Annotated in this window: 58 protein-coding genes and 4 tRNA genes; 50 read left to right on the forward strand and 12 right to left on the reverse strand. The window is 66.7% G+C overall.

The window, feature by feature from the left end:
• Positions 1-246: 246 nt before the first annotated feature.
• Positions 247-328: transfer RNA gene (locus tag EDL96_RS05760), tRNA-Tyr, on the forward strand.
• A 180-nt stretch (positions 329-508) separates the two neighbouring features.
• Positions 509-883: a thioredoxin gene (gene trxA, locus EDL96_RS05765; RefSeq protein WP_123824860.1), complete on the forward strand. Its 375-nt coding sequence runs from the start codon at positions 509-511 to the stop codon at positions 881-883.
• Between the two features lie 75 nt (positions 884-958).
• On the opposite strand, the gene EDL96_RS05770 is transcribed toward trxA, so the two are convergent.
• Together EDL96_RS05770 and EDL96_RS05775 are read right to left on the reverse strand one after the other, a co-directional pair.
• Positions 959-1729 carry a VIT1/CCC1 transporter family protein gene (locus EDL96_RS05770; RefSeq protein WP_123824861.1) on the reverse strand — a complete coding sequence of 257 codons (771 nt, stop codon included), beginning with the start codon at positions 1727-1729 and terminating at the stop codon, positions 959-961.
• Positions 1730-1841: 112 nt separating this feature from the next.
• On the reverse strand, positions 1842-2801 hold the full coding sequence (locus EDL96_RS05775; RefSeq protein WP_166833290.1) for a DNA-3-methyladenine glycosylase family protein: 960 nt from the start codon (positions 2799-2801) through the stop codon (positions 1842-1844).
• A 379-nt stretch (positions 2802-3180) separates the two neighbouring features.
• On the opposite strand from EDL96_RS05775, the gene EDL96_RS05780 reads away from it, so the two are divergent.
• From EDL96_RS05780 to EDL96_RS05815, 8 genes are all read left to right on the forward strand, one after another.
• Positions 3181-5148: a DEAD/DEAH box helicase gene (locus tag EDL96_RS05780; RefSeq protein ID WP_123824862.1), complete on the forward strand. Its 1968-nt coding sequence runs from the start codon at positions 3181-3183 to the stop codon at positions 5146-5148.
• 50 nt (positions 5149-5198) lie between these two features.
• Positions 5199-5270: transfer RNA gene (locus EDL96_RS05785), tRNA-Thr, on the forward strand.
• 63 nt (positions 5271-5333) lie between these two features.
• Positions 5334-5407, forward strand: a tRNA-Met gene (locus EDL96_RS05790).
• A gap of 95 nt (positions 5408-5502) precedes the next feature.
• Complete coding sequence (locus EDL96_RS05795; protein ID WP_123824863.1) at positions 5503-5952, forward strand: FAS1-like dehydratase domain-containing protein; 450 nt, start codon at positions 5503-5505, stop codon at positions 5950-5952.
• Positions 5949-6428 (forward strand): MaoC/PaaZ C-terminal domain-containing protein, encoded by a 480-nt coding sequence (locus EDL96_RS05800; protein ID WP_123824864.1) that lies wholly within the window; start codon positions 5949-5951, stop codon positions 6426-6428. The genes EDL96_RS05795 and EDL96_RS05800 overlap by 4 nt, the downstream gene beginning before the upstream one ends.
• Positions 6425-7804, forward strand: a complete 1380-nt coding sequence (locus tag EDL96_RS05805) for an MFS transporter (RefSeq protein ID WP_123824865.1) — start codon at positions 6425-6427, stop codon at positions 7802-7804. Before EDL96_RS05800 ends, EDL96_RS05805 begins: the two co-directional genes overlap by 4 nt.
• 10 nt (positions 7805-7814) lie before the next feature.
• Positions 7815-8942: a UDP-N-acetylmuramate dehydrogenase gene (locus EDL96_RS05810; RefSeq protein WP_123824866.1), complete on the forward strand. Its 1128-nt coding sequence runs from the start codon at positions 7815-7817 to the stop codon at positions 8940-8942.
• Entirely contained in the window at positions 8939-9421 is a 483-nt protein-coding gene (locus EDL96_RS05815; RefSeq protein ID WP_233568716.1) for a PGPGW domain-containing protein, read from the forward strand. The genes EDL96_RS05810 and EDL96_RS05815 overlap by 4 nt, the downstream gene beginning before the upstream one ends.
• Positions 9422-9474: 53 nt before the next feature.
• Here EDL96_RS05815 and asd read toward each other — a convergent pair whose 3' ends face one another.
• The 7 genes from asd to EDL96_RS05850 all read right to left on the reverse strand — a co-directional run bounded on the left by asd (position 9475) and on the right by EDL96_RS05850 (position 15520).
• Positions 9475-10620 carry an aspartate-semialdehyde dehydrogenase gene (gene asd, locus EDL96_RS05820; RefSeq protein WP_123824867.1) on the reverse strand — a complete coding sequence of 382 codons (1146 nt, stop codon included), beginning with the start codon at positions 10618-10620 and terminating at the stop codon, positions 9475-9477.
• A gap of 95 nt (positions 10621-10715) precedes the next feature.
• Positions 10716-11045, reverse strand: a complete 330-nt coding sequence (locus tag EDL96_RS05825) for a GNAT family N-acetyltransferase (RefSeq protein WP_233568717.1) — start codon at positions 11043-11045, stop codon at positions 10716-10718.
• Between the two features lie 81 nt (positions 11046-11126).
• Entirely contained in the window at positions 11127-11714 is a 588-nt protein-coding gene (locus EDL96_RS05830; RefSeq protein ID WP_123824869.1) for a dihydrofolate reductase, read from the reverse strand.
• Entirely contained in the window at positions 11711-12544 is an 834-nt protein-coding gene (locus EDL96_RS05835) for a thymidylate synthase (RefSeq protein WP_123824870.1), read from the reverse strand. Before EDL96_RS05835 ends, EDL96_RS05830 begins: the two co-directional genes overlap by 4 nt.
• 85 nt (positions 12545-12629) lie before the next feature.
• Positions 12630-13598 (reverse strand): NUDIX hydrolase, encoded by a 969-nt coding sequence (locus tag EDL96_RS05840; protein WP_123824871.1) that lies wholly within the window; start codon positions 13596-13598, stop codon positions 12630-12632.
• Between the two features lie 155 nt (positions 13599-13753).
• Positions 13754-14758 (reverse strand): mycothiol synthase, encoded by a 1005-nt coding sequence (gene mshD / locus EDL96_RS05845; protein WP_123824872.1) that lies wholly within the window; start codon positions 14756-14758, stop codon positions 13754-13756.
• 54 nt (positions 14759-14812) lie between these two features.
• Positions 14813-15520, reverse strand: coding sequence for a response regulator transcription factor (locus EDL96_RS05850; protein ID WP_123824873.1), 708 nt, complete (start codon positions 15518-15520; stop codon positions 14813-14815).
• A 307-nt stretch (positions 15521-15827) separates the two neighbouring features.
• On the opposite strand from EDL96_RS05850, the gene EDL96_RS05855 reads away from it, so the two are divergent.
• The 3 genes from EDL96_RS05855 to ygfZ all read left to right on the forward strand — a co-directional run bounded on the left by EDL96_RS05855 (position 15828) and on the right by ygfZ (position 18377).
• Positions 15828-16436, forward strand: a complete 609-nt coding sequence (locus EDL96_RS05855; RefSeq protein ID WP_123824874.1) for a hypothetical protein — start codon at positions 15828-15830, stop codon at positions 16434-16436.
• Positions 16437-16550: 114 nt separating this feature from the next.
• Positions 16551-17150: an FABP family protein gene (locus tag EDL96_RS05860; RefSeq protein ID WP_123824875.1), complete on the forward strand. Its 600-nt coding sequence runs from the start codon at positions 16551-16553 to the stop codon at positions 17148-17150.
• Positions 17151-17156: 6 nt separating this feature from the next.
• Entirely contained in the window at positions 17157-18377 is a 1221-nt protein-coding gene (ygfZ, locus tag EDL96_RS05865; protein WP_123824876.1) for a CAF17-like 4Fe-4S cluster assembly/insertion protein YgfZ, read from the forward strand.
• A gap of 79 nt (positions 18378-18456) precedes the next feature.
• On the opposite strand, the gene EDL96_RS05870 is transcribed toward ygfZ, so the two are convergent.
• A complete protein-coding gene (locus EDL96_RS05870) occupies positions 18457-19488 on the reverse strand; it encodes a 6-phosphofructokinase (protein ID WP_123824877.1) in 1032 nt (343 codons plus the stop codon).
• A gap of 263 nt (positions 19489-19751) precedes the next feature.
• Here EDL96_RS05870 and ppk2 point away from each other — a divergent pair, with 263 nt between their 5' ends.
• Positions 19752-20654 carry a polyphosphate kinase 2 gene (gene ppk2 / locus EDL96_RS05875; protein ID WP_199732546.1) on the forward strand — a complete coding sequence of 301 codons (903 nt, stop codon included), beginning with the start codon at positions 19752-19754 and terminating at the stop codon, positions 20652-20654.
• A gap of 93 nt (positions 20655-20747) precedes the next feature.
• Here the strand turns inward: ppk2 and EDL96_RS05880 are convergent, their stop codons facing one another.
• On the reverse strand, positions 20748-21152 hold the full coding sequence (locus EDL96_RS05880) for a hypothetical protein (RefSeq protein ID WP_407656914.1): 405 nt from the start codon (positions 21150-21152) through the stop codon (positions 20748-20750).
• Between the two features lie 106 nt (positions 21153-21258).
• Positions 21259-22485, reverse strand: coding sequence for a pyridoxal phosphate-dependent aminotransferase (locus EDL96_RS05885; RefSeq protein WP_123824879.1), 1227 nt, complete (start codon positions 22483-22485; stop codon positions 21259-21261).
• A gap of 315 nt (positions 22486-22800) precedes the next feature.
• Here EDL96_RS05885 and EDL96_RS05890 point away from each other — a divergent pair.
• The 36 genes from EDL96_RS05890 to rpsQ all read left to right on the forward strand — a co-directional run bounded on the left by EDL96_RS05890 (position 22801) and on the right by rpsQ (position 56751).
• Positions 22801-22873, forward strand: a tRNA-Trp gene (locus EDL96_RS05890).
• A 125-nt stretch (positions 22874-22998) separates the two neighbouring features.
• On the forward strand, positions 22999-23262 hold the full coding sequence (gene secE / locus EDL96_RS05895) for a preprotein translocase subunit SecE (protein WP_123824880.1): 264 nt from the start codon (positions 22999-23001) through the stop codon (positions 23260-23262).
• Between the two features lie 145 nt (positions 23263-23407).
• The gene (gene nusG / locus EDL96_RS05900; protein ID WP_123824881.1) at positions 23408-24190 is read left to right on the forward strand and encodes a transcription termination/antitermination protein NusG; all 783 of its coding nucleotides are present in this window, start codon (positions 23408-23410) and stop codon (positions 24188-24190) included.
• Between the two features lie 135 nt (positions 24191-24325).
• A complete protein-coding gene (rplK, locus tag EDL96_RS05905) occupies positions 24326-24754 on the forward strand; it encodes a 50S ribosomal protein L11 (RefSeq protein WP_123824882.1) in 429 nt (142 codons plus the stop codon).
• A 114-nt stretch (positions 24755-24868) separates the two neighbouring features.
• Positions 24869-25573 carry a 50S ribosomal protein L1 gene (gene rplA / locus EDL96_RS05910; protein ID WP_123824883.1) on the forward strand — a complete coding sequence of 235 codons (705 nt, stop codon included), beginning with the start codon at positions 24869-24871 and terminating at the stop codon, positions 25571-25573.
• Positions 25574-25821: 248 nt separating this feature from the next.
• Positions 25822-26973, forward strand: a complete 1152-nt coding sequence (locus EDL96_RS05915) for a GNAT family N-acetyltransferase (protein ID WP_123824884.1) — start codon at positions 25822-25824, stop codon at positions 26971-26973.
• Between the two features lie 297 nt (positions 26974-27270).
• The gene (gene rplJ / locus EDL96_RS05920; protein WP_123824885.1) at positions 27271-27801 is read left to right on the forward strand and encodes a 50S ribosomal protein L10; all 531 of its coding nucleotides are present in this window, start codon (positions 27271-27273) and stop codon (positions 27799-27801) included.
• A gap of 102 nt (positions 27802-27903) precedes the next feature.
• Positions 27904-28293, forward strand: a complete 390-nt coding sequence (gene rplL, locus EDL96_RS05925; RefSeq protein ID WP_123824886.1) for a 50S ribosomal protein L7/L12 — start codon at positions 27904-27906, stop codon at positions 28291-28293.
• A gap of 331 nt (positions 28294-28624) precedes the next feature.
• The gene (gene rpoB / locus EDL96_RS05930; RefSeq protein WP_123824887.1) at positions 28625-32131 is read left to right on the forward strand and encodes a DNA-directed RNA polymerase subunit beta; all 3507 of its coding nucleotides are present in this window, start codon (positions 28625-28627) and stop codon (positions 32129-32131) included.
• 129 nt (positions 32132-32260) lie between these two features.
• On the forward strand, positions 32261-36145 hold the full coding sequence (locus tag EDL96_RS05935; protein WP_123824888.1) for a DNA-directed RNA polymerase subunit beta': 3885 nt from the start codon (positions 32261-32263) through the stop codon (positions 36143-36145).
• 96 nt (positions 36146-36241) lie between these two features.
• On the forward strand, positions 36242-37021 hold the full coding sequence (locus tag EDL96_RS05940) for an IclR family transcriptional regulator (protein ID WP_123824889.1): 780 nt from the start codon (positions 36242-36244) through the stop codon (positions 37019-37021).
• Between the two features lie 94 nt (positions 37022-37115).
• Complete coding sequence (locus EDL96_RS05945; RefSeq protein ID WP_123824890.1) at positions 37116-38318, forward strand: 4-hydroxybenzoate 3-monooxygenase; 1203 nt, start codon at positions 37116-37118, stop codon at positions 38316-38318.
• Between the two features lie 201 nt (positions 38319-38519).
• Complete coding sequence (gene pcaH, locus EDL96_RS05950; RefSeq protein ID WP_123824891.1) at positions 38520-39305, forward strand: protocatechuate 3,4-dioxygenase subunit beta; 786 nt, start codon at positions 38520-38522, stop codon at positions 39303-39305.
• Positions 39298-39873 carry a protocatechuate 3,4-dioxygenase subunit alpha gene (gene pcaG, locus EDL96_RS05955; protein WP_123824892.1) on the forward strand — a complete coding sequence of 192 codons (576 nt, stop codon included), beginning with the start codon at positions 39298-39300 and terminating at the stop codon, positions 39871-39873. Before pcaH ends, pcaG begins: the two co-directional genes overlap by 8 nt.
• A 2-nt stretch (positions 39874-39875) precedes the next feature.
• Complete coding sequence (locus EDL96_RS05960; protein ID WP_123824893.1) at positions 39876-41348, forward strand: lyase family protein; 1473 nt, start codon at positions 39876-39878, stop codon at positions 41346-41348.
• 15 nt (positions 41349-41363) lie between these two features.
• On the forward strand, positions 41364-42221 hold the full coding sequence (locus EDL96_RS05965; protein ID WP_166833332.1) for an alpha/beta fold hydrolase: 858 nt from the start codon (positions 41364-41366) through the stop codon (positions 42219-42221).
• Positions 42218-42673 carry a carboxymuconolactone decarboxylase family protein gene (locus tag EDL96_RS13440; RefSeq protein WP_166833334.1) on the forward strand — a complete coding sequence of 152 codons (456 nt, stop codon included), beginning with the start codon at positions 42218-42220 and terminating at the stop codon, positions 42671-42673. Before EDL96_RS05965 ends, EDL96_RS13440 begins: the two co-directional genes overlap by 4 nt.
• Complete coding sequence (locus tag EDL96_RS05970) at positions 42670-43878, forward strand: thiolase family protein (protein ID WP_123824894.1); 1209 nt, start codon at positions 42670-42672, stop codon at positions 43876-43878. Before EDL96_RS13440 ends, EDL96_RS05970 begins: the two co-directional genes overlap by 4 nt.
• Positions 43879-43986: 108 nt before the next feature.
• On the forward strand, positions 43987-44667 hold the full coding sequence (locus tag EDL96_RS05975; protein WP_123824895.1) for a 3-oxoacid CoA-transferase subunit A: 681 nt from the start codon (positions 43987-43989) through the stop codon (positions 44665-44667).
• 55 nt (positions 44668-44722) lie between these two features.
• Positions 44723-45382 (forward strand): 3-oxoacid CoA-transferase subunit B, encoded by a 660-nt coding sequence (locus EDL96_RS05980; RefSeq protein WP_123824896.1) that lies wholly within the window; start codon positions 44723-44725, stop codon positions 45380-45382.
• Positions 45379-46191 (forward strand): IclR family transcriptional regulator domain-containing protein, encoded by an 813-nt coding sequence (locus tag EDL96_RS05985; RefSeq protein WP_123824897.1) that lies wholly within the window; start codon positions 45379-45381, stop codon positions 46189-46191. Before EDL96_RS05980 ends, EDL96_RS05985 begins: the two co-directional genes overlap by 4 nt.
• Positions 46192-46479: 288 nt before the next feature.
• Positions 46480-46854: a 30S ribosomal protein S12 gene (rpsL, locus tag EDL96_RS05990; protein ID WP_123824898.1), complete on the forward strand. Its 375-nt coding sequence runs from the start codon at positions 46480-46482 to the stop codon at positions 46852-46854.
• Positions 46854-47324 (forward strand): 30S ribosomal protein S7, encoded by a 471-nt coding sequence (rpsG, locus tag EDL96_RS05995; protein ID WP_123824899.1) that lies wholly within the window; start codon positions 46854-46856, stop codon positions 47322-47324. The genes rpsL and rpsG overlap by 1 nt, the downstream gene beginning before the upstream one ends.
• Before the next feature lie 108 nt (positions 47325-47432).
• A complete protein-coding gene (fusA, locus tag EDL96_RS06000) occupies positions 47433-49547 on the forward strand; it encodes an elongation factor G (protein WP_123824900.1) in 2115 nt (704 codons plus the stop codon).
• A 252-nt stretch (positions 49548-49799) separates the two neighbouring features.
• Positions 49800-50990: an elongation factor Tu gene (gene tuf, locus EDL96_RS06005; protein ID WP_123824901.1), complete on the forward strand. Its 1191-nt coding sequence runs from the start codon at positions 49800-49802 to the stop codon at positions 50988-50990.
• Positions 50991-51464: 474 nt separating this feature from the next.
• Positions 51465-51773: a 30S ribosomal protein S10 gene (gene rpsJ, locus EDL96_RS06010; protein WP_013349689.1), complete on the forward strand. Its 309-nt coding sequence runs from the start codon at positions 51465-51467 to the stop codon at positions 51771-51773.
• 17 nt (positions 51774-51790) lie between these two features.
• The gene (gene rplC, locus EDL96_RS06015) at positions 51791-52447 is read left to right on the forward strand and encodes a 50S ribosomal protein L3 (RefSeq protein WP_123824902.1); all 657 of its coding nucleotides are present in this window, start codon (positions 51791-51793) and stop codon (positions 52445-52447) included.
• A 6-nt stretch (positions 52448-52453) separates the two neighbouring features.
• Positions 52454-53080, forward strand: coding sequence for a 50S ribosomal protein L4 (gene rplD, locus EDL96_RS06020; RefSeq protein WP_123824903.1), 627 nt, complete (start codon positions 52454-52456; stop codon positions 53078-53080).
• The gene (rplW, locus tag EDL96_RS06025) at positions 53077-53376 is read left to right on the forward strand and encodes a 50S ribosomal protein L23 (protein ID WP_123824904.1); all 300 of its coding nucleotides are present in this window, start codon (positions 53077-53079) and stop codon (positions 53374-53376) included. Before rplD ends, rplW begins: the two co-directional genes overlap by 4 nt.
• Before the next feature lie 36 nt (positions 53377-53412).
• The gene (rplB, locus tag EDL96_RS06030; RefSeq protein ID WP_123824905.1) at positions 53413-54252 is read left to right on the forward strand and encodes a 50S ribosomal protein L2; all 840 of its coding nucleotides are present in this window, start codon (positions 53413-53415) and stop codon (positions 54250-54252) included.
• Positions 54253-54265: 13 nt separating this feature from the next.
• Positions 54266-54547 carry a 30S ribosomal protein S19 gene (gene rpsS, locus EDL96_RS06035; RefSeq protein ID WP_047691968.1) on the forward strand — a complete coding sequence of 94 codons (282 nt, stop codon included), beginning with the start codon at positions 54266-54268 and terminating at the stop codon, positions 54545-54547.
• A gap of 55 nt (positions 54548-54602) precedes the next feature.
• Positions 54603-54968 (forward strand): 50S ribosomal protein L22, encoded by a 366-nt coding sequence (rplV, locus tag EDL96_RS06040; protein ID WP_123824906.1) that lies wholly within the window; start codon positions 54603-54605, stop codon positions 54966-54968.
• Complete coding sequence (gene rpsC, locus EDL96_RS06045; RefSeq protein WP_123824907.1) at positions 54969-55805, forward strand: 30S ribosomal protein S3; 837 nt, start codon at positions 54969-54971, stop codon at positions 55803-55805.
• Positions 55805-56221, forward strand: coding sequence for a 50S ribosomal protein L16 (gene rplP, locus EDL96_RS06050; RefSeq protein ID WP_123824908.1), 417 nt, complete (start codon positions 55805-55807; stop codon positions 56219-56221). The genes rpsC and rplP overlap by 1 nt, the downstream gene beginning before the upstream one ends.
• A gap of 3 nt (positions 56222-56224) precedes the next feature.
• Positions 56225-56476: a 50S ribosomal protein L29 gene (gene rpmC, locus EDL96_RS06055; RefSeq protein ID WP_123824909.1), complete on the forward strand. Its 252-nt coding sequence runs from the start codon at positions 56225-56227 to the stop codon at positions 56474-56476.
• The gene (gene rpsQ, locus EDL96_RS06060; RefSeq protein ID WP_123824910.1) at positions 56473-56751 is read left to right on the forward strand and encodes a 30S ribosomal protein S17; all 279 of its coding nucleotides are present in this window, start codon (positions 56473-56475) and stop codon (positions 56749-56751) included. The genes rpmC and rpsQ overlap by 4 nt, the downstream gene beginning before the upstream one ends.
• Positions 56752-56769 lie beyond the last annotated feature (18 nt).

Here is a 56769-nt window from a genome sequence, read left to right on the forward strand (position 1 = left end):
GGGCGTCAAAGGTGCGTTAGCGTGAGTCACGAAGGCCTCCGTGGTGAAGATGTTGAGTGTGGTAACCCACATCTTGCCCGGAGGCCTTCATCTACCCCGCGTGTTCACAACCTGCCGGGGAAGTACACCTAGACCGGTGCCCAGCCCGAGCGCGCGATTTGGCACCGCCAGCGTCTTTCAGTAGGGTTGTACCGCTCCCGTCACGGGGGCGCTCCTGTTCCGGTGGGGAACCATCGGACGGTGTTCGGCAGATTACCCGAGCGGCCAAAGGGGGCTGACTGTAAATCAGCTGGCATTGCCTACGGGGGTTCGAATCCCTCATCTGCCACTCGCGTCCTTCAGGACCAGGTCCCGGAACCTCCACGGTTCCGGGACCTTTTTCATGGCCGTGGTTCGTGGTCATGGTCCGGCGCACCTGGCCGAGGCCGCTACGGGGCCGTGTCCACCGCCGCTTCCACCACGGGTGAACGCCGCTGACACCGACCGGCAACGTCCGTAGGGTGGCCGTATGGCTACGGTTGAAATCACCCAGGAGAACCTGCAGCAGACCATCACGGAGAACGACATCGTTCTGCTCGACTGGTGGGCAGACTGGTGCGGTCCGTGCAAGCAGTTCGCCCCCACCTTCGAAGCCGCCTCCGAGAAGCACGGCGACGTCGTCTTCGGCAAGGTCGACACGGAGGACCAGCAGATGCTCGCGGCCTCGGCACAGATCTCGTCGATTCCCACGCTCATGGCGTTCCGGGAAGGGATTCTGGTCTTCTCACAGGCCGGGGCCCTGCCGGAATCCGCGCTCGAACAGGTCGTCGACGCGGTCAAGGGTCTGAACATGGACGAAGTGCGTCAGCAGGTCGCGGAACAGCAGGCGGAATCCGCCGAATGAGCTGACCTCGGCTCCAAGCGTGTGCTCCCGGGTGTCCGTGCGGACGCCCGGGAGCACACGTCTGTCAGGCCGGGATCAGCCGACCGCTCCCGTGCCGAGCAGGGTGCCGATCGCGAAAGTCGCGGCCAGCGCCAGTGCGCCACCGACGACGAGTCGCGTTGCGGCGCGCAGACGGTGCGGGGACCCACCGAGCCGTGCCCCGAGCCACCCCGTGAGGGCCAGGGCGACCAGGACAACGCCGAAGGTGACGGGGATCGCGATCTGGGCCGGAGGAAGCAGGATCGCCAGGGTGGGCAGCATGGAGCCCACGAAGAACGCCAGTGCCGAGGCGATGGCGGCGCCCATGGGGGAGGGGATGTCCTCCTCGTCCAGGCCCAGCTCGAAATCCAGATGGGCCTTGAGAGCGTTCTTCTGAGTCAGCTCACGGGCTGCGGAACGGGCTGTGTCCCGTGACATGCCCTTTTCCTGAAGGATTTCGACGAGTTCCTCGAATTCCTCCTCGGGCATGTCCTGGAGTTCTCGGGTCTCCAGGTCGATCAATGCCTGTTGGGAGTCCTTCTGGGAGGACACCGAGACGTATTCGCCCAAGGCCATCGACAACGCTCCGGCGGACACGGCTGCCGCGGCGACCAGGAAGATCGAACCGCGGTGAGCGGTTGCGCCGGCCACGCCCACGACCGTGGCGGCGACGGAGACGATGCCGTCGTTGGCGCCCAGGACGGCGGCGCGCAGCTTGTTGAGGTGCTCGTTGTAGTTTCCGGCCTGGGGTTCGGAGTGGATGCGTTGCTGCTGGGTTCGAAAGATGTCCGGGCTGGTGTCCGGATTTCTGCTGGATGCCGGTGTCATGACTTCATTAAAGGCCCGAAATTCAGGGGTTTCCAGCCAGGAAAGGCTTGGCTGACTTCGAGAAGAGGTGGGCAGATTCAGGTGCGACGTGGCGTTGAACGCGCCGTTCGGCTCACATGTGCCGCCGGTCCTCCGGGCTGAGTCGCGGGCCCTTGGCCTGCGGGCGCCACCCCGAGAGATACAGCAGCCGCACCACACGTTGCCGGTGGCCGCTCCAGGGTTCCAGGAGTTCGAGCATCCGCGCGTCCTCGCCCCGGTGGCCGTCGAAGAACTCCGTGACGTGGTGGGCCAGGTGGTAGTCGTACACGCTCACCGAGTCCGGGTCCCCGTGCGTGATCTGCAGGGTCTGCGCGAGGGTCCACGGGCCCACCCCGGGGATGGACCCGACGGCGCGTTGCAGGTCCGGGCCCAGCGCGACCGTGTTCCACCGGTCGAGCCCGGCGGCGCGTTCGACGACGTTCTGGATGGTTCGGGATCTGGCCGGATCGACTCCGGCGCGGTGCCAGGCCCACGACGGAATCCGTCGGATCGTGGCTGCGGAGGGAAAGACCCGCATGCCCTCAGGTACCGGGCCGGGTGCGGGGTCACCGTGCGCGCGGGCCAGCCACCGCTGTGCCCGGACCGCCTCCCCGCCCGTCACGCGTTGTTCCAGGACGGCATTCACCAGGGTTTCCACCAGGCGTCCCGTCGCGATGAGGCGCACGCCCGGGTGTCGGCTCCGCGCGCGTCGAAGCGACTCGGGCAAGAGGTCCCAGGACGAGCCGTGACGAAGACCGGTCCAGTCGTCGCCCTCACCCGCCCAGCGGGGCGCCTCCGCCATGAAGGCCTCCGCACCGAGCCCCCAGGCCTGCACGTGGACGTCCCGGTTCAGCTCGGTTCCCGGCCCCACTCGGGAGAAGCGCGCGGTCAGGGGATCGTCGCCCGTGCGAGTGGTGATCCAGAGAGCGCCGTCGTGGTCGATGCGCGCCGTGGGGTGGGAATCGCCCCGGGTGAGCACCCCCATGGTCGCGCCCAGGTCCAGTGGAGTGCCCGGTGTCCACCGTCGGTCGGCGTGGGGCACGGGCAAGAACATGTCCTCATCATGGCACCGGCCACCGACGGCTCAGCGCCGTGGCCCTAGGTATTCGCGGTGTCCGCCGTCACGACTTGTGCCCAGGCAGGTGCCCCTGCGATAGGCTGGGACTATTCATTCCGGTCCATTCCCTGGATCTCCCTGGATCAATCGTGCACCGGCCGCATTGTGCCGCCGGTGGCTGGTGGGGAAACCCCACCCAGTTCTGTCGTTGCCACCTCCCGTACGTCGCTCGAGACGACGGGTTCGGCCCGCGGCCCATGACTTCGGAACCGCTCACCCGCGGGGCCGCACCGAGGGATCACCGGAGCCATGAGGATCACCGTCCAACCGCCAGCGGTTGTGTCGTGTGCTCTGTGAACCCTGAGGAGCCTGCGCTTTGACCAGCCCGAGCGACGAAACCACCACCTCCGAGAACGCTGTATCAACGGAGCCCGCGACCAACGACTCCGGGTCAGACGACCGCTCGACCGAGAACTCGGCTCCCGAAGGTGGCTCCGCGGAGACGGAGAACGCAGGTCCGACCTTTGCCGACCTCGGTATCGACGGACGGGTGCTCTCGGCACTCGAGGGCATCGGGTACGAGAAGCCCTCGCCCATCCAGGAAGCGACCATCCCGTTGCTGCTGGAAGGTCGCGACGTCGTCGGACTGGCCCAGACCGGTACCGGCAAGACGGCCGCGTTCGCCGTCCCCGCACTGTCCCGGCTGGCCGAACTCGCGGACCTCAACGGGCCCAGCACCTCGACCAAGGTCCTGGTCCTGGCACCCACACGTGAACTCGCCCTGCAGGTCGCGGAGGCCTTCAGCTCCTACGCCGTGAACCTGGAGAACTTCACCGTCCTGCCGGTCTACGGCGGGTCCTCTTACGGCCCCCAGCTCTCCGGGCTGCGCCGCGGCGCGCAGGTTGTCGTGGGCACCCCCGGGCGAGTGATCGACCACCTCAAGCGCGGGTCCCTGGACCTCGAAGACTTGCAGTACGTGGTCCTGGACGAGGCCGACGAGATGCTGCGCATGGGTTTCGCCGAGGACGTGGAGACCATCCTGTCCCAGACCCCCGTGGAGAAGCAGGTGGCCCTGTTCTCCGCGACCATGCCGCCCGCGATCCGCAAGATCGCCCAGCAGTACCTGCGCAACCCCGAAGAGATCACGGTCAAGGCCAAGACGGCCACGGCCAAGAACATCCGGCAGCGCTACCTGCAGGTCATGGGACCGCACAAGCTCGAGGCCATGACCCGCTTGCTGGAGGTCGAGGAGCACGACGGCATCATCGTGTTCGTGCGCACCAAGGCTGCCACGGAGGAAGTGGCGGAGAAGCTGCGTGCCCGTGGCCACGCAGCGGCCGCCATCAACGGTGACATCCCGCAGCAACTGCGCGAAAAGACCGTGGACCAGCTGCGTGAAGGCAAGATCGACATCCTGGTGGCCACCGACGTCGCCGCCCGAGGACTGGACGTCGAACGCATCTCCTTGGTGGTCAACTACGACATCCCCCACGACACCGAGTCCTACGTCCACCGCATCGGTCGGACCGGCCGCGCGGGGCGCACCGGTGACGCCGTGTTGTTCATGACCCCGCGCGAGAAGTACCTGCTGCGCGCGATCGAGCGCACCACCCGCCAGCCCGTGGAGCAGATGCCCATGCCCACCGTGGAGGACGTCAACGCCACGCGCCGGCAGACCTTCGCGCAGGGCATCACGGATGCCATCGAGGGCGAGGACCTCTCCCTGTTCCGAGGGCTCGTGGAGGACTACGTCTCGGAACACGACGTCGACCCCGTCGAGGTGGCCGCAGCCCTGGCCGTAATCGCCCAGGACGGTCGCCCCTTCCTGGCCGAGGAACTGCCCGAACTGCCCAAGCGCAAGGACCGCGAGCGTCGTCGTGACGACCGCGAGGGCGGCGAGCGCGGTGGCCGTTCGCGCGCACCGCGCTCCGAGGAAGGCAAGGCCACGTACTGGGTGGCCGTGGGGCACAAGCACCACGCGGCGCCGGGGGCGATCGTCGGTGCGCTGACCAACGAAGGCGGCCTGAACGGCAGCGACGTCGGCGCGATCGAGATCCGCCCGTCCTTCAGCCTGATCGGCCTCCCGGACGACCTGAGCCGGGACGACCTCCAGCGCCTGGGTGAGATCAAGATCAACGGGCAGCGGTTGGACATCCGCCTGGACCGCGGACCCAAGTCCGGTGGCGGAGCCGGCGGTGCCGGACGTCCCCGCAGCGGTGGCTACGGCGACCGTCCGCCGCGTTCGGGCGGCCGTGGATTCAAGGGCAAGCAGGGCCCCCGCCGCAACGACGGATTCGGTGAAGGTCGCGACAAGCGCAAGCCGAAGTTCAAGAAGAGTTACTGAGTGCCCCCGTTTTTGCAACGCGGAGAACCCCTGTTACAGTATTCCGCGTTGCCCCGATAGCTCAGTGGTAGAGCGCCATCTTGGTAAGATGGAGGTCCCGGGATCGATTCCCGGTCGGGGCTCTCGTGATGAGGGCCCGCGGTTCGCGTTTTCAGCGTGATCCCGCGGGTTTCCCCATCCATCCTGGCGGTGTAGCTCAGCTGGTTAGAGCGCACGACTCATAATCGTGAGGTCGACGGATCGAGCCCGTCCACCGCTACGGACCGAAAGCCCGTGATCCTTTGAAACACCAGGATCGCGGGCTTTCCTCGTGTGAGTCCGGCAGGTAGTTGACCGCACTGAGAGGAGCGCCTTGTGAGCGTGAACCCCGATGTCCTGGGCCGGACGTATCCGTCCATCGCCCCCTACCAGGTCTCCCGCGAGGCCGTCCGCGCTTTTGCCGCCGCGGTCCACGCGCAGGCGCCCGTTCACAGCGACCTCGACGCCGCACGGGCCGCCGGCCACGCCGACCTGGTGGCACCTCCCACGTTCGCGATCATCGTGGCGCAGAAGGCCGAGGCCGCGGTCGTGGCGGACCCGGAGGCCGGGATCGACTTCTCACGCGTGGTCCACGCCGACCAGCGCTTCACCCACCATCGCGCGATCGTGGCCGGCGACGAACTGACGGCCGCCACCACGGTGGACGCCGTCCGGGCCGTGGGTACGGGTGGCATGGTCACCTTCCGCACGGAAATCGTCGACCCGGAAGGGCAGCCGGTGTCCACCGCGCTGTCTTCGCTGCTCGTGAGGGGAGAGGACCAGTGAACGTGGAATTCGAGTCACTCGAGAAGGGCCAGGAAGTGGCCACCAGGACGGTCGAGCTGTCCCGTGCCGACCTGGTGCGTTACGCGGCCGCCTCCTGGGATTTCAACCCGATCCACTGGAACGAACCGTTCGCGACGTCGGTGGGGCTGCCCAACGTCATCGCCCACGGGATGCTGACCATGGGCGCGGCCATGCAGGTCGTCGTCGACTGGGCCGGGGATCCCGCGGCCGTCACCGACGTCCAGACCCGGTTCACCAAGCCCGTCGTGGTTCCCAATGCCTTCGGCGCGGAGGTCGAACCCTCGACCACGCTGAGCATCTCCGCAAAGGTCGGAGCCCTGGACCCTGAGGCCAGGACGGCCCGGATCGACCTCACGGTCACCGCCCCGGACCTCTCCGATCCCGGCGTGGCACGTGACGCGGCCCCCGCCCTCAAGGTGCTGGTCAAGGCACAGGCCCTGGTGGTCTGGCGATGACCCCGGCCCGCGGGCGCTCCTTGCGTTCGTGGACCGTCGCGGTCTTCGCGATCTATCTGGCCTCCGGGCTGGCCATCTCGGCCTGGCTGACGCGGATCCCCACGATCGCCGACTCCCTCGGCCTGGGGCCCGCGGCGTTGGGCGCCCTGCTGCTGACCCAGACCGTCGCGGCCTTCGCGTCCGTGTCGGCGTCGGGAATGATCGTTCTGCAGCTCGGAGCGCGGCGCACACTTGCGTTGTTCTCGGCCATGGTCACCGTGGGGCTGTTCGTGCTCGGCACGGGTGTGACGGTCCTTCAGTCCTTGCCGGTCACGGTCGTCGGGCTCCTGCTCTTCGGGCTCGGGTCGGCCACCTGGAACGTGGCTGCCAACGTCGAGGGGACGGCCCTGGAAGTCGGCCTCGGGCGTTCGATCATGCCGATGATGCACGGGTTCTTCTCGATCGGCACCGTGCTGGGCGCGGGGGTCGGTTCTCTGGCGGCCGCGGGGCAGGTTCCGTTGCTGTGGCACGTCGGCCTGGTCGCCTGCGTCATGTTCGCGTTCGTGTGGTTCGCGCTGCCCGCCCTCCAGGGCGACGACCGCGCCACGGACCCACACCACCGTGAGGTCCAGCCGATCACCTCGCAGATTCCCGTCATCACCGGGACACTCCCTGCGGTCCCGCCGCGATCCGACGACGACGCAGCGGGCCCGGCCGAGGGCGGATGGCCCGTCACCACCGCGGGCAGTGACGCTCCCGGGAACTCCGAGAGGAGTCCCGGGAAACCCGTGTCCGTCCTGGAAGCGTGGAAGGACCCGCGGACCGTCCTCGTCGGGATCTTCGTGCTCGGCATGGCCCTGACCGAGGGCGCGGCCAACGACTGGGTGGCGCTGGCCCTGACCGAGGGCTACGGGGCAGAGGAATCGGTGGGTGCGGTCGGATACGGCATCTTCGTGGCTGCCATGACCACGGGCCGGATGAGCGGCACCTGGCTCATCGACCGGTTCGGGCGGATCCCGGTGCTCCGGGTGGCCTGCGCCCTGGCCCTGGTGGGGCTGGCGGTGTTCGCCTTCTCGCCCTCCGTCACGGTCGGCCTGATTTCCTTGTTCCTGTGGGGCCTCGGAGCCTCGCTGGGATTCCCCGTCGGGATGTCGGCGGCCGCCGACGACCCCGTACGGTCCGCCGTCAACGTCTCCGTGGTGTCCACCATCGGCTACGGCGCCTTCCTGGGCGGCCCGCCGCTGCTCGGGCTGCTCGGCGAGGGCATCGGCGTCCGCAATGCGTTGGCCTGCGTCATGGCCTTCGTCGTCGTCTCCTTCGTGTTGATCCCGTGGCTGCGTCCGCCAAGGGCTGAGCAGCCCGTCCACAGCGGACGGGCGGGGTCCTCGGCTCGCTAGGATGGCGGGCATGACCGCCGTACACCACCCCTCACTCGCCGACCTCACCACCACCGCTGTGGGCGGCCCCGTGAACACCTACGTCCGGGCCGAGACGGAGGAGGAGATCGTCGCGGCCGTGCGTGCGGCGGACCAGACCGGTGAGCGGCTGCTGGTCGTCGGCGGTGGCTCCAATCTCCTGGCGGGTGACGCCGGGTTCGACGGCACGGTCGTGCACATCGCCTCCCAGGGCATCCAGGTGGACCACGCCTCGGACTGCGCCGGGACCCTCCTAACGGTCGCGGCCGGCCATTCGTGGGACGACGTCGTCGCGTGGACGGTCGAGAACGAACGGGTGGGGATCGAGTCCCTCTCCGGCATCCCGGGCACCACGGGCGCCACTCCCGTGCAGAACGTGGGGGCCTACGGTCAGGAGGTCTCCCAGACCATCGCGCGGGTCAGCGTCTACGACCGTGAAGCGGGGCGCCGGACGTCCTTCGCCTTCGCGGACCTGCACTTCGCCTACCGGGACTCCTACCTCAAGCGCACGACCGTGGACGGCTCGCCGCGATTCGTCGTGCTGGCGGTGCACTTCCAGTTCACCCACGGGGAACTCTCCAAGCCCGTCCGCTACGCGCAGCTGGCCCAGCACCTCGGGATCGAGCTCAACCAGCGTGCACCTCTGGCCGACGTGCGCCAGGCGGTGCTGGACCTGCGGGCCGGCAAGGGTATGGTTCTGGCCCCGCAGGACCGGGACACGTACAGCACGGGCTCGTTCTTCACCAACCCGATCGTCTCCGACGACGTGATTGACTCCCTCGTGCCCGCGAATGCCCCGCGGTTCCCCGTCGTGGATGCGTCGGGGGAGCCCGTGCAAGGCAGCACGAAGCTCTCGGCTGCGTGGCTGATCGACAACGCGGGCTTCGGCAAGGGCTTCGGCCTCCCGGGATCCCGCAACGAACGACTCGGCATCGACGGCGCCGACGTCGCAGGTGGCCGGGCGTCGCTGTCCACCAAACACACCCTGGCCCTGAGCAACCGCGGGGAGGCACGGGCCGAGGACATGGCCTCCCTGGCCCGTGTGGTCCGTGACGGTGTGCACCAAGTGTTCGGAGTCGAGCTGGTTCCCGAACCGGTGCTGGTCGGGTTGAGCCTGTGAACACCGGGGGCCGGGTGGCTCCCGATCCCGCGGATTCCGCACTGGCCGACGAACTCCGCAGGGGGCAGGACCGCAGTCACCCCGTGCGTCAGCGCATCGAACGCTTCCAGGAGTGGTCCCACAGGGGGACGCGGTGGCGACGAATGACCGTGCGGGGATCCATCACACTGATCGGCCTGCTCCTGTTCGTGGCGGGCGTGGCCATGCTCGTGCTGCCCGGCCCCGGGTGGGTGTTCATCTTCCTGGGCATCGGCGTCTGGTCCATGGAGTTCGACTGGGCTCACCGGCTCAACCAGTGGGCCCTACGCCACCTGAGCCTGTGGTGGGCCAGGTTGCGAGAAACCCCCGTGGTCCAGTGGTGGCACTGGTGCGTCTCAGGTGCCCGGGCGCGGGTGCTGCAGAACGAGGCCGGCGCGCAGCGACAGGCTCAGGGGCGGCCCGTCCGCTTCTCGGCGCGCAACGCCGGGCCGGGCCAGTGATGCAGTCAGCATGAGGCCCCCCGGATCCAGGCAACCGGATCCAGGTCCCGGTATCAGAGCGTCCCGACGGCGATCTTGAGCATGCGCCGCAGCGGTTCGGCGGCACCCCACAGCAGTTGGTCACCCACGGTGAAGGCCGAGATGTACTCGGGGCCCATCTCCAACTTGCGCACGCGCCCCACCGGAACCTCGAGTGACCCGGAGGCGGCCACCGGCGTGAGGTCCAAGGAGGAGGCTTCTTTGGTGTTGGGAACGACTTTGGCCCACTCGTTGTCACGGTCCAGGATCTGTTCGATCTCCCGCACCGGAAGGTCCTCCGTGAGCTTGATCGTGAGCGCCTGGGCGTGGGAGCGCATGGTTGCGATCCGTACGCACAGGCCGTCGATCGGGATACGGTTCTCGGCGGTGCGGCCCAGGATCTTGTTCGTCTCGTCGCCCGCCTTCTTCTCCTCGCGCGACTGGCCGTTGCCCAGGTCCGAGTCGATCCAGGGAATCAGGGAGCCGGAGAGCGGGGCACCGAACTGCGTGGTGTCCAGATCGACGGAACGCTGCTTCGCCAGGATCTTGCGGTCGATCTCCAGGATGGCGGAGGCGGGATCGGCAAGGCCCTCGGCCACCTCGGTGTGGAGGTCGCCGAACTGCTGGAGGACTTCCCGCATGTGGCGGGCGCCGCCGCCGGAGGCCGCCTGGTACGTCATCGACGTCGCCCATTCGACCAGTCCGTTGCGGAACAGGCCGCCCATGCCCATGAGCATGCAGGACACGGTGCAGTTGCCTCCGATGAAGTCCTTGACGCCGGAACCCAAACCGGCGTCGATCACGTCGCGGTTGACGGGGTCCAGGACGATGATCGAGTCGTCGTTGCCGCGCAGGGTCGATGCGGCGTCGATCCAGAGACCGTCCCATCCACGTGCGCGGAGCTGGTCGTGGACCTTGCCGGTGTAGTCACCGCCCTGGGCGGTCACGATGATCGGAAGTGCCGCCAGCGCGTCCAGGTCATAGGCGTCCTGCAACGTGCCCGCGTCGCCCAACCCGTCGATCTCGGGGGCCTTGGCGCCGGGGGAAGAGGTCGTGAAGAACACCGGTTGGATGTCGGCGAAATCGCCTTCCGTCTGCATCCGGTCCATGAGCACGGAACCGACCATGCCGCGCCAGCCGACCAGGCCGACGGTAGGGTTGGGGTTGGCGATCGAAGTCATGCGCGCCAGTCTACGGACCCCGGAGAGCACCAGCGAGGCAGGGCGTCATGATGTGATGCAGGTCGCCTCGGCCCGGAACCGGTGCCGGCGGGGTCTCAGGCCACCAGGTCGTTGTACTGCGGGAACCGCCGCAGGTAGTCCTGGACGTAGGTGCAGGTGGGGTGGATGAGCACACCGGACGCGCGGCAGCTGTCCAGGACCAGGGTGATCAACGTGCGGGCGTAACCCTGTCTGCTGAACCGTTCGTCGATGATGGTGTGCTGCAACTCGACCGTTCCGTCCAGGTGGCGTTCGACGCCCACGAAGCCGATGAACGTCGCGTCGTTCCACAGTTCCACGCGGGACTGGTCCGGGTTGTCCACGAGCCTCAAGGACGGATCCTCGCGGATCTGCGGTTCGGTGAAATCGGGGTTTCCAGTGCTCACGGTGCCTCCCGGCGTCGTGCGATCGGGTGTGGTGCACACCACCCTAGTGCCCTGCTGGGCGCACGTTCGCATACGGGCCGGTCAGTGCCGCTGCCAGGTTTCGATGTGCCATGCCGTGCCCGTGCGCGAGACCTGCCTTGCGCCGGCGGCCACCAGGTGCCACTCGGTCCCGAGCTCTGGTGCTCGGGTGTCGCCGTCGACGTCGAGATCCAGTACCGAGACCACGGCGCGGGTCACGGGGACGTCCGGATCGGCCATCGCGTGCGCGTAGAGCTGTCCGCCGCCGATGACCCAGACCAGCTCGCCCCCGGGGGCCGCTGCCGCAGCCGCCACCGCATCCGCGTAGCTGCCCACGACGACGGTGTCCGTACCCTCCACCGTCGGGTCGTCCGCCTTCTGCGCGTCACCCGGGACCGTCACGGCCTCCGGGCGGGAGGTCACGACGACGTTCGTGCGGCCGGGCAGCGGACGGAACCTGGGCGGAAAGGACTCCCAGGTCCTGCGGCCCATGATCACCGGGTGGCCCAGTGTCTGCCGCTTGAAGTGCTGGAAGTCCTCGGGCAGGTGCCAAGGCATGCTGCCGTGATCACCGATCACGCCGTCGCGGGTCTGTGCCCAGATCGCTGCGATCTCCGGGACGTGTACGCCCGCCGCGGGTTCCGAACTCACACGGCCACCGGTGCCTTGATGCCGGGATGGTGCTGGTAGTCCAGCAGCTCGATGTCCTCGTAGTCGTAGTCGAAGATCGACTCCGGGCGGCGGGTGAAACGGACCTGCGGATACGGGTACGGCTCCCGGGCCAGCTGGCGGGCCACCTGTTCCTGGTGGTTGTCGTAGACGTGAACATCGCCACCGGTCCACACGAACTCGCCCGGCAGCAGATCCGTCTGCTGGGCCACCATGAGGGTCAACAGGGCGTAGGAGGCGATGTTGAACGGAACGCCCAGGAACATGTCCGCGGAGCGCTGGTAGAGCTGGCAGGACAGCTTGGCCGGACCTTCGGCCTGCGGCTCCACCCAGAACTGGAACATCGTGTGGCAAGGGGGAAGGGCCATGTCATCGACCTCGGCCGGGTTCCACGCCGTCACGATGTGGCGGCGGGAATCGGGGTTGGTGCGGATCTGCTCCACTATCTTGGCGATCTGGTCGATGGTCCCGCCGTCAGGAGTGGGCCAGGAACGCCACTGCACGCCGTAGACGGGGCCCAGGTCCCCGTTCTCGTCGGCCCATTCGTCCCAGATGCTCACGCCGCGTTCCTGCAACCACCGCACGTTGGAGGATCCGCGGAGGAACCACAGCAGTTCGAGGGCCACCGACTTGAAGTGCACGCGCTTGGTGGTCAGCAGGGGGAAGGACTCGGAGAGGTCGTAACGGATCTGGCGGCCGAAGACCGAACGCGTTCCGGTGCCCGTCCGGTCGGACTTGTGGGTCCCGTGGGCCGCGACCTCACGCAGCAGGTCCTCGTACGGGGTGGGGATGTCGGTGGGGGATTGGGTCATTCAATGTCTCCTGCGGGGTCTCCTGCGGGCCTGTGGTTCCGGGCACGTGAGGTTGTGTGACCTGGAGTGCCGGGGTCGGTTTTGGTCAGGACTCGAACGGTTTGACGATCTCCAGCGAGACGGCTCGCTGACGGTGCCTGCGGGAGACCTGCAACACCAACATCTCCCCGGGGACCAAGTACGGGTCCTCGGTCGGCAGCATCTTGCGCAGGTTCGACGGCAGGTGACCGCGCAGCACACCCAACGCGGTCGGGAGAACCGGTCGGTGGGTGCACAAGGCCACCGGCTTGTCCTTGTCGAACAGGGTCTCCACCACGGCCGATGCCTTCTTGGGGCTGCGCTTGTGGGCCGCCTCCGTGAGCGCCGGCCGCTCCTTGACCTTCAATCCGGCCGTCTTGGCGTAGGGGGTCACCGTGGACAGACAGCGCAGCCACGGCGACGAGATCACGCGCTGCGGAGACCACACCTTGAGCAGTTGGGTCACGGCCAGGGCCTGGCGCTTGCCGGTGGCCGCCAGGGGACGGTCGCCTTCGGCACGTGACCACGACGAACGCGGCTTGGCCTTCGCATGACGCACCACGATCACGGGGCGAACGGCAAGATCCCCCGCCTGGTGCAGTTCGACGAGCCGCCGCAGCGGGATCCGGTCGGTCTCGTTCGTGAGCAGCCGCGCGGCCTCCTCCGGGGAGACCCAGCGCAGCTGATCGACTTCCTTGCCGTCGGGCCGGGGTTCGACGTACGGGGGGACCTCCGCACTCCAGTAGTACACGTGCTTACGACCGGCCTTGACCTGATACTCCGTGGTCGGCAGGGGGACCCCCAGCCGGACGTCCAGGTTGACCTCCTCCCGGACCTCGCGATGGGCGGCCTCGGGCAGGGTTTCGTCGTCGTCGAGCTTTCCCTTGGGCCAGGACCAGTCGTCGTACCGGGGGCGGTGGATCACCAGGAGTTCGATTCCACCGGCGCCCGGGCGCCAACACAGGCAGCCTGCGGCACGAACCTCGGGCACGGAGTCGGGGCCGTGTGCCGAGGTGCGGTAGGCAGATGTGGGCATGGTCTTCCCGGCATCCTTTCGTGACGGACCGGTGGTTCGGGGTCCTGGGGCTGATCGGCCGGAGTCGCGAGGTGGCACCGCGGTGCCAGCCGACCACTCGAGTTCCCGAGCCAGCACATGCTAACCCTTCGGGGCGGCGGGTGCTGGCCTCCGGTTCACGTGCGGCTGAACATCACGTCCAGGTGCCAGGGCCGGAAGCCGATGCTGCGGTACAGGTTCATCGCGGGTTCGTTGTCACCGTCCACGTAGAGCAGTACTTCGTCCAACCCCTGCTCGGCCAGATAGTGCAGGCCGGCGATGGTCAAGGACCGACCGAGGCCCAGTCCTTGACGATCGGGAGCGATGCCGACAACGTGCACCTCTCCGCGCGCGGGTTCCTTGGCGGTCGCGGGGTGGATCTTGGTCCAGTGGAATCCCGCGATGCGTTGAGGGTCGTCCAGGGGGTGAGCGATGAGGAAACCGCGGGGGTCGAACCAGCCCTCACCCTCCCGCTGTTCCAGATCTGTCAGCGTCATGCGGCCCTGCTCCGGGTGGTCGGCGAACGCGGCCGCGTTGACCTCCAGCCAGGCCGATTCGTCCTGCCCCACGTTGAACGGGCGTAACCCGAGCCCGGCCGGAAGGTCGACCGGCAGCTCGGTGGCGATGTCCTGCAGGGGGCGCAACAGTCGATGCAGCTCGCGCACGGGTTCGAATCCGAGCGTTGCCGCCACGGCGCGCGCGGCGGCGTGATCCCCGTGGGCCCAGGCCTCCACCGGACCGATCACGGGTTCGAGCGCGCGTTCCACCAGTTCGCGGCCCAGCCCAGCCCCGCGCCGATCGGGGGCCACGACCGCTTCCAGGAGAGTGGGGCCCTCCCGGTCCACCGGGGCGACGACGACTGCGGCGGCAGCCAGGGGCGTCTCCCCGGAATCGGGGGCAACGTCCTCGGAGGGGGTGTCCCCTTGCGGTGTCCGTTCCAGGGCGGTCACGGTCACCCGCTCGGGGGCCGAGCGCAGGTCCACCAGGGTCTGGTCAGAGAAGGGCGGATCCCCGTCCTGTGTTTCGGCGACCCGGGCCAGTTCGAGCACCCGGCGGGCGGTTGATTCACCGGGTGGGAGATCGCGCCACACGGGGTGGTTCGTCTCCGCGCCGGTCGGTGTCTCAGGGTGATCGGTTGTCACGCTGTGCCGCCTCTCTACAGTCGCTCGAACGTTCAACCGGGCTGCCCGGCCGTCCTACCGCTGATCGCTGAGTCGGTGCTCGGCCGAGCGGTCCGCGGCCAGGCTGTAACCCACGTTACGAACCGTCGTGATCACATGTTCGTGGTCGGGCCCGAGCTTTGAACGCAGCCGTCGCACGTGGACATCAACGGTCCTGGTGCCACCGTAGTAGTCATAGCCCCACACCTCGGACAGCAGCTGGCTCCTGGTGAAGACGCGCCCCTGGTTCTGGGCCAGGAACTTCAAGAGCTCGAACTCCTTGTACGTGAGGTTCAGGGCCTCGGTCCCCACGTGCACCGAGTACGCTGCCTCATCGATCACGATGGCACCGGCCTGGATCCGCAGGTCCTCCCCACCGTCCTCGACCGCCGCCGTTCGTGCAGAGGCCAGCCGAAGCCTGGCCTCGACCTCGGCGGGGCCCGCGGTGTCGAGGACGACGTCGTCGACCATCCAGGTCGCGGCCACGGCTGCCATGCCACCCTCCGTGAGGACCATGATCACGGCGGCCTCCAAGCCCTTGGCGCGCAGCAGCTGAGCGAGGTTGCGGGCGGAGATCAGGTCCGTGCGTCCGTCGACGATCACCACGTCGGCGGTGACGGCATCGACGGCGCCGGAGACGGTGCGCGTGGGCTGGACGGCCACGCGGTGATTGAGCAAGTCAAGAGCGGGGAGCACGGTGGAGGAAGGCACGGCGGAGTCGGTGAGCATCAGAATCTCGATCAACCGCCTGGCTCCTGTTCTCCGTCTGTCCTGCGTGTCCGCTACGGCACGGACAGGTGCTGGGGACCCGACTGCGATTATAAAACCCCGTGTTACTGACGTATTGCGCCGTGTGTCGCGGGTGCCTGGTACGGGCAGGTGAGCGTGGGCCCCTGGGATGATCTGCTGCAGTGCGGAATCCGGCTATCGTTGGCTCTCGACGTCCTCGCGGCGTCTCTGCCAGAACAACCGGTACCGGCCTACCGCGCAGTCGGAACGGCCCAGCCGCCACAACGTCCTCACCGCGGACGTCGAGCCAGGAAAGCATCCGATGCGTTACCTCCAGATCGTCGCCGTCTCCGTGCTGGCGCTGGTGATCGCCCTGGCGGCTGCCGCCATCGGCGGGGTGGCGCCGGTTGTCGTCGTGATCGCGATGAGTGTCGTGATCGGCCTGGGCTGGTCCCTGGCCGTGGGCATCCGCGCTCGCTACCGGCACAACGTCATCATCCTGGTCAGTGGCATCCTGGCTGCGCTGCTGTCCTGGCTGCAGCCCGATCAACGCCTCGTGTGGCTGCCCGCCATCGTGGGCATCGCGCTCATCGCCACCTTCCTGGCCGAACTCGTCCGCGGCGAAGGCGCCCGGCACCGGTTGGAGTCCACGATCTCCTCGGTCGTGGCCGTTCTCGCCGCGGTGTCCAGCTCGGGATGGATCGCGCTGTCCCAGTACCTGCACGCGTCGGAGGGGTCGCCCGTGGCGGCCATCGTGATCTCCGGTCTGGTGAGCTTCCTGGTGATCGGTGTGATCGGAGCACGCATGATCGCAGCAGCCCCGAAGGAGGGGCCTCGGCGGGGGATCGCATCCCTGGGCGTGACCCCGGTGGCACTGCTGGGCCCGGCCGTCTTGTTCACGTCCCAGTTCGTGGGCCTCGTGGTAGCTTGAGCCCATGCTTGCTCTAGAGATCTTCTACCTCGTCCTGCTCGTCCTGGCCGTTCTTTGCATCGCGGGCGTTGCCGCGGTCGTCCTGAAGGGTCTGTTCAAGGGTCAGAAGTAATCGTGCCGATCGAAATTCCCTCCGATCTCACGCCGGAACTCGTACCGTTCGCGTGGCTGTTGGGTGAATGGGAGGGCGACGGTTTCCTGGGCTACGGCGATGTGGACCAGCGCCCCTTCCGCCAGCACGTTCACTTCGCGCACCACGGACTTCCGTTCCTCGAATACCGCGCCGAAACGCACCTGATCGACGAAGACGGGCTGCCTGCGCGACTCATTGCGGTGGAGAACGGTTTCTGGCAACTCGAGCGGTCCTTCGAGGACGGCGACCTGGGCCCGGGTCTGCTGCCCCCCGATGTCGTCCCCGTCCTGCGTGACGCGGACTCCGTCGAGAAGTTGCGCACCGCGGACGGAGGATTCCCCGTGCTGGCCACGATCAACCGCCCCGGGGGAGTCTCCGAGCTTTACCTGGGGGAGATCAACGGGCCCCGGATCCAACTCGGCACGGACGCGGTCATGCGCTCGCCGGGCGCCAAGCAGTACACGGCCGCCACTCGAATGTTCGGCCTGGTCAACGGCGACCTTTTCTGGGCCTGGGACATGGCGGCCGAAGGGCATCCGCTGGGCACACACGCCTCCGCGGAACTCAAGAAGAAGGACTGATTGCACGTGGCCGGAGCCACCTACCGTTCCCCGATTCTCGATGCGGCCCCCGGGGCGGTGGAAGCCACGGGACCGGATGCCGGAGTGGCAGCCCACTACGGCGACCCGCTGCGGGAACAGCGGGCCCTGGCCGCCGGAGACGCGGTGGTCGACCTGTCCCACAAGGGAGTCCTGACCGTCTCGGGCCAGGATCGTCTCACGTGGCTCACCACCTTGAGTTCCCAGGTCCTCACGGGCATCGTTCCGGGAGACAGTTCCGAAACCCTTTTCCTGTCGGTGCAAGGCCGTGTGGAGGCTGCACCGCACGTTCTCGACGACGGCAGCTCCGTGTGGCTGATCGCTGAACCGGGAGAAACAGCACTGCTCAAGGACTGGCTCGAGTCCATGCGGTTCGCCTTGCGCGTGGAGGTTGCCGACCGCACTGCCGATGTCGCCGTCGTGGGGGCCACGCGCGTTCCGGAGCACCTGGCGGTTCTGTCCCGTCAACTCACCGCGAGCCCCTTTCCCGGGGCGCACCCAGACCCGGCCACCGCGCTTCCGCTGGTGTGGGACGACCCGTGGCCGGGCGTCACGAACGGTGGTTGGGGTTACGCGATCCATGACGATCACCCCGGACGGGAGAGGTCGTGGCACGAGGTGCTCGTCCCACGCCCCTTGCTCGTCGATGCCCTGACGGGCCCGGCTGCGGACGGCCTGGGACTGGCTGGCTCCTGGGCGGCCGAGGCCTTGCGCATCGAAGCCTGGCGCCCCCGTGCGTTGGTCGACGCCGATGAGCGCACGGTGCCGCACGAACTGGACTGGTTGCGAACCGCCGTGCACCTTCAGAAGGGGTGCTACAAGGGGCAGGAGACCGTGGCCCGGGTCCACAACCTGGGGCACCCTCCGCGCCGCCTGACGTTCCTGGACCTCGACGGCTCCGAGCACACCGTCCCTCCCGCCGGCTCGGAGGTCCTGGCGGGGGACCGGGTGGTGGGCCGAGTGACCGCGGCCCAGATGCACCACGAGGCCGGTCCCATCGCACTGGCTGTGCTCAAACGATCCGTCGACCCAGCTGCGCAACTCAGGGTGCGCAGCGTCCACGAAGCATCCGACGGCACCGAGGGATCGCAGGATGCCCCGGCGGAGGTCGGTGAGCAGTGGGCCGCGGCGCAGACCGTCGTCGTCCCACCCGAGGCCGGCCAGACCGTCCAGCGGGAGAAGGGCTTCCTGCGCGGTCCCCGCGGCTGATTCTCCCGTCGGTCAGCACATGGCTGCGGCCCCCGGACCGTCAAGGTCTGGGGGCCGCACCACGGGTCAGAGGGCGGTGTCAGCGTCCGAAGAGCACCTTCGCCTCGTTGTAGCGTGCCTCCGGGACCGACTTGAGCCCGTCCAGGGCCTCGGTGAAGTCAACCCGCACGACGTCGGTTCCGCGCAGGGCAACCATCTTGCCCCACTCGCCGTCGCGCACCAGGTCCACGACGCCCATGCCGAAACGCGTGGCCAGCACGCGGTCGAAGCCCGTGGGCGCTCCACCGCGTTGGATGTGGCCCAGCGTGGTGTTGCGGGTCTCGATGCCGGTCAGGCGTGCGATCTCCGCGGTCACGTACTCGCCGATGCCGCCCAGACGCGGGCGGCCGTCGGCTTCCAGGCCCTTGTCGTGCAGGACCTCGTCGAAGCCCTCGGGGATGAAGCCCTCTGCCACGACCACCAGTGGCGAACGGCCGCGTTCATGGACCTCGGAGACCCAGGCGGCCACCTGTTCCATGGGGACCCTCTGCTCCGGGATCAGCACGGCGTGCGCTCCGGCGGACATGCCCGAGTGCAGGGCGATCCAGCCGACGTGACGTCCCATGACCTCCGCGACCATGCACCGGTGGTGAGAATCGCCGGTGGTGCGCAGCCGGTCCATGGCATCGGTGGCGATCTGGACGGCCGTGTCGAAACCGAACGTGTAGTCCGTGGCCTGGAGGTCGTTGTCGATGGTCTTCGGAACACCGACCACGGGCAGCCCAGCGTCGGCCAGGCGCTTGGCTCCGGCGAGGGTTCCTTCACCGCCGATGGCGACAATGGCGTCGACACCCAGTTCCTTGATGGTCCGGGAGATGTTCTCCGGGCCGCCGTTGGGACCGTCGAAGGGGTTGGTGCGAGAGGTGCCGAGGATGGTGCCGCCCTGACGCGCCAGCCCGCGCACGGAGGTGCGGGGGATCTCCATGACGTCGCCCTCGACCACGCCGCGCCAACCGTCCAGGAAACCCACGAACTCGTAGTCGTAGGACTTGATGCCGTGCAGCACGGCACCGCGGATCACGGCGTTCAGGCCGGGGCAGTCGCCGCCGCTGGTCAACAGACCGATCTTCATGCTCACTCCTCAAGGAGATAGGGGACCGACAGTGCCGTTGCGGGGTCCGATTCAAGATCCTCGGGACTGCCGGTGAAACTGCTCCCCAGTCTAGGAGCTGACCTACGGGAAGGGGCGGCTGTTGGCAGTAGATGCCGTGAACACTGCCCGACGGGTGAGCGTTAAGTTCCGGTTCACCGGACCGTGAGACGTGGCCCACTAGGATGGAAGGGATGATCCAGGCACCCTCGCGGTGCACCCGCCGTCCCGAAGGAGTGGTTGAGATGCCCGAAGTCCCACAAGAGAACCTCCGGGAGTTCATCGACAAGCTCGTGGAACAGGGGTACACGGTTCAGGAGGGGCATTCCCCGGACCCGGACCTGATCGATCCGGGTGGATCCGCGGTCGAGACCTGGCGTGAGGGCTACCCCTATGCCGAGCGTATGTCCCGTGACGACTACGAGATGGAGAAGTACAAGCTCCAGATCGAACTGCTCAAGCTGCAGTACTGGTCCCAGGACAACAACCTGCGCCACATTCTGGTCTTCGAAGGCCGTGACGCCGCGGGCAAGGGTGGCACGATCAAGCGCTTCATGGAGCACCTCAACCCGCGTGCGGCCCGCACCGTGGCGTTGAACGCCCCGACCGAACGTGAGCGCGGACAGTGGTACTTCCAGCGCTACATCCAGCACTTCCCGACCTTCGGTGAGATGGTCATGTTCGACCGGTCCTGGTACAACCGCGGAAACGTGGAACGGGTCATGGGATTCTGCACCGACGACGAGTACGAGTCCTTCATGGAGCAGGCCCCGGTTTTCGAAAAGATGATCGTGGACTCCGGGATCCACCTGACCAAGTTCTGGTTCTCGGTCACCCAGCACGAACAGCGCACCCGGTTCGCGATCCGCCAGATCGACCCCGTGCGCCGGTGGAAGCTCTCCCCGAACGACCTCGCCTCCCTGGACCGCTGGGACGAGTACACGTTGGCCAAGGAAGAGACCTTTCGCCGCACGGACACGGATCACGCCCCGTGGATCACCATCAAGTCCAACGACAAGAAGCGCGCACGCCTCAACGCGATGCGCTATTTCCTCAACCAGTTCGACTACGAGGACAAGGACGACTCGGTGGTCTACGAACCCGACCCCCTGATCGTGCGGCGCGGTCGCGACGCCGTCGACGACTGACCCCCGCCCGAGAAACGCCGAGGCCTCCGTTTCGGCCCTGAACCTGCTGGGTTCAGGGCCGAAACGGAGGCCTCGGCACGTGGGGCCTGCGCCTCAGTGGCTGTCCGCGAACACCCAGGCGGCTGCCGCATTCACGCCGGTCACTGTGAACACCGAGGGCCACGCCCCGATCTTCTTGGCCAGCGGGTGGGAGAGGCCGAATCCGAGCAGGTACGTGGTTCCCAGGGCGGCCGTGGTGATGGGGCCACACTTACGCCACCAGTTGTGTGCGGCTGCAGCCCCGGCCGCGAAGAGGACGGCACCGCCCAACGGACGGACTCCGGTCCAGCGGGCCACACCGTAACCACCGATGAGTCCGGCCGAGACCATCGCGGCGGTCGGGATCTGTTCGTTGGCCGCCAGTGCGCCGGTGTACAGATCCGTGAGGTGCTCGGTCACCGTGGTCTCGCCGGTAGCGGAGTGAGCGGTGGCGTGGTGGTTGGTGAGGTTCTCGGACATGCTTTGGTCCTTGTCTACGTGTTCCGGATGTGCTGCCGGCGGCGTCTGCAAAGACCGCAGGCGATCTGCGCGCCGGATGCTGCTTCGAGCCCGGTGTCAGCCGAGGTCAGGTCGCTGATCCCAGGAACTCTTGGAGTCGACGGAGACCCTCGGCCAGGTCGTCGTCGCCCAGGGCGTAGGAGAGCCGGAAGTACCCCGACGGGCCGAAGGCCTCTCCGGGAACCACGGCCACCTTGGCCTGGTTCAGCACCAGTTCGGCCAGTTCGGCGGAGGTTTGCGGCACGGTCCCTCCGAAGTTCCGGCCCAGCAGGGAACGAACATCGGCGTAGGCGTAGAACGCACCCTGCGGGGTGGGGACCTCGACCCCGTCGATGGCGTTGAGGCCTTCGACGATCGTCTTCCGCCGACGGTCGAAGGCGGCCTTCATGGCCTCCACTTCGTCCATGGGCCCGGTCAGGGCTGCGATCGCCGCGCGCTGCGCGATGTTGTTGACGTTGGAGCTCAGGTGGGACTGCAAGTTGCCCGCCGCCTTGATCACGTCCTTGGGGCCGATCATCCAGCCCACGCGCCAGCCCGTCATGGCGTAGGTCTTGGCCACGCCGTTGAGCACGATCACGTTCTCACCCAGCTCGGGGCAGGCGCCCGCGATCGAGGTGAACTGCAGACCGTCGTAGACCAGGTGCTGGTAGATCTCGTCCGTGATGACCATGAGGCCCTTTTCGGCGGCCCACGCACCGAGCGCCTTGATCTCCTCGGCCGTGAACACCGCGCCCGTGGGGTTGGACGGTGAGCACAGCAGCAGCGCCTTGGTCCCGTCCGTGCGGTGCTCCTCGAGCATCTCCGGGGTCACCTTGTACCCGAGCTCTGGTCCGGCGAACACCTCCACGGGGGTGCCACCGGCCAAGCGGATGGCCTCGGGGTACGTCGTCCAGTAGGGGCTGGGCAGCAGGACCTCGTCGCCGTCGTCGACCACGGTCTGGAAGCTCTGGTAGACGGCCTGCTTGCCGCCGTTGGTCACGATGATCTGGGACGGGTCGACGTCCCAACCCGAGTCCCGGGCGGTGGCCGCGGCAATGGCTTCGCGCAGGGCGGGGAGTCCGACACCGGGGGAGTAGCGGAAGTTGGAGGGGTCCTTGAGCGCCTCGGCCGCTGCATCGACGATGTAGGCGGGGGTGGGGAAATCCGGCTCACCGGCGCCGAAACCGATCACGGGTTCCCCCGCGGCCTTGAGTTCCTTCGCCTTCGAGTCGACCGCGAGAGTGGCCGAAGGGGCGATGGCGGCGATCCGCCGGGAAATGCGCTGTGCGCTGCGATCTGAACGGTGCTCGGACATGATCGGAGCATCCTCCTCGTGACCTTCGGGGAACGGGCGGGCAAGACACCATGCTACTCACCGCCCCCGGGTGGCCACAGGTGGCTTACGGCGCCTTCCGTGCGACGGTGAGGTAAGAGCAGTTCTGCCCCGATGCGGCCCGCAATTGCGGGGTGCCGACAACTGGCCTAACATGATGGGCTGGTCCAGGACCCCACCACTGCGTGACGCCCGCGACGATCGACGCCGCGGGGCGGACGGGGGTGGTAAGGTCTTGGACCGGTGTTTGAACAGGAAACGTGGGGTCTTCAGGCCGTGCGGTTCCGGAGGACACATAGGGCAGTGGCGCAATTGGTAGCGCAGCGGTCTCCAAAACCGCAGGTTGCAGGTTCGAGTCCTGTCTGCCCTGCGTCGCACCGTCGTCGTGCGGAGTCGAATGCCCCGGTGAGTCAACACGAGCCTGGGCGGCACCGTAGGACGACGGGAAACCGACCGAAACCGAGGACGACGCGCGTAGTACCTCGAGGAGAAACCATGTCGCAGAACACAGCCACCGAACGCCCCGGCGGCGAACCGGACGAAGCCCCCCGTGGGATCTTCGGCCGGATCTTGCTGTTCTTGCGGCAGGTTTTCGGTGAACTGCGCAAGGTCCACACACCCACACGTGGTGAACTGGTGCAGTACGTGCTGGTCGTCCTGGTCTTCGTGGCCTTCATGATGGCGCTGATCTCCCTGCTGGACCTCGGGTTCGGACAGCTGGCCATGCTGGTCTTCGGCGAAGGAACGATCGGCAGCTGACCGTCGGACCGAATCGATCGGCGATCACCCGCGAGACCTGCGCACCATGCGGACTCAACCGGATGCGTGGTGCGACGTGCAAACACCGGGCACCGGGCCCACCTGAGGCCCCCGGGCCCCGAGCAGAGGAAGCAGGACACCTGACGTGACCGAGCCCCAGTCCGAGAACGACATCGAGCTGACCGCCGAGTCCCAGACCGAGCAGCCCCAGGCCGACTCGGTCGATCAGGCTGCCCAGGACGCGGCCGCTGCGGAGGCTCCCGAGGCCGCCCAGGAAGCTGACCCGGCCGAGGAACCCGTCGACCCCCGCGCGGAGTTCGCGGCAAAGCTGCGCCGCCAGGAAGGTGACTGGTTCGTCATCCACACCTACGCGGGCTACGAGAACCGCGTGAAGACCAACCTGGAGACCCGTATCCAGTCCTTGAACATGGAAGAGGACATCTTCCAGATCGAGGTCCCCATGGAAGAGGTCGTCGAGATCAAGAACGCGCAGCGCAAGACCGTGCGCCGCGTCCGCATCCCCGGCTACGTCCTGGTCCGCATGAACCTGACCGACGCTTCCTGGGGCGCCGTCCGCCACACCCCGGGTGTCACCGGCTTCGTGGGACAGGACGCCTACAACCCGAACCCGTTGACGATCAACGAAGTCGTCGACATGCTCAACCCCGTCTTCGAGACTCCGCAGACCGCACCGGCGGAGGGCGAATCGGCGGCACCCGCAGGTGCCCCCGCCGCCGCTTCTGCGCCGTCGGTCACCGTGGACTTCGAGGTCGGCGAGTCCGTGATCGTCAAGGAAGGCGCCTTCGCGACCCTCCCCGCCACGATCTCGGAGATCAAGGTCGAGTCCCAGCAGTTGGTCGTGCTCGTGTCGATCTTCGAACGCGAGACCCCCGTGACCATTGCCTTCGACCAGGTCTCCAAGATCTGATCCATCCCAAGACTTCGGTGGGGTTCCGGGACACGCTTTGCCCGGGACCCCACCGTTCGGTCACCGCGCCACGGTGACCACCCGCCGTCGTACGCTCCTGTGCGGCGGTACGTTCAGCAGAAAAGGACCATCACCATGGCTCCCAAGAAGAAGGTCTCCGGCCTGATCAAGCTGCAGATCCAGGCAGGCGCCGCCAACCCGGCCCCGCCCGTTGGCCCCGCGCTCGGTGCGCAGGGCGTCAACATCATGGAGTTCTGCAAGGCCTACAACGCGGCGACTGAGTCGCAGCGCGGCAACATCATCCCCGTGGAGATCACGGTCTACGAGGACCGTTCCTTCACCTTCATCACCAAGACCCCTCCGGCCGCTCAGCTGATCAAGAAGGCTGCCGGCATCGCCAAGGGTTCGGGCGTCCCGCACACCCAGAAGGTCGGCAAGATCACCTGGGACCAGGCTCGTGAGATCGCGACCACCAAGCAGGAAGACCTCAACGCCAACGACGTCGAGGCAGGCGCCAAGATCATCGCAGGCACCGCCCGCTCCATGGGCATCGAGGTCGAGTGATCCGGGTTCTTCCCGATCACCCAACCTCCACCCGCTGACCAACAGCAGACAAGAACACGTGGCAGGGCCGAGCGCGGTCCGTAACGACCACGACTGCACAAGGAGAAAAAGCAGATGGCTAAGCGCAGCAAGGCGTACAAGGCAGCAGCAGCCAAGATCGAAGAGGGCAAGTTCTACAGCCCCGCCGAGGCCGTTGCCCTGGTGAAGGAGATCAACTCGTCCAAGGCCGACGCGACCGTCGAGGTCGCCATGCGTCTGGGCGTGGATCCCCGCAAGGCAGACCAGATGGTTCGCGGCACCGTGAACCTGCCCAACGGCACCGGCAAGACCGCGCGCGTCGTGGTCTTCGCCCAGGGTGACAAGGCCGCAGCGGCCGAAGCCGCGGGTGCGGACTTCGTCGGCTCCGACGACCTCATCGCCAAGGTGGCCGGCGGCTGGACCGACTTCGATGCCGCCGTGGCGACCCCCGACATGATGGGCAAGGTCGGCCGACTGGGCAAGGTCCTGGGTCCCCGTAACCTCATGCCGAACCCCAAGACCGGCACCGTGACCATGGACGTGGCCAAGGCCGTCAACGACATCAAGGGCGGCAAGATCGACTTCCGCGTCGACAAGCACTCGAACCTCCACTTCATCATCGGCAAGTCCTCCTTCGAGCAGAAGGCGCTGGCCGAGAACTTCGGTGCCGCTCTGGAAGAGGTGCTTCGTCTGAAGCCGTCCTCCTCCAAGGGCCGCTACGTCACCAAGATGACCGTGGCTTCGACCTTCGGCCCCGGCGTCCCGGTTGATCCGAACGCCACCGAGGTCGTCACCGACTGAGACGTGAAGAACACATGAGCACCGGTCCGACCGGTGGTCAGGGTCAGGGCCCGATCGCACCGCGATCGGGCCCTGACCCGTCTCCGGACCGTGGTCAGCTTCCTGCGCCACTGGGCGTGCACCGGTCGCTGACCTCTTGTGATGGCGCAACGGTCGTCACCTGCCCGGTGGCTCACTAGGCTGGGGGCGCGGGCAACCCCTATGCGTGCCCCACACCGAGCTGTCCCAGTCCACCGTGAAGGAACACCGTGTTCCCCTCCGAGTCCGTCACCATCCAACAGGTGCGCATCCCCGAGACCTTCGACGACGACGCCGCACGCGTCCTCGGGGAGATCGCCGACCTGGTCCGCCGTTCCCGCGAATCCGTGTGGGGGACCAGTGACCTGGCCAATGACGCGGAAGGGATCTTCCAAGACCTGCACGACCCCTGGGAGCGTGTGGTGTTGCTCGAGGCCAGGGAGCACGGTCGGCTGGTGGGGCGGGCGGAGATCCGGCTGTCACTGATCGTGAACACCCGTAGCGCCCAGATCTTCCTGACCGTGGACCCGGATCACGAAACCGGTGGGGTGGGTACCGAGTTGTTGGCCGCCGCCGAGTCCGTGGCCCAGTCCGAGGCGCGACGCCACCTGGTGATCCACTCGGAACACCCGGGCCCGGAAGACCTCCAGGGGGACGGGCGGATCGGCTCGCCCACCGGCACCTTGCCGATCATCGACCCGGATGCGTGGATCACGGCCGCGGACGGTTCTGGGCGGTTGCCTGTCTCCAACCGTCAGACGCGGTTCGCCAAGCGGTTCGGCTACGACCTGGAGACCGTCAGCGACGTGAGCCGGATCAGGGTGCCGTTGGACCCGGCGGACCAAGAGAGGTTGACCGCCGAGGTGCTCGCCCACCGGGGCGCGGAGGACTACCGCACCCACACGTGGACGGGTGCGGCACCGGAACAGTGGCTCGAATCGCTGGCGCGACTGCACGAACGGATCCCGTCGGACTCCTTCGTGCCGCCGCCGCTGTGGGACCCGGAGCCGTGGGACGCCGCGCGGGTGCGCCGGACCGAGGAACTGCGGGCGGAGAACGGTTACGCCTCCTGCATGGCCGTCGTCGAACACATCGCCACGGGGGAGCTCGTGGGCATGACGGAACTGGTGGTCCCCAGCGGTGAGACGCACATCTGCTTCCAGGACGAGACCGTGGTGCTGAGAGAGCACCGCGGCAAGCGGCTCGGGCTGCGCCTCAAGCTGGCAAATCTGGAGGCGCTTGCACGGGAGTTCCCCGGCGCGCGAAGCATCTACGTGTGGACCCACAGCGGGAACACCCGGATGAACTGGGTCAACCGCCGGCTGGGTGCCCAACCCCTGGGCAGTTCCGCGGTGTGGTCCCGCAAGGTGGGCCTGGAATAGTCCGCGGCCGTGCGGTAGGGGGCGTGACCGGCGTCAAGTTGTGCCGCGCGTCCACGAACGTTAGAGTGAGGGCATCCAAAGACCGTCGGTCGTGGTGAGTCAAGTCTGCAGCTCAAAGGAGCTGAGCGTGAGGAACCGCCGTAAGAGCCCGTGGGGGCGTCCAACGCAGGTGACCTTGAACGTGATCGTTCGAGCTGGCTCGGAAACGAGCAGCTAGATCTCCACGCCCTGGCTCCTGCCGGGGCGTTTTTTCATGGGTCCGAACGGATGCGACCGGCCCACCAGGAAAGGAGTGCCATGGCGAACCCGGAAAAGGCCGCCGCGGTAGCAGAGCTCAAGGAGCAGTTCTCTGCTTCCACTGCTGCTGTGCTGACCGAATACCGCGGTCTCTCGGTGGCTCAGCTCAAGCAGCTGCGCCGCGCACTCGGTGAAGAAGCCGAGTACGCCGTGGTGAAGAACACGCTGGCCGGCATCGCCGCCCAGGAAGCCGGTATCGACGCATTCGAGGGCAAGCTCAGCGGCCCCTCGGCCATCGCGTTCGTCGCCGGTGACCCGGTCGCCGTCGCCAAGTCCCTGCGTGACTTCGCCAAGGAAAACCCGGAACTGATCCTCAAGGGCGGCTACATGGATGGCGCCGCGCTTGACGAAGACGGAATCAAGAAGCTCGCGGACCTCGAGTCCCGCGAGGTTCTGCTGGCCAAGGTCGCCGGTGCTGCTCAGGCATCGCTGTCCAAGGCTGCCGCGCTGTTCCAGGCCCCGCTGTCCAAGACGGTCCGTACGGCCGAGGCGCTGCGCGCCAAGGTCGAGGAGACCGGCGAGGCCGCCTGACGTTCGTACGTCACCACAAACCGCAAGACCCCAGATCTGAACCATTCATGCGCCCCGCACGGGGCAGTGAACACAGAGCCAAACCAAGAAGGAGCCAACACCATGGCCAAGCTTTCCACTGAGGAACTGATCGACGCGTTCAAGGAGCTCTCCCTGATCGAGCTCTCCGAGTTCGTCAAGGCCTTCGAGGAGACCTTCGACGTCACCGCTGCCGCTCCGGCCGCCGTTGCCGTTGCCGGTGCCCCGGCTGCCGGTGGCGACGCCGCCGCTGCTGAGGAGCAGACCGAGTTCGACGTCATCCTCGAGGCTGCCGGCGACAAGAAGATCGGCGTCATCAAGGAGGTGCGCGCCCTGACCTCCCTCGGACTGAAGGAGGCCAAGGAGCTCGTCGACGGCGCTCCCAAGCCGGTTCTGGAAGGTGCCTCCAAGGAGGACGCCGAGAAGGCCAAGGAGCAGCTCGAGGGCGCAGGCGCCACCGTCACCCTCAAGTGAGCTCCGCGGCTTGAGCCGCAACTCGTTTCGAACGAACCCCGTGCATCTCATGCGCGGGGTTCGTTCGCGTTCCACCGGGCCATACCAGAAAGTTGAGGTCAGACGAGCAGGGGCTGGACACGCCGCGTTCCTTGCCCTATCCTGGATCTTTGCGTCGTCCCTGATTTCAGCGTGCCTTCATATAGCGGTGGGCGCCCCTCGAAACGCTACAGCTCCTGCACTTCCCCTCGTCAGCTAGCCGGTCATCGGCAACCTGGACCAGACTGTAGCCTTCGACACATCGGACGGGAACCGCGCGATTCACTTGCAGATCTGTGGAAGGAATCTCATCTTGGTCGCCTCGAGCACCGATTCGTCCGTCACCGCAAACACGACAGGGAACAACACTCCCCGTCGTGTCTCTTTCGCAAAGATTCACGAGCCCCTTGAGGTCCCGAACCTCCTGGCGCTGCAGACCGACAGCTTCGACCGTCTGATCGGCAACGAGAAGTGGCAGGAGCGCCTCCGCCAGGCGCAGGAAGCCGGCCAGTCCGGCGTGCCCACCACCTCGGGCCTGTCCGACATCTTCGAAGAGATCTCCCCGATCGAGGACTTCCAGGGCACCATGTCCCTGTCCTTCACCGAACCGGAGTTCTACGACCCCAAGTACACGGTCGAAGAGTGCAAGGACCGTGACGCCACCTACTCGGCACCCTTGTACGTCAAGGCCGAGTTCATGAACAACACCACGGGTGAGATCAAGCAGCAGACCGTGTTCATGGGCGACTTCCCGCTCATGACCGACAAGGGCACGTTCGTGATCAACGGCACCGAGCGTGTCGTCGTGTCCCAGCTGGTGCGTTCCCCTGGTGCCTACTTCGAGAAGGGCCAGGACCGGACCTCGGACAAGGACATCTTCTCCGCGAAGATCATCCCGTCCCGCGGCGCCTGGTTCGAACTCGAGATCGACAAGCGTGACCAGGTCGGCGTGCGTCTGGACCGCAAGCGCAAGCAGTCCGTGACCGTGCTGCTCAAGGCGCTGGGCTGGACCGAGTCCAAGATCCTGGAGGAGTTCGGCGAATTCGACTCCATCCGCGCCACCCTGGAGAAGGACACCACGGAGACCCGCGAGGACGCTCTGCTGGACATCTACCGCAAGCTGCGCCCGGGAGAACCGCCCACGGTGGACGCTGCCCAGCAGCTGCTGGACAACATGTACTTCAACCCGAAGCGCTACGACCTCGCCAAGGTCGGTCGCTACAAGATCAACCGCAAGCTCGGCATCGACAAGGGCTTCGACGATCCGGATGCCTCCGTGCTGTCCATCGAGGACATCGTGGCGATGATCCGCTACCTCGTGACCCTGCACGCCGGGGGCGACTCCATCCAGGGTGTACGCGACGGCGAAGCGCGTGAGATCCGCATCGACGTCGACGACATCGACCACTTCGGCAACCGCCGCATTCGCGCCGTCGGTGAGCTGATCGAGAACCAGATCCGCACGGGCCTGTCCCGCATGGAGCGCGTCGTGCGTGAGCGCATGACCACGCAGGACGTCGAGGCGATCACCCCGCAGACCCTGATCAACATCCGCCCCGTGGTGGCCGCGATCAAGGAGTTCTTCGGGACCTCGCAGCTCTCGCAGTTCATGGACCAGAACAACCCGCTGGCCGGTTTGACGCACAAGCGTCGTCTCTCCGCGCTGGGCCCCGGCGGTCTCTCCCGTGACCGCGCCGGCATGGAGGTCCGTGACGTCCACCCGTCGCACTACGGCCGTATGTGCCCGATCGAGACCCCTGAAGGTTCGAACATCGGTCTGATCGGCTCGTTGGCCACCTACGCGCGGATCAACCCGTTCGGGTTCATCGAGACCCCGTACCGTCGCGTCGTCAACGGCGTGGTGACCGACGACGTCGTCTACCTGACCGCCGACGACGAGCGCGGTGCTGTGATCGCCCAGGCCAACGCACCGTTGACCGACGACCTGCGCTTCGCCGAGGACGCCGTGCTGGCCCGTGCCTCCGACGGATCCGGTGAGGCCGTGCTGGTCGAGCCCTCCGACGTCGAGTTCATGGACGTCTCCCCGCGCCAGATGGTGTCGGTGGCGACCGCCCTGATCCCGTACCTGGAGCACGACGACGCCAACCGAGCCCTCATGGGTGCCAACATGCAGCGTCAGGCCGTGCCGCTGCTGGTCACCGAGGCCCCGCTGGTCGGCACCGGCATGGAGCGCTTCGCCGCGATGGATGCCGGCGACTCCGTGCTGGCCGTCAAGCCGGGCGTGGTGACCGAGGTCGCCGCCGACCACGTGACCGTGGCCAACGACGACGGCACCACCAAGGACTATGTGGTGGGCAAGTTCGTCCGGTCCAACCCGGGCAACACCTACAACCAGCGCGTCATCGTCTCCGAGGGCGACCGGGTGGAGAACCGTACGGTCATCGCCGACGGCCCCTCGACCGACCACGGCGAACTGGCTCTGGGCAAGAACCTGCTGGTCGCCTACATGTCCTGGGAAGGCCTGAACTACGAGGATGCGATCATCCTCTCCCAGCGCATGGTCTCCGACGACGTCCTCACCTCGATCCACATCGAGGAGCACGAGATCGACGCCCGCGACACCAAGCTCGGTGCCGAGGAGATCACCCGAGATATCCCGAACGTCTCCGAGGAAGTGCTCTCGGCCCTGGACGAGCGAGGCATCATCCACATCGGTGCCGAGGTCCAGGCCGGCGACATCCTGGTCGGCAAGGTCACCCCGAAGGGTGAGACGGAACTGACCCCGGAGGAGCGCCTGCTGCGCGCCATCTTCGGCGAGAAGTCCCGCGAGGTCCGCGACACCTCCCTGAAGGTGCCCCACGGCGAGTCCGGAACCGTGATCGGCGTGCGGGTCTTCGACCGCGACGACGACGGCGACGACCTCCCGGCCGGCGTCAACCAGGTGGTCCGCGTGTACGTCGCGCAGAAGCGCAAGATCACCGACGGTGACAAGCTGGCCGGCCGTCACGGCAACAAGGGCGTGATCTCCAAGATCCTGCCCGTCGAGGACATGCCGTTCCTGGCCGACGGAACCCCGGTGGACGTCATCCTCAACCCGCTGGGCGTGCCCGGCCGTATGAACCTGGGCCAGGTGCTCGAGGTCCACACCGGCTGGCTGGCCAAGCAGGGCTGGGAGATCGAGGGCAACCCCGAGTGGCTGGATCGCCTGACCGACTTCCCGAAGTCCACGGGACAGGTCAACGTGGCCACCCCGGTGTTCGACGGCGCCCGCGAGGACGAGATCTTCGACCTCCTGGACCACTCGAACACCACCCGTGACGGTGATCGTCTGATCAACCACACGGGCAAGGCCCAGCTGTTCGACGGCCGCTCCGGCGAACCGTTCCCGGACCCGATCTCGGTCGGCTACCAGTACATCCTGAAGCTGCACCACCTGGTGGACGACAAGATCCACGCGCGCTCCACCGGCCCGTACTCGATGATCACCCAGCAGCCGCTGGGCGGTAAGGCGCAGTTCGGCGGTCAGCGTTTCGGTGAGATGGAGGTCTGGGCCCTCGAGGCTTACGGCGCCGCGTACACGCTGCAGGAGATCCTGACGGTCAAGTCGGACGACGTTCACGGTCGTGTGAAGGTCTACGAGGCCATCGTGAAGGGCGAGAACATCCCGGAGCCGGGTGTCCCCGAGTCCTTCAAGGTCCTGATCAAGGAGATGAAGTCCCTGTGCCTGAACGTCGAGGTTCTCTCGGCCGACGGACAGACCATCGAGATGCGCGATGCGGATGACGAAGTCTTCCGCGCGGCCGAAGAGCTCGGCATCGACCTGTCCCACTCCGAGCCCAGCTCGGTCGAAGAGGTCTGAGCCGCACCCGCGCCGTCGTCGTCACGGCAGCCGTCGTGAACGGCACCTGACGACGACGGCCCGGGACGGCACGAACTTCATCCACCCAAGTTTTCAAGAAGAATTCAAAGAAAGAGATCAAGGATCCTTATGTCCAACGATTCTTCGCTCAACCTCATGCGCATCGGCCTGGCCACGGCCGATCAGATCCGCAGCTGGTCCTTCGGCGAGGTCAAGAAGCCCGAGACGATCAACTACCGCACGCTCAAGCCGGAGAAGGACGGCCTGTTCTGCGAGAAGATCTTCGGCCCGACCCGCGACTGGGAATGCTACTGCGGCAAGTACAAGCGCGTGCGGTACAAGGGCATCATCTGTGAGCGCTGCGGCGTCGAGGTGACTCGCGCCAAGGTGCGTCGCGAGCGCATGGGCCACATCGAGCTGGCCGCGCCCGTGACCCACATCTGGTACTTCAAGGGCGTCCCCTCCCGCTTGGGCTACCTGCTGGACCTGGCGCCCAAGGACCTCGAGAAGGTCATCTACTTCGCCGCGTACATGATCACCAAGGTGGACGAGGAAGCTCGCCACGACGACCTGCCGAACCTGCAGGCCGCGATCGACCGTGAAAAGAAGGCCCTCGAGGACCAGCGCGACTCCGACGTCGTCGCGATCGCCGGTGACCTGGAGCAGGACCTGGCCACGGTCGAGGCCGAGGGTGGCAAGGCCGCGGAGAAGCGCAAGCTGCGCGATGCCGCCGACCGTCAGATGGCCAACGTGCGCAAGCGCGCCGACCGCGAGGTCGAAGCGCTCGAGCGTGTGTGGGACCGCTTCAAGAACCTCAAGGTCAACGACCTCGAGGGCGACGAGGCCCTGTACCGCCAGATGGTGGACCGTTACGGCATGTACTTCGAGGGCTCGATGGGCGCCGAGGCGATCAAGAAGCGCCTGGAGACCTTCGACCTGGCCGCCGAGGCCGAGGCTCTCAAGGAGGTCATCGCCACCGGCAAGGGGCAGCGCAAGTCCCGCGCCGTCAAGCGCCTCAAGGTCGTCAACGCTTTCCTGACCACGGACAACTCCCCGCTGGGCATGGTCCTGGACGCCGTCCCGGTCATCCCGCCGGAACTGCGGCCCATGGTGCAGCTCGACGGTGGCCGTTTCGCGACCTCCGACCTCAACGACCTCTACCGTCGTGTGATCAACCGCAACAACCGCCTCAAGCGACTGTTGGATCTGGGTGCCCCCGAGATCATCGTCAACAACGAGAAGCGGATGTTGCAGGAGGCAGTGGACTCCCTGTTCGACAACGGCCGTCGCGGCCGTCCGGTCACCGGGCCGGGCAACCGTGCGCTCAAGTCGCTGTCCGACATGCTCAAGGGCAAGCAGGGTCGTTTCCGTCAAAACCTGCTGGGCAAGCGCGTGGACTACTCGGGCCGTTCGGTCATCGTGGTGGGCCCGCAGCTCAAGCTGCACCAGGCCGGTCTGCCGAAGCAGATGGCCCTGGAGCTGTTCAAGCCGTTCGTGATGAAGCGCCTGGTGGATCTCAACCACGCGCAGAACATCAAGTCCGCCAAGCGGATGGTCGAGCGTTACCGCCCGCAGGTCTGGGACGTGCTGGAAGAGGTCATCACGGAGCACCCCGTGCTGCTCAACCGCGCACCCACCCTGCACCGTCTGGGCATCCAGGCCTTCGAGCCGCAGCTCGTGGAGGGCAAGGCCATCCAGCTGCACCCGCTCGTGTGCTCGGCGTTCAATGCCGACTTCGACGGTGACCAGATGGCCGTGCACCTGCCGTTGTCCCCGGAGGCCCAGGCCGAGGCCCGCATCCTGATGCTGTCCTCGAACAACATCCTGAAGCCCTCGGACGGCAAGCCGATCGCCCTGCCCTCGCAGGACATGATCATCGGCCTGTACCACCTGACCACCGAGCGCGCGGACGAGGTCGGCACGGGGACCAGCTACTCGTCGGTCGCTGAGGCCATCATGGCCTTCGACGCCCACAAGCTGCACCTCAACGCCAAGGCCAAGATCACGGTGCAGGACTTCGTGCCGTACCCGGGTTGGGTGGCGCCGGAGGGTTACGAGCAGGGCGACCCCGTCACGCTCGAAACCACCCTGGGCCGCGTGATCTTCAACCAGCAGCTGCCCGCCGAGTACCAGTGGGTCGAAGGCGTTGCGGACAAGAAGTTCCTGTCCAAGCTGGTCAACGACCTGGCCGAGACTTACCCCATGGGTGTGGTCGCCCAGACGCTGGACAACCTCAAGGACGCCGGTTTCTACTGGGCGGCCTGGTCCGGCATCACGGTGGCGATCTCGGACATCGCGACCCCGCCGGCCAAGCCCGGCATCATGGAGGGTTACGAGGCGCAGGCCGCCAAGATTCAGGGCCAGTACGACACGGGTCTGATCGACGACGACGAGCGCCGCTCCGAGCTGATCGACATCTGGACCAAGGCCACCGACGAGGTTGCCGAGGCCATGCGCGAGAACCTGGGCGAACTCAACACCATTAACCGCATGGTGTCCTCGGGTGCCCGCGGTAACTGGATGCAGGTTCGTCAGATCGCCGGTATCCGTGGCCTGGTGGCCAACCCGAAGGGCGAGATCATGCCCCGTCCGATCAAGTCCTCCTACCGTGAGGGCCTGTCGGTTCTGGAGTACTTCATCGCGACCCACGGTGCCCGTAAGGGCCTGGCCGACACCGCGCTGCGTACCGCCAACTCGGGCTACCTGACCCGACGTCTGGTGGACGTCTCCCAGGACGTCATCGTGCGTGAGGCGGACTGCGGTACCGACCGCGGCCTGACCCTCCCGTTGGCGACGACGGAGACCGGTGCCCGCGCCCTGCACGAAGAGGTCGAGAACACGGTGCACGGTCGCGTGCTGGCCGTGGACGTGGCCGACGCCAACGGTGAGGTGCTGGCCCAGGCCGGTGCTGACCTCTCGGACGCCCTGATCGCCACCCTGTACAACGCGGGTGTGGATGAGGTCCGGGTGCGTTCCGTGCTGACCTGTGAGTCCGCCGTCGGTGTGTGTGCAGCGTGCTACGGACGTTCGCTGGCCACCAACAAGCTGGTGGACATCGGCGAGGCCGTGGGCATCATCGCCGCGCAGTCGATCGGTGAGCCGGGTACCCAGCTGACCATGCGTACGTTCCACACCGGTGGTGTTGCGTCCTCCGACGGTGACATCACCCAGGGTCTGCCCCGTATCCAGGAGCTCTTCGAGGCCCGTACCCCCAAGGGGGTGGCCCCGATCTCCGAGGCAGCCGGTCGCGTGGCGATCGAGGACACCGACAAGGGTGTGCGCATCGTGGTGACCCCGGACAACGGCGACGAGGAGTTCGCCTACCCGGTGCTGCGCCGCGCCAAGATGCTGGTCGCCGACGGCGATCACGTCGAGGTCGGACAGCAGCTGGTGGCCGGTGCCGTGGATCCCAAGGAGGTCCTGCGCATCCGTGGTCGTCGTGCCGCCCAGAAGCACCTGGTGGACGAGGTCCAGGGCGTGTACCGCTCGCAGGGTGTGGGCATCCACGACAAGCACGTGGAGGTCATCGTCCGGCAGATGCTGCGCCGTAACACTGTGATCGAATCGGGTGACACCGATCTGCTCCCGGGTGAGCTCGTGGACGACGTGCGCTACCGCGAGGCCAACTTGAAGGCCGTGAGCGAGCAGCAGCGTCCGGCGTCGGGCCGTCCCGAGCTGATGGGCATCACCAAGGCCTCCTTGGCCACGGATTCGTGGCTGTCGGCTGCGTCCTTCCAGGAGACCACGCGCGTTCTGACCCAGGCCGCAATGGAGGCCAAGTCGGATCCGCTGGTGGGCCTCAAGGAGAACGTGATCATCGGTAAGTTGATCCCGGCCGGTACGGGCCTGGCCCGCTACAACAACGTCAGCGTCGAGCCGACGGAGGAGGCGAAGGCTGCGCTGTTCACCGATTCCGGTGCCTACTCGGACTTCTCCTACGCCGACGACTCGAGCTCCTTGGGCAGTGAGTTCCAGGCGATCCCGCTCGAGGACTACGACTTCGGCGCGAACTGATCCGAAGTCCCCCATGAGGAAGGGCCCCTCTCCCAGCAACGGGAGAGGGGCCCTTCCTCATGCGCAGAGGCCGCCGGATCCGGCAGAATTCCCGTCATGGCCAACTCCCCGTCGGGTGAAACCGTGATCCAACGCGTCGACAGGGTCCTGGGTGCCTTCACCAGCAGAACTCGGAGACTCACGGCGGCGCAGGTGGCCAAGCGCGCGGACCTCCCGCCCAGCACGGCCCACAGGTTGTGCGCGGAACTTGCTCGGTGCGGATGGCTGGACCGCGAGGGCGACGCGTTCGTGGTGGGCACACGCCTGTGGGAACTCTCCACCCGCTCCGCCCCGGAGTCCTCGCTCGCATCGGTGGCAACCCCCTTCATGCAGGACGTTCAGGCCGCGCTGGGGCATCACATCCACCTGGGCCGGGTGGAGGGCGGTGAAGTCCTGTTCCTCCAGCGGCTCTCCGAGCGCGGTGCCCGCGAGATCAGCTCTGCCGTGGCCGAACGGCTCCCGCTGCACGTCTCCGCGGTGGGCCTGGTGCTGCTGGCCTGGATGGACGAGGCGGAGCGCGCTTCCTACCTCGCTGAGTTGGCCGCCTCAGGAACCCATCCACCGCAGGGGAGCGTGGAGAACCTGGAGGCCGTTCTGCAGACCGCTCGCTCCGCGGGTCACGTCGTACAAACCGGCAACATCGAACACGACCGAACCGCCATCGCGGTCCCCGTCAAGGGGGCGCAAGGAAGCGTTGTCGCAGCCTTGGGTGCGGTCCTGGACCGGACCGCGGGACCGGTCGATCCCGGTGCCACGGTTCAGGTGCTCCGCGCGGCGTCACACGGCATCGAGCGGACGCTGCGGGAGGAGACTGCGCGGGAGCGAGTTGCGGGCTGACGGTCACGGATTCCGTTGAATGGGACAGGTGTGGTTGCGGCCACATCAGGGGTGGCACACTGGGCGCACATTCGTTCGCCAGGAGGACACATTCATGTCTGAGTCTCAGCCCGAATCTCGGGTCATTCGCACCCAGGTCGGCATCGTCGGGGGAGGTCCCGCCGGCCTCATGCTCTCGCACCTGCTGTCTCGGGCCGGAGTGGATTCGGTTGTCGTCGAGGTCCGGGATCCGGAGACCATTCGCAACACGCATCGCGCGGGGATCCTGGAAGCCGCCACGGTTCAGATGCTGGCGGATTCGGGTGTGGACGGGCGCGTCCTCACCGAAGGGCATGAGCATCGCGGCACCACGCTGCGATTCGACGGCCAGAACCACCACGTCGATTTCCAGGACGCCGTCGGGCAGTCGGTGTGGCTCTATCCACAGAACGAGGTGTTCTGGGACCTGGCACAGGCGCGGGAGCGCGACGGGGGCCAGGTCTTCTGGTCCGTCTCGGACACTGCGGTGCACGACGTCGACTCGGACTCTCCGCGGATCACCTTCCGGGACGCCGAGGGACAGGAGCGCGAGATCGAGGCGGGGATCGTCGTCGGCGCCGATGGCTCGCGTTCGATCTGTCGCGGGCTGATTCCCGACGGGGTCCGCACCGACAACTTCATCGAATACCCGTTCGCCTGGTTCGGCATCCTGTGTGAGGCTCCGCCGAGCTGGCCGGAGCTGATCTACACCAATTCCCCCGCAGGCTTCGCCTTGATCTCCCAGCGTTCGGACACCGTGCAGCGCATGTACTTTCAGTGCGACCCGGACACCAATCCGGAGGACTGGACCGAGGAGCAGATCTGGGCTCGCCTCCAGGAGTGCATGCAGGGGGAGGACGGCTTCCGGCTCAAGGAAGGCAAGATCTTCGACAAGACGGTGCTCAAGTTCCGGTCCTACGTGTGCGAGCCGCTGCGGTACCACAGCCTGGTCTTGGTGGGCGACGCCGGCCACACCGTTCCTCCCACGGGGGCAAAGGGCTTGAACCTGGCCTTCTGCGATGTCCGGGTCCTGGCGCCCGCACTGATCGGGCTGTTCAACGACGGTGACGACTCCCAGCTGATCGAGTACTCCGCCAAGGCCCTGGAGCGGGTCTGGAAGGCGCAGAACTTCTCTTACTGGGCGACGAACATGATGCACACCACGGAGGGGGAGAACCCGTTCGCGCAGAAGCGTCGTCGCGGGGAGCTGACTGCGATCACGGGCTCGGAGAACGGCCGGGCCTACTTCGCCGAGTCCTACACGGGCTGGCAGGACTAAAAGTGTGCGCAATGCGGACAGATGTTCGCATTGCGCTTGATCTGCGCTATCCTCGAAGAGTCGATCAGGGCCGATGGCGAGGTGTGGCAGCCGTCCCCGGTGCCCAGCAGGGCAGCAGGGGCGGGTTTTCAGGAGAAATGGTCCGCCCTGGCAGGCAATCTTGCGTGAAGCACTGCCTGGAAATTATCGAAGGAGATGATCATGGCCGAACCCGTCGTGTCCTCGGATGCCGCTGCGAACTCCCAGGCCGAGATCTCCGCGGACATGCGCGAGATTTCACGCCAGTACGCCGAGTCGGGGGTCGTGGAGACACAGCCCCGGATCGACTACGCGCCCTATCGGAGCTCGATCCTGCGTCACCCCACCAAGGATCTGCACCACGCGGATCCGGAGACCATCGAACTGTGGGCTCCCGCCTTCGGGCAGCGTGACGTCCACGCCTTGGAAGCCGATCTGACCATTCAGGGCGGCGGTGAGCCGATCGGTGAACGCATGACCGTGAAGGGCCGGGTCCTGGACGGCAACGGTCGCCCCGTGCGCAATCAACTCGTGGAGATCTGGCAGGCCAACGCTGCCGGGCGCTACATCCACAAGCGTGATCAGCATCCGGCGCCGATCGACCCCAATTTCACCGGCGTGGGTCGGTGCCTGACCGGTGACGACGGGTCCTACTCGTTCACCACCATCAAGCCCGGGCCCTACCCCTGGAAGAACCACCACAACGCGTGGCGTCCGGCGCACATCCACTTCTCGTTGTTCGGTACGGACTTCACCCAGCGGATGATCACCCAGATGTACTTCCCGGGCGATCCGCTGTTCGACCTGGACCCCATCTACCAGGCGATCGTGGACCCGAAGGCACGCGAACGCCTGGTGGCCACCTACGACCACGACACGTCCGAACACGAATGGTCCCTGGGCTACACCTGGGACATCGTGCTGACCGGTGCACACCGCACGCCCACCGAGGAGGACTCCGATGTCTGAGCAACTGGTCCCCACCCCGGGACAAACCATCGGCCCGTTCTACGGCTTCGCGCTTCCCTACGCGGGCGGCGAGAACCTCGTGGACCGCACCCACCCGAACGCGGTGCGTCTGCACGGCACGGTGTACGACGGCCACGGTGACCCCGTCCCGGACTCCATGTTGGAGATCTGGCAGGCCGATGCCGAAGGCAACGTGTCGCAGGAACCCGGGTCCCTGATCCGAGACGGGTACACCTTCACGGGCTTCGGCCGTGTGGCGGTGGACAACGTGGGGCATTACGACTTCACGACCGTCAACCCCGGTGCCTCCGAGCCCGGCAAGGCGCCGTTTATCGCCATGACGGTGTTCGCCCGCGGGCTGCTCAACCGCCTGTTCACCAGGATCTACCTCCCGGAGGACACCCAGGCACTGGCCAACGACCCGGTCCTGTCGGCCCTCCCCGAGGACCGGCGATCGACGCTGATCGCCGCACGTGAGGCGGACGGCTCGCTGCGCTTCGATATCCGTTTGCAGGGTGACGGAGAGACCGTGTTCCTGAGCTACCCCAACCATCGGGCGGACAGCTGATCATGCCCGATTACGGCCTCCTGGAGCCCGGTACCCACCACATCGCTTCTCTGACCGACGACGACGCCTTCTTGCGTTGTCTGGTCGAGGTCGAGATCGCGTGGGTCCGGGCCCAGGCGGCCGCCGGGCTGGTCTCTCCGGAACGGGCGGACGCGGTGAGCGCCGTCGCCGATCCCGAGGTGTTCTCGGCCTCTTTCGATCCAGCCGACATGGCCGCTCGTTCGGAGGGTGGCGGCAATCCCGTGATCCCGATGCTGGGTGACCTTCGGGCGGCCGTCAAGACGATCGACCCCTCCGCGCTGAAAGCCATCCATCGCGGATTGACCAGCCAGGACGTCATGGACACCGCCCTGATGCTGATGACCCGGCGAGTGCTCGATCGGATACGGGACGACCTGGACGGTGTCTGTGTCACACTCGCCCATCTGGCCGAAGAACACAGGGCCACGCCCGCCGTGGCCAGGACCCTGACCCAACACGCGCTGCCTTCGACCTTCGGGCTGCGGTGCGCGCGGTGGCTCCAAGGTCTCCTCGACGCGCGTGAGGCCCTGCTCTCCGTGACGCCGATGGTATCCGTCGGGGGTGCGGCCGGAACCCTGGCGGGCACCGCGGCTCTGCTCGCTCCGACTCAGGCCGACCGGAATGAACAGAACCAGTCCGCGGACGAAGACCTCGCGGCCGCCGTTGCAGACCTCAACGCCGCTTGGGCCAGCGAACTCGGGCTCGCACCGGCCGCGCACGTCTGGCACACGAACCGCGGTGTCGTGCTTCGGCACGCCGATGCGCTGGCGGAGACCACCGCGGCTCTGGGTGCGATCGCCAACGACGTCCTCGTGCTGTCCCGACCGGAGGTCGCGGAGCTCCGGGAGCCCACTGCCCCCGGGCGAGGGGTGTCCTCTGCCATGCCGCAGAAGCAGAACCCCGTCCTGTCCGTGCTGATCAAGCGCAGCGCTCTGAGCGCTCCCCAGCAGATGGCCCAGCTCCACCTGGCCGCTGCGGGCGTCGTCGACGAACGTCCGGACGGCGCCTGGCACGCTGAATGGCCGGTCTTCCGCACCCTGCTGCGACTTTCAGCGACGGCGGTGACCCAGTCCCGGGAACTGCTGGAGGGGCTGCAGGTGTTGCCGGAGGCGATGCTCGCCAATCTTCGCCAGGCCGGGCCCGGTGTGGTCGCCGAGCGCATTGCCGCAGTTCTGGGGCCGGTCATCACCGCGACCTCCGGAGCGGACGGCAAGGCCGCCGTGCAGCGAGCCATCGGTGACGGGGCCGGAGACGCCGATCGCACGGTTGCCCTGCTCCAGGAGCTGACCGCAGACACCGTCCTGGACGACGGCCGTGCGGTCACGCCCGACCTGCTCCGGGAACTGTGCGACCCCACCACCTACACCGGGCTGAGTACGCAGCTCGTGGATGCCGCGATTCAACGCTTCCGGCGCGCCGGCATCCAGAGTGCGTCAAGCCATCAGACGAACTAGCGAACAGGAGTACCGATGACCGTTCCGGAGATTCGGATCGTTGCCCTCTCCGACACGACCGAGGGCCAGGGATCCTCGCTGCCGATCGTCCTCATGGGGCCGTCCCTGGGAACCTCGGTGGCCCACCTGTGGGGAGCCGTGGCGGATGAACTCCGCGGTCGGGCCCGCGTGCTGGGCTGGGACCTGCCCGGACACGGAGGTCAACCTGCGGCTGCGGGGGATTTCACCATGAAGGAACTGGCAGAAGGCGTTCTGACGGCCCTGGATGTGGTGTTCGACGCGGAGGGGAGGCCGGAAACAGAACGCTCCTTCGTCTACGCGGGCTGCTCGGTCGGCGGGTGCGTCGGACAGCGGCTGCTCCTTGATGCGCCCAACCGCGTGACAGCCGCGGCGCTGGTTGCCACCGCGCAGCGCATGGGAACCCCCGAAGGGTGGTGGGAACGCGCAGAGCTCGTCGCTCAGGCGGGGACCCCCACCATGGTGATCGGCAGCGCCCAGCGCTGGTTCGCCGAAGGCTTCATCGCCAAGGACGCCCAGGCCGGAACCGGGATCTCCACGACCCTGCTGCACGACCTGCAGGATGCCGACCGGCACGGGTACGCACAGGTCTGCGGAGCGCTCGCGCAGTTCGACGTTCGCGGACAACTGGGCCAGGTCTCCGTCCCCGTGACGGTGATCGCCGGTGCCGAAGACGCAGCGGCCGCACCGGAGCAGCTCGCTGAACTGGCGGCGGCCATCCCCGGTGCACGACTGGTCCAGTACGACGGCGTCGCTCACCTCCCGCCCGCAGAGGCCCCCGATGCCGTGGCAGAGGAGATCGCTGCCCTGCTCGACGCCTCGGGAGTCGCAACGGCGGAACGGGGCGACTCATGAGCCCGCAGCCCGACCGGACGGAAGCACAGGCCCACGCCGACGGCATGCAGGTGCGCAGAGAAGTCCTCTCCGATGCGCACGTGGATCGGGCGGAAGCAGCCAAGAACGAGTTCACCTCCGACTGGCAGGACTTCATCTCCCGCTACGCCTGGGGCGAGATCTGGACCCGACCCGGTCTTGACCGACCCATGCGCAGCGCGATCACCCTCACGGCGCTGATCGCCGGTGGTCACTGGGGCGAGTTCGAGATGCACGTCCGCGCAGCCCTGCGCAACGGCCTGACCCGGGATCAGATCAAGGAGATCCTGCTGCAATCGGCCATCTACCTGTCCGTACCCGCGGCCAACAACGCCTTCTCCCACGCCCGCGACGTCTTCGACGCCCTTGACGCCGACGGGTCCCAGGCCGATGCACCGGCCACCCGTTCCCAGACCGAGGAGTCCACACGATGACCACGTCCTACGTCTACGACGCCGTCCGCACACCGTTCGCCAAGATCGGTGGTGCGTTGGCGAGCCACCGCCCCGACGACCTGGCCGCCTTGGTCATTCGAACCATGGTCGAACGTGCCCCCGCGCTGGAGACCTCCCGGATCGACGAGGTGGTCTTTGGCAACGCCAACGGTGCCGGCGAAGAGAACCGCAACGTCGCCCGCATGGCCACCCTGCTGGCAGGGCTGCCCACGTCGATCCCCGGGACCACCGTGAACCGTCTCTGCGGCTCCTCCCTGGACGCGGCCATGATCGCCTCCCGGCAGATCGAGGTGGACGAGGCGGACCTGATGCTCGTCGGTGGTGTGGAGTCCATGTCCCGAGCTCCCTGGGTCCTCCCGAAAACCGAACGCCCCTTCCCCATGCAGGATCTTCAGCTGGCCAACTCCACACTCGGGTGGCGTCTGGTCAACCCGGAGATGCCGGGGGAGTGGACCGTGTCCCTGGGGGAGGCCACCGAGCAGCTGCGGGAGAAGCACGGGATCACCCGTGAGGAACAGGACGAGTTCTCGGCCCGGTCCCACCAGCTTGCGGCGAAGGCCTGGGACGAAGGCCGCTACGACGACCTGGTGGTCCCCGTGGCTGCGAACACCAAGCGGGGCACGGACGTGCCCCGGGACGAGACGGTCCGCGCCGACTCCACGGTGGAGTCGCTCGCCGGTCTGCGGACGGTGTTCCGTGCGGCGAACGGCACCGTCACCGCCGGCAATGCGTCACCCATGAACGACGGCGCGTCCGCCGCGTGGCTCGGGTCCGAGGCCGGAGCCGACCTGCTCGGCGCCGCACCCCTGGCTCGCATCGCCGGGCGAGGGGCCGCCGCGAACGAGCCGCAGTTCTTCGGCGAAGCCCCCGTCGAGGCGGCCAACACCGCCCTGCGCAGGGCAGGCATCACCTGGGACCGGGTCGGCGCCGTCGAACTGAACGAGGCATTTGCCGCCCAGTCCCTGGCGTGCCTGCGGCAATGGGGTGTCGACCAGGACATCGTCAACGCCTGGGGCGGTGCGATCGCCATCGGTCACCCGCTCGGGGCATCGGGAACCCGTGTCCTGGGGACCCTGGCGCGCCGACTCAAGGCCGAGAACCGCAGGTGGGGAGTGGCTTCGCTGTGCATCGGTGTGGGCCAGGGCCTCGCCGTCGTGCTCGAGAACGAGGAAGCCACCGAGTGAACCACCCGGCCGCGGGCCGCACGAAGGGGCGGCCGTCGGTCCTGCACGCGCCACGGGCGCGGAGGCCCGGGCCGCATGACATGAGGACCAGAGAGGAACGGGAAGAGCATGCTGACCATCGTTGATTCCGCAGCCCAGGCAGTCGAGCCGATCACCGACGGTTCCACCGTGATGATCGGTGGTTTCGGAGTGGCCGGGCAGCCCGTGGAACTGATCGATGCCCTCATCGAACAGGGCGCCACCGATTTGACGGTCGTGAACAACAACGCCGGCAACGGGGACGTGGGACTGGCCAAACTGATCCAGCTGGGACGGGTACGCAAGATCATCTGTTCCTTCCCCCGCCAGTCGGACTCCTATCACTTCGACGCCAAGTACCACGCGGGTGAGATCGAACTGGAGGTGGTTCCGCAGGGCAACCTCGCCGAACGCATCCGCGCCGCCGGTGCGGGCATCGGCGCGTTCTACACGCCCACGGGCTACGGAACTCCGCTGGCAGAGGGCAAGGAGACCCGCGAACTCGACGGCAAGATGCAGATCCTCGAGTTCCCCATCACCGCGGACTTCTCACTCACCAAGGCCCTGACCGCCGACAAGGCGGGGAACTTGGTCTACCGGAAGACGGCGCGGAACTTCGGCCCGATCATGGCTGCCGCCGCGCGCACCTCGATCGTGCAGGTCTCGGACGTCGTCGAACGCGGAGCCCTGGACCCGGAGGTCGTGGTGACGCCGGGCATCTACGTCGACACCGTCGTCAGCATCCCGGACCCCGCCGTGGGCCACGCCTGAGCGGGCTACGCCCCGCGTCGAGCCCAAGCCTTCACAACCAGAGAGTGAGCAGACCATGACTTCCATGACCAAGGACGCCGCGCTGACCCCCGAGCAGTTGGCAGAGGTGGTGGCCGCCGACATCCCGGCCGGCGCCTACGTCAACCTGGGGATCGGCCAGCCGACGCTCGTGTCGAACTACCTGACCCCGGAGGACGACGTCACCCTGCACACCGAGAACGGGATGCTCGGCATGGGGGGAGAGGCCCATGGTGACGAGGTCGACCCCGACCTGATCAACGCAGGGAAGATTCCCGTCAAGGAGACCGACGGGTGCTCCTACTTCCACCACGCCGATTCCTTCGCGATGATGCGAGGCGGGCACCTGGACTGCTGCGTGCTCGGTGCCTTCCAGGTGGACCGCGCCGGAAACCTGGCCAACTGGCACACCGGGAAGCCGGATGCGATCCCCGCCGTCGGGGGCGCCATGGACCTGGCCACCGGAGCCAAGCAGACGTTCGTGATGATGACCCTCACCGCCAAGAACGGCCAGGCCAAGCTGGTGGAGAACTGCACCATGCCGTTGACCGGTGTGGGCTGTGTTTCCCGTGTCTACACTGATCAGGCAGTGTTCCTGATCGAAGGCGACGGACGGGTGGTCGTCCGTGAGACGTTTGGATGTGATTTCGAGGCCGTGCAAGAACTCGTCCCGTTCCCGCTCGAGCGTTCCGAATGATTTCCGACCGTCCGAAAGGTGCTGAGACCGCGACCCGCGAGGGGGGAGGGCACTACGTCCAGTCCCTCGCGCGCGGTCTGGCGGTGATCGGGGTCTTCGACGCCGAGAACCCCAGCATGACCTTGTCGGACGTCGCCCGCCGCACGGGCCTGACCCGCGCGACGGCACGCCGGTTCCTGCTGACCCTGGAAGAACTCGGCTACGTCCGCAGCGACGGACGCCAGTTCGAGCTCACCGCCAAGGTCTTGCAGCTGGGCTACTCGTACCTCTCCGCGTTGAGCCTCCCGGAGTTGGTCACACCGCACCTGCGCACACTGTCGGACCGGGTGCACGAATCCTGCTCGGTCGCCGTTCTGGACGGACCGGACATCGTCTACGTCGCCCGCGTCCAGGTGCGGCACATCATGAACGTCGCCATCTCGGTCGGCACGCGCTTCCCGGCCCACGCCACGTCCATGGGCAGGGTCCTGTTGGCCGCGATGCCCGACGACGACGCCGTGGCCCTGTGCTCGGAACAGCTCAAGTCCCCGATCTCGAGTCGCACGATCAGCACACCCCAGCAACTGATCACCCGCCTGGACGAAGTCCGCGCCCGTGGTTACGCCGTCGTGGACCAGGAGCTGGAGGCGGGGTTGCGCTCCGTCGCCGTCCCGCTCAAGGACTCGAACGGCACCACCGCGGCAGCGGTCAACGTCTCCATGCGCGTCGGGGCCAGTCCGTCGGCCGATGACCCGGTGGGGCAGATCCTGCCGCACCTGCAAGCCTGTGCGCAGGCCGTGCACGCCGATCTGGTGGCCAGCGCAGGCTAGGCAGGTGGGTCACCGTCTGGTACGGTATACGAGATTGGCTCGATCACCCGTGTGATCGCACTCCAGTGGCAATGTGGACTCCGTCCAGAGATACGCAGGTTGTATCTCGGTGCCACTTTTTTGCGTGTCCACAGACGCAGTTCTCACCTTTCCAGGTTCACCAGGACCCGGGTGGGCTCGTGTCTGACCGGCCGCCGGCGGAACGCGGGAGGGATCGAGTGGCTCGGAAGAGTCCTAGACCAAACCCGCGGCGCCGCAGACAGCGGCCCGCCACCACCAGGAGACGAAGTGCCAACAATTCAGCAGCTCGTCCGCAAGGGCCGCAGCCCCAAGGTCGTCAAGACCAAGGCTCCGGCGCTTAAGGGCAACCCCATGAAGCGTGGCGTGTGCACCCGTGTGTACACCACCACTCCCAAGAAGCCGAACTCCGCCCTCCGTAAGGTCGCCCGTGTGCGCCTCAACGGCGGCGTCGAGGTCACCGCTTACATCCCCGGCGAGGGCCACAACCTGCAGGAGCACTCGATCGTGCTCGTTCGCGGCGGTCGTGTGAAGGACCTTCCGGGTGTCCGCTACAAGATCGTTCGCGGCGCCCTCGACACCCAGGGTGTCAAGGGCCGCGGCCAGGCACGCTCCCGCTACGGCGCGAAGAAGGAGAAGAAGTAATGCCTCGTAAGGGTCCCGCTCCCAAGCGCCCGCTCGTCGTCGACCCCGTCTACGGTTCGCCGGTCGTCACGCAGCTGATCAACAAGGTCCTCCAGGACGGCAAGAAGTCCACCGCCGAGCGCATCGTCTACGGTGCCCTCGCCGGTGTCGAGCAGAAGACCGGCTCCGAGCCGGTTGCCACCCTGAAGAAGGCCCTGGAGAACGTCAAGCCCGCGCTGGAGGTTCGCTCCCGCCGTGTCGGTGGCGCCACCTACCAGGTTCCGGTTGAGGTCCGCGCCGGTCGTTCGACCGCCCTGGCCCTGCGCTGGCTGGTCGGCTACGCCAAGGTTCGCCGCGAGAACACCATGACCGAGCGTCTCATGAACGAGATCCTCGACGCCTCCAACGGCCTCGGTGCCGCGGTCAAGCGCCGCGAGGACACCCACAAGATGGCTGACTCCAACAAGGCCTTCGCCCACTACCGCTGGTAATACCAGCCCCGCTGGTACCATCGGCCCGGTTCGCCGCCTCGATTCTCGAGGGAGATTCCGCGTTGTCGCGGCGGCGAACCGTCGGCTACACCTCAGAAGGGACACACCGTGGCACTTGACGTGCTTACCGACCTCAAGAAGGTCCGCAACATCGGCATCATGGCGCACATCGATGCCGGCAAGACGACCACCACCGAGCGCATCCTGTTCTACACCGGCATCAACCACAAACTCGGCGAGACGCACGACGGCGCCTCGACGATGGACTGGATGGAGCAGGAGCAGGAACGCGGCATCACGATCACGTCCGCGGCTACCTCGTGCTACTGGCACGACAACCAGATCAACATCATCGACACCCCGGGCCACGTGGACTTCACCGTCGAGGTGGAGCGTTCGCTGCGCGTGCTCGACGGCGCCGTCGCAGTGTTCGACGGCAAGGAGGGTGTCGAGCCCCAGTCGGAGACCGTGTGGCGTCAGGCCGACAAGTACGACGTTCCCCGCATCTGCTTCGTCAACAAGATGGACAAGCTCGGCGCGGACTTCTACTTCACCGTCGACACCATCATCAACCGCCTCGGCGCCAAGCCGCTGGTTCTCCAGCTGCCCATCGGTTCCGAGTCGGACTTCGTGGGCGTCGTCGACCTGCTCACCATGAAGGCACTGGTCTGGGAGGGTGACTCCAAGGGCGACGTGTCCCTGGGCGCCTCCTACCAGACCCAGGAGATCCCGGCCGATCTGCAGGATCGCGCCGAGGAGTACCGCAACAACCTGATCGAGGACGTCGCCGAGGCCGACGACGAGCTCATGGAGAAGTACCTGGGCGGCGAAGAGCTGACCCTGGACGAGCTCAAGGCCGGCATCCGCAAGCTGACGATCAACTCCGAGGCCTACCCGGTCCTGTGCGGTTCCGCGTTCAAGAACCGCGGCGTGCAGCCCATGCTCGACGCCGTGATCGACTTCCTGCCCTCGCCGCTGGACGTCCCCGACGTCCAGGGCCACGCGGTCAACGACGAGGAAGAGGTCATGACCCGCCCCGCGGACTCGACCGCTCCGTTCTCCGCGCTGGCCTTCAAGGTCGCCACCCATCCGTTCTACGGCACCCTGACCTACACCCGCGTGTACTCGGGCAAGGCCAAGGCCGGCGAGCAGGTGCTGAACTCGACCAAGGGCAAGAAGGAGCGCATCGGCAAGCTGTTCCAGATGCACTCCAACAAGGAGAACCCGGTCGAGGAGATCCAGGCCGGCCACATCTACGCGGCCATCGGTCTGAAGGACACCACCACGGGCGACACCCTGTGCGATCAGGCGAACCCGATCGTGCTCGAGTCCATGTCCTTCCCCGCCCCCGTGATCTTCGTGGCCATCGAGCCGAAGACCAAGGGTGACCAGGAGAAGCTGTCCACGGCCATCCAGAAGCTCTCGGCGGAGGACCCCACCTTCACCGTGTCCCTGAACGACGAGACCGGCCAGACCGAGATCGGCGGCATGGGCGAGCTCCACCTGGACATCCTGGTGGACCGGATGAAGCGCGAGTTCAAGGTCGAGGCCAACGTGGGCAAGCCCCAGGTGGCCTACCGCGAGACCATCAAGAAGGCCGTCGAGAAGGTCGACTACACCCACAAGAAGCAGACCGGTGGTTCCGGTCAGTTCGCAAAGGTGCAGGTCTCCTTCGCCCCGATCGAGCTGGACGCCGAGGAGCTCTACGAGTTCGACAACGCCATCACGGGTGGCCGCGTCCCGCGCGAGTACATCCCCTCCGTGGATGCCGGCATCCAGGACGCCATGCAGTTGGGCGTGCTGGCCGGTTACCCGGTGGTCGGTGTCAAGGCCACCCTGGTCGACGGCGCCTACCACGACGTCGACTCCTCGGAAATGGCATTCAAGATCGCCGGCTCCATGGTGTTCAAGGAAGGTGCCAAGCGCGCCAACCCGGTCCTGCTGGAACCGCTCATGGCCGTCGAGGTCCGTACTCCGGAGGAGTACATGGGCGACGTCATCGGTGACCTGAACTCCCGCCGTGGTCAGATCCAGTCCATGGAGGACGTCACGGGCGTCAAGTTGGTCAAGGCCAACGTGCCGCTGTCGGAGATGTTCGGCTACATCGGCGACCTGCGTTCCAAGACCCAGGGCCGTGCCGTGTACTCGATGCAGTTCGACTCGTACTCAGAGGTCCCCAAGGCCGTCGCGGACGAGATCATCCAGAAGAACCGCGGCGAGTGACTCGCTGACGCGGCGGGTCGAGGTCATCGACCCGCCGCGTCGTCCGGGCCCGGCCCGGAACACCTCGAGGGTCCGTCCCGCCACCTGAGGCGGTGGGACCGCCCTCCACCCCCAGGAATCGATTTTCACCAATCGGTCCACCCGACTACACTTGCAGAGGTTTCTGTCCGCTGCAGCGCCTCTTGACCCCGCGCCAGCGGGCACGCAAGGTTTCCAACACGCTCCAGCATCACGTTTCTAGGAGGAACAACTATGGCGAAGGCCAAGTTCGAGCGCACCAAGCCGCACGTCAACATCGGCACCATCGGCCACGTCGACCACGGCAAGACCACGCTCACTGCCGCCATCTCCAAGGTTCTGGCCGACAAGTACCCGGACCTCAACGAGCAGCGCGATTTCGGCATGATCGACTCCGCTCCCGAGGAGCGCCAGCGCGGCATCACGATCAACATCGCGCACATCGAGTACCAGACCGAGAAGCGTCACTACGCCCACGTCGACGCCCCGGGTCACGCCGACTACGTCAAGAACATGATCACCGGTGCAGCTCAGATGGACGGCGCCATCCTGGTGGTTGCTGCAACTGACGGCCCCATGGCCCAGACCCGCGAGCACGTTCTGCTGGCCCGCCAGGTGGGCGTCCCCACCCTGCTGGTCGCGCTGAACAAGTCCGACATGGTCGATGACGAAGAGCTCCTCGACCTGGTCGAGATGGAGGTCCGCGAGCTGCTCTCCGATCAGGGCTTCGACGGCGACAACGCTCCCGTTGTCCGCGTCTCCGCTCTGAAGGCTCTCGAGGGCGACGCCGAGTGGGTCAAGTCCGTCGAGGACCTCATGGAGGCCGTTGACGAGTTCATCCCGGACCCCGTCCGCGAGACCGACAAGCCCTTCCTCATGCCCATCGAGGACGTCTTCACCATCACCGGTCGTGGCACCGTTGTGACCGGCCGTGCCGAGCGTGGCACCCTGCCGATCAACTCCGAGGTCGAGATCGTCGGCATCCGCCCGATCCAGAAGACCACCGTGACCGGTATCGAGATGTTCCACAAGCAGATGGACGAGGCGCTGGCCGGCGAGAACTGTGGCCTGCTCCTGCGTGGCCTCAAGCGCGACGACGTCGAGCGTGGCCAGGTCGTGTGCAAGCCGGGTTCCATCACTCCGCACACCAACTTCGAGGCGAACGTCTACATCCTGTCCAAGGACGAGGGTGGCCGTCACAACCCGTTCTACTCGAACTACCGTCCGCAGTTCTACTTCCGGACCACCGACGTCACCGGGGTCATCACCCTGCCGGAAGGCACCGAGATGGTCATGCCCGGTGACAACACCGAGATGACCGTTGAGCTGATCCAGCCCATCGCCATGGAGGACGGCCTCGGCTTCGCCATCCGTGAGGGTGGCCGCACCGTCGGCTCCGGCAAGGTCACCAAGATCATCAAGTGATCACTCACTGACTGATCTGGACCTCGGGCCACCGGCCCGATCCGGACACAGCACAGGGCCCCGCACCGATTCGTCGGCGCGGGGCCTTGTGCCGTGTACTGCCCGTGCATGACCTCGACCACAGGGACACGCCCGGGGTTGCGGCGGGCTCGGACGCCGTGGCAGGATAGACGCTGTTGTTCGCAAGCCGTGGCATGTCCGCGGGTGGTGATTCCCGGTTGTCATCGAGAATCCACAGCCGCCCGGACGTCACGGACGAACCCGAGAACGACCACCCCGCATTCACAACACGGCAACGGCATGCGCACGGCGCATGTACGACACGCCCGAGCGCGGGGGACGGTGCTTCGGTGGGGCGAGGAACCCGGGACACCGGATTCGGCCCACGCGAAGCGGCACTCACCGGAGTGCCACACACAAGGAGCTTCGAGCTCCGTCACAGGGAAGTACTTGAAGAAAGAGAGTCACGACGCCATGGCGGGACAGAAAATCCGCATCCGGCTGAAGTCCTATGACCACGAGGTCATTGACGTCTCGGCCCGCAAGATCGTCGAGACGGTGACCCGTGCCGGCGCAACCGTCGTCGGCCCCGTGCCGCTGCCGACCGAGAAGAACGTGTACTGCGTCATCCGCTCGCCGCACAAGTACAAGGACAGCCGCGAGCACTTCGAGATGCGTACGCACAAGCGGCTGATCGACATCGTGGACCCGACGCCGAAGGCTGTCGACTCGCTCATGCGACTCGACCTGCCGGCCGACGTCAACATCGAAATCAAGCTCTGATAAGGACCGCAGACGCAATGACTACGACTTACGAACGCCAGATGAAGGGCATTCTGGGCAAGAAGCTCGGCATGACCCAGGTCTGGGACGAGGACGGAAAGCTCGTCCCGGTCACCGTCGTGCAGGCCGACACCAACGTCGTGACTCAGCTTCGCACCGCCGACAAGGACGGCTACTCCGCCATCCAGATCGGCTACGGTCAGATCGACCCCCGCAAGGTGACCAAGCCGCTGGCCGGTCACTTCGAGAAGGCCGGTGTGACTCCCCGCCGCCACGTCGTCGAGGTCCGCACCTCCGACGCCGGCGAGTACGAGCTCGGTCAGGAACTTTCCGTTGAGCTGTTCGAGGCCGGCCAGTTGGTCGACGTCGTCGGCACGACCAAGGGCAAGGGCACCGCCGGTGTCATGAAGCGCCACGGCTTCGCCGGTGTGGGCGCCTCCCACGGTCAGCACAAGAACCACCGCAAGCCGGGTTCGATCGGTAACGCCTCCTTCGCCGCCCGCGTGTTCAAGGGAATGCGCATGGCAGGCCGGATGGGCCACGACCGACACACGACCATGAACCTCAAGGTCCAGGCCGTTGACGCCGAGAACTCCCTGCTGCTCATCAAGGGCGCCCTGCCGGGCCCCAAGGGTTCGGTCGTCCTCGTCCGCACCGCCGTGAAGGGAGCCTGATAAGCCATGGCAACAGAGACCATCAACGTGGAACTGCCCGCCGAGATCTTCGACGCCAAGACCTCCGTGCCGCTGATGCACCAGGTCGTCGTCGCCCAGCTGGCTGCCGCCCGTCAGGGCACCCACAAGACCAAGCGCCGCGGTGAGGTGTCCGGTGCCGGACGCAAGCCGTTCAAGCAGAAGGGCACCGGCCGCGCCCGTCAGGGTTCGATCCGCGCCCCGCACATGACCGGTGGCGGCATCGTGCACGGCCCCGTGCCGCGCGACTACTCGCAGCGCACCCCCAAGAAGATGAAGGCCGCCGCTCTGCGTGGCGCCCTCTCGGACCGCGCTCGCCACAACCGCATCCACGTCGTGGCCGAACTGGTCGCGGGAGAGACCCCCTCGACCAAGGCCGCCAAGGCTGCTCTGGCCGGGCTGACCGAGCGCAAGAACCTGCTCGTCGTGCTCGACCGCCAGGACGACGTCGCCGCGCTGTCGGTGCGCAACCTGGAGAACGTGCACAGCCTGTACGCCGACCAGCTCAACACCTACGACGTGCTGGTTGCCGACGACGTGGTCTTCACCAAGGCCGCCTACGACGCATTCGTCGACGCGGCTCAGACCGGCAAGAAGCAGGAGGACGCCAAGTGAGCGTGACCTACAAGGACCCGCGTGACGTCATCATCGCGCCTGTTGTCTCCGAGAAGGCCTACGGCCTGATCGACCAGGGCCAGTACACCTTCTTCGTCGCCAACGACGCGAACAAGATCGAGATCAAGCAGGCCGTCGAAGCGATCTTCGACGTCAAGGTTGCCTCGGTCAACACCGCCAACCGCGACGGCAAGCGCAAGCGCACCCGCTTCGGCTGGGGACAGCGCAACCGCACCAAGCGCGCCATCGTGACCCTCTCCGAGGGCACCATCGACATCTTCGGAGGCCAGGGCTGAACGCCCTAAGGCCACACCTATCGAGGAATTTCAAACATGGCTATTCGTAAGCACAAGCCGACGACGCCGGGCCGCCGTGGCTCGTCCGTCGCGGACTTCGCAGAGATCACCCGATCGACTCCGGAGAAGTCCTTGCTGCGCCCGCTGCCCAAGAAGGGCGGACGCAACAACCTGGGTCGCATCACCACCCGTCACAAGGGCGGTGGCCACAAGCGCCAGTACCGCGTGATCGACTTCCGTCGGCACGACAAGGACGGCGTGGACGCCAAGGTCGCTCACATCGAGTACGACCCCAACCGCACCGCACGCATCGCACTGCTGCACTACGTGGACGGCACCAAGCGCTACATCGTGGCGCCGAACCGTCTCAAGCAGGGCGACGTCGTCGAGAGCGGCCCCGGTGCCGACATCAAGCCCGGCAACAACCTGCCGCTGCGCAACATCCCCGTCGGTACCGTGATCCACGCCGTGGAACTGCGGCCCGGTGGCGGTGCCAAGCTCGCCCGTTCCGCGGGCGCCTCCGTGCAGCTGGTCGCCAAGGAAGGCAAGTACGGTCAGCTCCGTCTGCCCTCCGGTGAGATCCGCAACGTCGACGTGCGCTGCCGCGCGACGATCGGCGAGGTCGGAAACGCCGAGCAGTCCAACATCAACTGGGGCAAGGCCGGCCGCAACCGCTGGAAGGGCGTCCGCCCGACCGTGCGCGGTGTGGTCATGAACCCTGTCGACCACCCCCACGGTGGTGGCGAGGGCAAGACCTCCGGTGGCCGTCACCCCGTCAACCCGAACGGTAAGCCCGAGGGCCGTACCCGTCGCCCCAACAAGGAAAGCGACAAGCTGATCGTCCGCCGTCGCCGTACCGGCAAGAACAAGCGCTAAGGGAGCCTGAACCATGCCACGCAGCCTGAAGAAGGGCCCTTTCGTCGACCAGCACCTTTTCGTGAAGGTGGCCAAGGAGAACGAGAAGGGCACCAAGAACGTCATCAAGACGTGGTCGCGCCGCTCGATGATCATCCCCGACATGCTCGGGCACACGATCGCCGTGCACGACGGCCGTAAGCACATCCCGGTGTTCATCACCGAGTCCATGGTTGGTCACAAGCTCGGTGAGTTCGCTCCCACGCGCACTTTCCGTGGCCATGTGAAGGACGACAAGAAGGGCAAGCGCCGCTGACCCTCTCGGTCCAGCAGCGTTTAGCACTTCGTCAAGAGACGAGAAGAGGAAAGCAATGGAAGCCAAGGCATCTGCGCGGTACGTCCGCGTGACGCCGATGAAGGCCCGGCGCGTCGTCAACCTGATCCGGGGCCAGCAGGCACACGAGGCACTGGCCATCCTGAAGTTCGCCCCTCAGGGTGCTTCGGAGCCGGTGTTCAAGGTTCTGTCGTCCGCAGTGGCCAACGCCCGCCAGGCAGCCGACCGTCAGGGCCTGCCCTTCCGTGAGGAAGAGCTGGTCGTGTCCGAGGCATTCGTGGACGAGGGACCGACCATGAAGCGGTTCCGCCCGCGTGCCCAGGGCCGCGCCTACCGGATCAACAAGCGCACGAGCCACATCACCCTGGTCGTGGCCACCCCGGAGAACGAGGAGGTCCGCTAAGTGGGACAGAAGATCAACCCCAACGGTTTCCGACTGGGAATCACCACGGACCACGTCTCGCACTGGTTCGCTGATTCCACGAAGGAAGGCCAGCAGTACAAGGACTACGTCCGTGAGGACATCCAGATCCGCAAGCTGATGGACACCGGCATGGAGCGCGCCGGTATCTCGAAGGTCGAGATCGAGCGCACCCGTGACCGTGTCCGCGTCGACATCCACACCGCCCGGCCGGGCATCGTCATCGGCCGCCGCGGCGCCGAGGCTGATCGCATCCGCGGCGAGCTCGAGAAGCTCACCGGCAAGCAGATCCAGCTGAACATCCTCGAGGTCAAGAACCCCGAAGCGGATGCCCAGCTGGTTGCCCAGGGTGTCGCCGAGCAGCTGGCCTCCCGCGTGGCCTTCCGCCGCGCCATGAAGAAGGCCATCCAGTCCGCGCAGCGTGCGGGCGCCAAGGGTATTCGTATCCAGTGCGCCGGCCGTCTGGGCGGTGCGGAGATGTCCCGCTCGGAGTTCTACCGCGAAGGCCGTGTGCCCCTGCACACCCTGCGCGCGAACATCGACTACGGCTTCTTCGAGGCCAAGACCACCTTCGGCCGTATCGGCGTGAAGGTCTGGATCTACAAGGGCGATCTGACCGACAAGGAACTGGCTGCTCAGGAAGCTGCCGCTCCCTCCCGCGGCCGTGGCGGCAACGACCGTCGCGGTGGTGGCGAGCGTCGTCGTCGCAACGACCGTAATGACCGTGGTGGCCGCCGCGGGGAGCGCACCGAGCGCACCGCGGAGGCCCCTGCCGCCGAGGCCCAGGCCCCGGCGTCCAACGCAGAGGGTGGTAACTGATGCTCATCCCCCGTCGTGTGAAGTATCGCAAGCAGCACCACCCCAAGCGGAGTGGTATGGCAAAGGGCGGCACCGAGGTCACCTTCGGTGAGTGGGGCATTCAGGCCCTGACCCCGGCCTACGTCACCAACCGGCAGATCGAGGCAGCTCGTATCGCCATGACCCGCCACATCAAGCGTGGCGGCAAGGTCTGGATCAACATCTACCCGGACCGTCCCTTGACCAAGCGCCCCGCCGAAACCCGTATGGGTTCCGGTAAGGGCTCGCCCGAGTGGTGGGTCGCCAACGTCAAGCCGGGTCGCGTGATGTTCGAGCTCGGCGGTGTGTCCGACGAGGTCGCTCGCGAGGCCCTGCGCCTGGCGATCCACAAGCTCCCCATGAAGGCACGCATTGTGCGTCGCGAAGGCGGTGAATGATCAATGGCTGTTGGATCCAAGGATCTGAGCATTGAGAAGCTCGAAGAGCTCGACAACGACGCTTTGTACACCGAGCTGAAGAAGGCCAAGGAAGAGCTGTTCAACCTGCGCTTCCAGTCGGCGACCGGTCAGCTCGAGTCCAACGGCCGCCTCAAGGCCGTCAAGCGTGACATCGCCCGCATCTACACGGTTCTGCGCGAGCGCGAGCTCGGCATCCGTGCCACGAACACCACCGATGAGGATGATGCCAAGTGACCGAGCAGGCACAGAAGACCGAGGAGCGCGGCTACCGCAAGACCCGCCGTGGCTACGTCACCTCGGACAAGATGAACAAGACCGTCGTCGTTCAGCTGCAGGACAACGTCAAGCACGCCCTGTACGGCAAGGTCATGCGTCGCACCAAGAAGGTCAAGGCCCACGACGAGGAGAACTCGTGTGGGATCGGCGACCTCGTGCTGATCGCCGAGACCCGCCCGCTGTCCGCGGACAAGCACTGGCGCGTCGTCGAGATCATCGAGAAGGCCAAGTGATCCCAGCGGCCCTTCGCC

The sequence above is a fragment of the Kocuria soli genome (genome assembly GCF_003797835.1).
GTDB classification, from domain to species: Bacteria; Actinomycetota; Actinomycetes; order Actinomycetales; family Micrococcaceae; genus Kocuria; species Kocuria soli.

What these genes read in the sequence shown, in the direction of transcription:
- trxA (WP_123824860.1), top strand. Translation starts at nt 509, where the DNA reads ATGGCTACGGTTGAAATCACCCAGGAGAACCTGCAGCAGACCATCACG.
- EDL96_RS05770 (WP_123824861.1), bottom strand. Translation starts at nt 1,729, where the DNA reads ATGACACCGGCATCCAGCAGAAATCCGGACACCAGCCCGGACATCTTT.
- EDL96_RS05775 (WP_166833290.1), bottom strand. Translation starts at nt 2,801, where the DNA reads ATGTTCTTGCCCGTGCCCCACGCCGACCGACGGTGGACACCGGGCACT.
- EDL96_RS05805 (WP_123824865.1), top strand. Translation starts at nt 6,425, where the DNA reads ATGACCCCGGCCCGCGGGCGCTCCTTGCGTTCGTGGACCGTCGCGGTC.
- EDL96_RS05810 (WP_123824866.1), top strand. Translation starts at nt 7,815, where the DNA reads ATGACCGCCGTACACCACCCCTCACTCGCCGACCTCACCACCACCGCT.
- asd (WP_123824867.1), bottom strand. Translation starts at nt 10,620, where the DNA reads ATGACTTCGATCGCCAACCCCAACCCTACCGTCGGCCTGGTCGGCTGG.
- EDL96_RS05835 (WP_123824870.1), bottom strand. Translation starts at nt 12,544, where the DNA reads ATGACCCAATCCCCCACCGACATCCCCACCCCGTACGAGGACCTGCTG.
- EDL96_RS05840 (WP_123824871.1), bottom strand. Translation starts at nt 13,598, where the DNA reads ATGCCCACATCTGCCTACCGCACCTCGGCACACGGCCCCGACTCCGTG.
- EDL96_RS05855 (WP_123824874.1), top strand. Translation starts at nt 15,828, where the DNA reads ATGCGTTACCTCCAGATCGTCGCCGTCTCCGTGCTGGCGCTGGTGATC.
- EDL96_RS05870 (WP_123824877.1), bottom strand. Translation starts at nt 19,488, where the DNA reads ATGAAGATCGGTCTGTTGACCAGCGGCGGCGACTGCCCCGGCCTGAAC.
- ppk2 (WP_199732546.1), top strand. Translation starts at nt 19,752, where the DNA reads ATGCCCGAAGTCCCACAAGAGAACCTCCGGGAGTTCATCGACAAGCTC.
- EDL96_RS05880 (WP_407656914.1), bottom strand. Translation starts at nt 21,152, where the DNA reads ATGTCCGAGAACCTCACCAACCACCACGCCACCGCTCACTCCGCTACC.
- EDL96_RS05885 (WP_123824879.1), bottom strand. Translation starts at nt 22,485, where the DNA reads ATGTCCGAGCACCGTTCAGATCGCAGCGCACAGCGCATTTCCCGGCGG.
- secE (WP_123824880.1), top strand. Translation starts at nt 22,999, where the DNA reads ATGTCGCAGAACACAGCCACCGAACGCCCCGGCGGCGAACCGGACGAA.
- rplK (WP_123824882.1), top strand. Translation starts at nt 24,326, where the DNA reads ATGGCTCCCAAGAAGAAGGTCTCCGGCCTGATCAAGCTGCAGATCCAG.
- rplA (WP_123824883.1), top strand. Translation starts at nt 24,869, where the DNA reads ATGGCTAAGCGCAGCAAGGCGTACAAGGCAGCAGCAGCCAAGATCGAA.
- rplJ (WP_123824885.1), top strand. Translation starts at nt 27,271, where the DNA reads ATGGCGAACCCGGAAAAGGCCGCCGCGGTAGCAGAGCTCAAGGAGCAG.
- rplL (WP_123824886.1), top strand. Translation starts at nt 27,904, where the DNA reads ATGGCCAAGCTTTCCACTGAGGAACTGATCGACGCGTTCAAGGAGCTC.
- EDL96_RS05935 (WP_123824888.1), top strand. Translation starts at nt 32,261, where the DNA reads ATGTCCAACGATTCTTCGCTCAACCTCATGCGCATCGGCCTGGCCACG.
- EDL96_RS05940 (WP_123824889.1), top strand. Translation starts at nt 36,242, where the DNA reads ATGGCCAACTCCCCGTCGGGTGAAACCGTGATCCAACGCGTCGACAGG.
- EDL96_RS05945 (WP_123824890.1), top strand. Translation starts at nt 37,116, where the DNA reads ATGTCTGAGTCTCAGCCCGAATCTCGGGTCATTCGCACCCAGGTCGGC.
- pcaH (WP_123824891.1), top strand. Translation starts at nt 38,520, where the DNA reads ATGGCCGAACCCGTCGTGTCCTCGGATGCCGCTGCGAACTCCCAGGCC.
- pcaG (WP_123824892.1), top strand. Translation starts at nt 39,298, where the DNA reads ATGTCTGAGCAACTGGTCCCCACCCCGGGACAAACCATCGGCCCGTTC.
- EDL96_RS05960 (WP_123824893.1), top strand. Translation starts at nt 39,876, where the DNA reads ATGCCCGATTACGGCCTCCTGGAGCCCGGTACCCACCACATCGCTTCT.
- EDL96_RS05965 (WP_166833332.1), top strand. Translation starts at nt 41,364, where the DNA reads ATGACCGTTCCGGAGATTCGGATCGTTGCCCTCTCCGACACGACCGAG.
- EDL96_RS13440 (WP_166833334.1), top strand. Translation starts at nt 42,218, where the DNA reads ATGAGCCCGCAGCCCGACCGGACGGAAGCACAGGCCCACGCCGACGGC.
- EDL96_RS05970 (WP_123824894.1), top strand. Translation starts at nt 42,670, where the DNA reads ATGACCACGTCCTACGTCTACGACGCCGTCCGCACACCGTTCGCCAAG.
- EDL96_RS05975 (WP_123824895.1), top strand. Translation starts at nt 43,987, where the DNA reads ATGCTGACCATCGTTGATTCCGCAGCCCAGGCAGTCGAGCCGATCACC.
- EDL96_RS05980 (WP_123824896.1), top strand. Translation starts at nt 44,723, where the DNA reads ATGACTTCCATGACCAAGGACGCCGCGCTGACCCCCGAGCAGTTGGCA.
- EDL96_RS05985 (WP_123824897.1), top strand. Translation starts at nt 45,379, where the DNA reads ATGATTTCCGACCGTCCGAAAGGTGCTGAGACCGCGACCCGCGAGGGG.
- rpsG (WP_123824899.1), top strand. Translation starts at nt 46,854, where the DNA reads ATGCCTCGTAAGGGTCCCGCTCCCAAGCGCCCGCTCGTCGTCGACCCC.
- tuf (WP_123824901.1), top strand. Translation starts at nt 49,800, where the DNA reads ATGGCGAAGGCCAAGTTCGAGCGCACCAAGCCGCACGTCAACATCGGC.
- rpsJ (WP_013349689.1), top strand. Translation starts at nt 51,465, where the DNA reads ATGGCGGGACAGAAAATCCGCATCCGGCTGAAGTCCTATGACCACGAG.
- rplC (WP_123824902.1), top strand. Translation starts at nt 51,791, where the DNA reads ATGACTACGACTTACGAACGCCAGATGAAGGGCATTCTGGGCAAGAAG.
- rplD (WP_123824903.1), top strand. Translation starts at nt 52,454, where the DNA reads ATGGCAACAGAGACCATCAACGTGGAACTGCCCGCCGAGATCTTCGAC.
- rplB (WP_123824905.1), top strand. Translation starts at nt 53,413, where the DNA reads ATGGCTATTCGTAAGCACAAGCCGACGACGCCGGGCCGCCGTGGCTCG.
- rpsS (WP_047691968.1), top strand. Translation starts at nt 54,266, where the DNA reads ATGCCACGCAGCCTGAAGAAGGGCCCTTTCGTCGACCAGCACCTTTTC.
- rplV (WP_123824906.1), top strand. Translation starts at nt 54,603, where the DNA reads ATGGAAGCCAAGGCATCTGCGCGGTACGTCCGCGTGACGCCGATGAAG.
- rplP (WP_123824908.1), top strand. Translation starts at nt 55,805, where the DNA reads ATGCTCATCCCCCGTCGTGTGAAGTATCGCAAGCAGCACCACCCCAAG.
- rpmC (WP_123824909.1), top strand. Translation starts at nt 56,225, where the DNA reads ATGGCTGTTGGATCCAAGGATCTGAGCATTGAGAAGCTCGAAGAGCTC.